This is a genomic window from Spirochaetales bacterium, from assembly GCA_016930085.1.
Taxonomy (GTDB): domain Bacteria; phylum Spirochaetota; class Spirochaetia; order SZUA-6; family JAFGRV01; genus JAFGHO01.
The window spans coordinates 1-51,759 of the sequence record JAFGHO010000129.1 but is presented as its reverse complement, the minus strand read 5'-3'; the positions used below and the strand labels follow the sequence as shown (position 1 = coordinate 51,759).

Annotated in this window: 42 protein-coding genes; 19 read left to right on the top strand and 23 right to left on the bottom strand. The window is 48.3% G+C overall.

Features of this window, described 5'->3' with window-relative positions; genetic code table 11:
• Positions 1 to 2,113: discoidin domain-containing protein (locus tag JW881_21660; GenBank protein MBN1700133.1), on the bottom strand; the 2,113-nt coding region annotated here is incomplete at its 3' end.
• 332 nt (positions 2,114 to 2,445) lie between these two features.
• On the opposite strand from JW881_21660, the gene JW881_21655 reads away from it, so the two are divergent.
• From JW881_21655 to JW881_21635, 5 genes are all read left to right on the top strand, one after another.
• Positions 2,446 to 3,669: a DUF389 domain-containing protein gene (locus JW881_21655; GenBank protein MBN1700132.1), complete on the top strand. Its 1,224-nt coding sequence runs from the start codon at positions 2,446 to 2,448 to the stop codon at positions 3,667 to 3,669.
• Positions 3,670 to 3,838: 169 nt separating this feature from the next.
• Positions 3,839 to 4,579, top strand: coding sequence for a DUF4197 domain-containing protein (locus JW881_21650; protein ID MBN1700131.1), 741 nt, complete (start codon positions 3,839 to 3,841; stop codon positions 4,577 to 4,579).
• 53 nt (positions 4,580 to 4,632) lie between these two features.
• Positions 4,633 to 5,340 (top strand): TIGR00730 family Rossman fold protein, encoded by a 708-nt coding sequence (locus JW881_21645; GenBank protein MBN1700130.1) that lies wholly within the window; start codon positions 4,633 to 4,635, stop codon positions 5,338 to 5,340.
• Between the two features lie 141 nt (positions 5,341 to 5,481).
• Positions 5,482 to 5,823, top strand: a complete 342-nt coding sequence (locus JW881_21640; protein ID MBN1700129.1) for a TerB family tellurite resistance protein — start codon at positions 5,482 to 5,484, stop codon at positions 5,821 to 5,823.
• Positions 5,824 to 5,972: 149 nt separating this feature from the next.
• A complete protein-coding gene (locus tag JW881_21635; GenBank protein MBN1700128.1) occupies positions 5,973 to 7,898 on the top strand; it encodes an amino acid permease in 1,926 nt (641 codons plus the stop codon).
• 16 nt (positions 7,899 to 7,914) lie between these two features.
• Here the strand turns inward: JW881_21635 and JW881_21630 are convergent, their stop codons facing one another.
• The 3 genes from JW881_21630 to JW881_21620 form a co-directional block, all read right to left on the bottom strand.
• The gene (locus JW881_21630; GenBank protein ID MBN1700127.1) at positions 7,915 to 8,748 is read right to left on the bottom strand and encodes a hypothetical protein; all 834 of its coding nucleotides are present in this window, start codon (positions 8,746 to 8,748) and stop codon (positions 7,915 to 7,917) included.
• Positions 8,749 to 8,864: 116 nt separating this feature from the next.
• Positions 8,865 to 9,230 (bottom strand): response regulator, encoded by a 366-nt coding sequence (locus tag JW881_21625; GenBank protein ID MBN1700126.1) that lies wholly within the window; start codon positions 9,228 to 9,230, stop codon positions 8,865 to 8,867.
• 98 nt (positions 9,231 to 9,328) lie between these two features.
• Positions 9,329 to 9,739, bottom strand: coding sequence for a zf-TFIIB domain-containing protein (locus JW881_21620; GenBank protein MBN1700125.1), 411 nt, complete (start codon positions 9,737 to 9,739; stop codon positions 9,329 to 9,331).
• 301 nt (positions 9,740 to 10,040) lie between these two features.
• Between JW881_21620 and JW881_21615 the strand changes: the two genes are divergently transcribed.
• Positions 10,041 to 11,087 carry a 3-isopropylmalate dehydrogenase gene (locus JW881_21615; GenBank protein ID MBN1700124.1) on the top strand — a complete coding sequence of 349 codons (1,047 nt, stop codon included), beginning with the start codon at positions 10,041 to 10,043 and terminating at the stop codon, positions 11,085 to 11,087.
• A gap of 258 nt (positions 11,088 to 11,345) precedes the next feature.
• A complete protein-coding gene (locus JW881_21610; protein MBN1700123.1) occupies positions 11,346 to 13,385 on the top strand; it encodes a cellulase family glycosylhydrolase in 2,040 nt (679 codons plus the stop codon).
• Positions 13,386 to 13,445: 60 nt separating this feature from the next.
• Here JW881_21610 and JW881_21605 read toward each other — a convergent pair whose 3' ends face one another.
• Both JW881_21605 and JW881_21600 read right to left on the bottom strand, forming a co-directional pair.
• Positions 13,446 to 15,149 carry a tyrosine-protein kinase family protein gene (locus JW881_21605; GenBank protein ID MBN1700122.1) on the bottom strand — a complete coding sequence of 568 codons (1,704 nt, stop codon included), beginning with the start codon at positions 15,147 to 15,149 and terminating at the stop codon, positions 13,446 to 13,448.
• A gap of 171 nt (positions 15,150 to 15,320) precedes the next feature.
• The gene (locus tag JW881_21600; GenBank protein MBN1700121.1) at positions 15,321 to 15,698 is read right to left on the bottom strand and encodes a PilZ domain-containing protein; all 378 of its coding nucleotides are present in this window, start codon (positions 15,696 to 15,698) and stop codon (positions 15,321 to 15,323) included.
• 177 nt (positions 15,699 to 15,875) lie between these two features.
• Here JW881_21600 and JW881_21595 point away from each other — a divergent pair, with 177 nt between their 5' ends.
• On the top strand, positions 15,876 to 16,544 hold the full coding sequence (locus JW881_21595; GenBank protein ID MBN1700120.1) for a hypothetical protein: 669 nt from the start codon (positions 15,876 to 15,878) through the stop codon (positions 16,542 to 16,544).
• A 4-nt stretch (positions 16,545 to 16,548) separates the two neighbouring features.
• Here the strand turns inward: JW881_21595 and JW881_21590 are convergent, their stop codons facing one another.
• From JW881_21590 to deoC, 3 genes are read right to left on the bottom strand one after another with little or no spacing between them, the layout of a single operon-like run.
• Entirely contained in the window at positions 16,549 to 17,067 is a 519-nt protein-coding gene (locus JW881_21590; protein ID MBN1700119.1) for an NUDIX domain-containing protein, read from the bottom strand.
• 10 nt (positions 17,068 to 17,077) lie between these two features.
• On the bottom strand, positions 17,078 to 17,713 hold the full coding sequence (locus JW881_21585; GenBank protein MBN1700118.1) for a threonylcarbamoyl-AMP synthase: 636 nt from the start codon (positions 17,711 to 17,713) through the stop codon (positions 17,078 to 17,080).
• A 6-nt stretch (positions 17,714 to 17,719) separates the two neighbouring features.
• Positions 17,720 to 18,514 (bottom strand): deoxyribose-phosphate aldolase, encoded by a 795-nt coding sequence (gene deoC, locus JW881_21580; protein ID MBN1700117.1) that lies wholly within the window; start codon positions 18,512 to 18,514, stop codon positions 17,720 to 17,722.
• 165 nt (positions 18,515 to 18,679) lie between these two features.
• Between deoC and JW881_21575 the strand changes: the two genes are divergently transcribed.
• The 3 genes from JW881_21575 to JW881_21565 all read left to right on the top strand — a co-directional run bounded on the left by JW881_21575 (position 18,680) and on the right by JW881_21565 (position 23,114).
• Entirely contained in the window at positions 18,680 to 20,764 is a 2,085-nt protein-coding gene (locus JW881_21575; GenBank protein MBN1700116.1) for a DUF362 domain-containing protein, read from the top strand.
• Positions 20,765 to 20,782: 18 nt separating this feature from the next.
• Positions 20,783 to 21,682: a permease gene (locus JW881_21570; GenBank protein MBN1700115.1), complete on the top strand. Its 900-nt coding sequence runs from the start codon at positions 20,783 to 20,785 to the stop codon at positions 21,680 to 21,682.
• 121 nt (positions 21,683 to 21,803) lie between these two features.
• Positions 21,804 to 23,114 carry a UDP-glucose/GDP-mannose dehydrogenase family protein gene (locus JW881_21565; GenBank protein ID MBN1700114.1) on the top strand — a complete coding sequence of 437 codons (1,311 nt, stop codon included), beginning with the start codon at positions 21,804 to 21,806 and terminating at the stop codon, positions 23,112 to 23,114.
• Positions 23,115 to 23,157: 43 nt separating this feature from the next.
• On the opposite strand, the gene JW881_21560 is transcribed toward JW881_21565, so the two are convergent.
• Positions 23,158 to 24,573: an FAD-dependent oxidoreductase gene (locus JW881_21560; protein ID MBN1700113.1), complete on the bottom strand. Its 1,416-nt coding sequence runs from the start codon at positions 24,571 to 24,573 to the stop codon at positions 23,158 to 23,160.
• 15 nt (positions 24,574 to 24,588) lie between these two features.
• Positions 24,589 to 26,556: an asparagine synthase (glutamine-hydrolyzing) gene (gene asnB, locus JW881_21555; GenBank protein ID MBN1700112.1), complete on the bottom strand. Its 1,968-nt coding sequence runs from the start codon at positions 26,554 to 26,556 to the stop codon at positions 24,589 to 24,591.
• Positions 26,557 to 26,781: 225 nt separating this feature from the next.
• Between asnB and JW881_21550 the strand changes: the two genes are divergently transcribed.
• Positions 26,782 to 27,576: a carbohydrate binding domain-containing protein gene (locus tag JW881_21550; protein MBN1700111.1), complete on the top strand. Its 795-nt coding sequence runs from the start codon at positions 26,782 to 26,784 to the stop codon at positions 27,574 to 27,576.
• A gap of 40 nt (positions 27,577 to 27,616) precedes the next feature.
• Here the strand turns inward: JW881_21550 and JW881_21545 are convergent, their stop codons facing one another.
• From JW881_21545 to amrS, 5 genes are all read right to left on the bottom strand, one after another.
• Positions 27,617 to 28,195, bottom strand: coding sequence for an FHA domain-containing protein (locus JW881_21545; protein ID MBN1700110.1), 579 nt, complete (start codon positions 28,193 to 28,195; stop codon positions 27,617 to 27,619).
• 153 nt (positions 28,196 to 28,348) lie between these two features.
• Positions 28,349 to 30,541 carry a glycosyltransferase family 39 protein gene (locus tag JW881_21540; GenBank protein ID MBN1700109.1) on the bottom strand — a complete coding sequence of 731 codons (2,193 nt, stop codon included), beginning with the start codon at positions 30,539 to 30,541 and terminating at the stop codon, positions 28,349 to 28,351.
• 252 nt (positions 30,542 to 30,793) lie between these two features.
• A complete protein-coding gene (locus JW881_21535; GenBank protein MBN1700108.1) occupies positions 30,794 to 31,780 on the bottom strand; it encodes a glycosyltransferase family 2 protein in 987 nt (328 codons plus the stop codon).
• Positions 31,781 to 31,918: 138 nt separating this feature from the next.
• Positions 31,919 to 32,374 (bottom strand): GtrA family protein, encoded by a 456-nt coding sequence (locus JW881_21530; GenBank protein ID MBN1700107.1) that lies wholly within the window; start codon positions 32,372 to 32,374, stop codon positions 31,919 to 31,921.
• A gap of 145 nt (positions 32,375 to 32,519) precedes the next feature.
• Positions 32,520 to 33,512 carry an AmmeMemoRadiSam system radical SAM enzyme gene (gene amrS / locus JW881_21525; protein MBN1700106.1) on the bottom strand — a complete coding sequence of 331 codons (993 nt, stop codon included), beginning with the start codon at positions 33,510 to 33,512 and terminating at the stop codon, positions 32,520 to 32,522.
• Between the two features lie 165 nt (positions 33,513 to 33,677).
• Here amrS and JW881_21520 point away from each other — a divergent pair, with 165 nt between their 5' ends.
• The 3 genes from JW881_21520 (at position 33,678) to JW881_21510 (ending at position 35,949) form a co-directional block, all read left to right on the top strand.
• A complete protein-coding gene (locus JW881_21520) occupies positions 33,678 to 33,869 on the top strand; it encodes a hypothetical protein (protein ID MBN1700105.1) in 192 nt (63 codons plus the stop codon).
• Between the two features lie 66 nt (positions 33,870 to 33,935).
• A complete protein-coding gene (locus tag JW881_21515) occupies positions 33,936 to 35,171 on the top strand; it encodes an HD domain-containing protein (GenBank protein MBN1700104.1) in 1,236 nt (411 codons plus the stop codon).
• Between the two features lie 235 nt (positions 35,172 to 35,406).
• Positions 35,407 to 35,949 (top strand): hypothetical protein, encoded by a 543-nt coding sequence (locus JW881_21510; protein MBN1700103.1) that lies wholly within the window; start codon positions 35,407 to 35,409, stop codon positions 35,947 to 35,949.
• Between the two features lie 180 nt (positions 35,950 to 36,129).
• Here the strand turns inward: JW881_21510 and JW881_21505 are convergent, their stop codons facing one another.
• The 3 genes from JW881_21505 to JW881_21495 all read right to left on the bottom strand — a co-directional run bounded on the left by JW881_21505 (position 36,130) and on the right by JW881_21495 (position 38,277).
• The gene (locus tag JW881_21505) at positions 36,130 to 37,182 is read right to left on the bottom strand and encodes a peptidoglycan bridge formation glycyltransferase FemA/FemB family protein (protein MBN1700102.1); all 1,053 of its coding nucleotides are present in this window, start codon (positions 37,180 to 37,182) and stop codon (positions 36,130 to 36,132) included.
• Positions 37,183 to 37,305: 123 nt separating this feature from the next.
• The gene (locus JW881_21500) at positions 37,306 to 37,803 is read right to left on the bottom strand and encodes a hypothetical protein (protein ID MBN1700101.1); all 498 of its coding nucleotides are present in this window, start codon (positions 37,801 to 37,803) and stop codon (positions 37,306 to 37,308) included.
• Positions 37,804 to 38,010: 207 nt separating this feature from the next.
• Positions 38,011 to 38,277, bottom strand: a complete 267-nt coding sequence (locus JW881_21495) for a hypothetical protein (protein MBN1700100.1) — start codon at positions 38,275 to 38,277, stop codon at positions 38,011 to 38,013.
• A gap of 388 nt (positions 38,278 to 38,665) precedes the next feature.
• On the opposite strand from JW881_21495, the gene hflK reads away from it, so the two are divergent.
• From hflK to JW881_21480, 3 genes are all read left to right on the top strand, one after another.
• A complete protein-coding gene (hflK, locus tag JW881_21490) occupies positions 38,666 to 39,727 on the top strand; it encodes an FtsH protease activity modulator HflK (protein ID MBN1700099.1) in 1,062 nt (353 codons plus the stop codon).
• Positions 39,724 to 41,034, top strand: coding sequence for a protease modulator HflC (gene hflC / locus JW881_21485; GenBank protein MBN1700098.1), 1,311 nt, complete (start codon positions 39,724 to 39,726; stop codon positions 41,032 to 41,034). Before hflK ends, hflC begins: the two co-directional genes overlap by 4 nt.
• Positions 41,035 to 41,226: 192 nt before the next feature.
• Entirely contained in the window at positions 41,227 to 42,021 is a 795-nt protein-coding gene (locus JW881_21480; protein ID MBN1700097.1) for a hypothetical protein, read from the top strand.
• Between the two features lie 27 nt (positions 42,022 to 42,048).
• Here the strand turns inward: JW881_21480 and JW881_21475 are convergent, their stop codons facing one another.
• From JW881_21475 to JW881_21465, 3 genes are all read right to left on the bottom strand, one after another.
• Positions 42,049 to 43,122, bottom strand: a complete 1,074-nt coding sequence (locus tag JW881_21475) for a hypothetical protein (protein MBN1700096.1) — start codon at positions 43,120 to 43,122, stop codon at positions 42,049 to 42,051.
• A gap of 139 nt (positions 43,123 to 43,261) precedes the next feature.
• Positions 43,262 to 46,000: a substrate-binding domain-containing protein gene (locus tag JW881_21470; protein MBN1700095.1), complete on the bottom strand. Its 2,739-nt coding sequence runs from the start codon at positions 45,998 to 46,000 to the stop codon at positions 43,262 to 43,264.
• Between the two features lie 79 nt (positions 46,001 to 46,079).
• Positions 46,080 to 48,584, bottom strand: coding sequence for a M1 family metallopeptidase (locus JW881_21465; GenBank protein MBN1700094.1), 2,505 nt, complete (start codon positions 48,582 to 48,584; stop codon positions 46,080 to 46,082).
• Between the two features lie 141 nt (positions 48,585 to 48,725).
• On the opposite strand from JW881_21465, the gene JW881_21460 reads away from it, so the two are divergent.
• Positions 48,726 to 49,928 carry a hypothetical protein gene (locus JW881_21460; protein MBN1700093.1) on the top strand — a complete coding sequence of 401 codons (1,203 nt, stop codon included), beginning with the start codon at positions 48,726 to 48,728 and terminating at the stop codon, positions 49,926 to 49,928.
• A 51-nt stretch (positions 49,929 to 49,979) separates the two neighbouring features.
• Here JW881_21460 and JW881_21455 read toward each other — a convergent pair.
• The coding region (locus JW881_21455; protein MBN1700092.1) for a tandem-95 repeat protein at positions 49,980 to 51,759 on the bottom strand (1,780 nt) is incomplete at its 5' end.

The window sequence follows — 51,759 nt, the reverse complement described above, 5'->3', positions numbered from 1 at the left end:
CTCCCGGGTTGATGGTCAGCTCCTGCATCCAGTCGTGGTTGACGTCGATCTGGACGCGGGCCAGAAGATTGTCGTAGTGGCAGCCTGAACCAATACTATAGACTTCAAACTCCGCGATACGGGCGACATTGTCGGGACCCGCGTCGATAATGTATAATCGTACATACCGCGAGGTTACCGTGTGCGGTAATATGGTCGTCGAGCAGGGGAGTTGGCCGGAATTGTCGATAGCGGCCGCGGTGGTCCACGGCCCCGACAGGGAAGGCCCGGTTTCTATCCTGAACAACGCGGTATTCCAGAATGAGTCCGCCCCTGTCGCACCTTCATGTCTGACAACAAAGCCGGTGATCTCGCATTGCTTTCCAAGATCCAAAGCCAGCCAGGATTCGGCTGAACCTCCATTACTCGCCCATTTGCTTTCGAGCGAAACAACGCCATCATAGGCTTTATCGCCGCCATAGGCGGAACCGTATACGCTGCTCGTCTGCCAGTGAACGGTATTGTAGGCGACATTTTCTCCCGCGGGCGACACCGTATTGCATGAATCCTCACCTGGATTTTTAAATCGCGCGACGAATCCCGAACTGTCGGTCAGCCATACATATTCTTCTCCGGGAGCATACCCCGTTTTCCAGGTGATCCATGTCCCCGGTGCAGCCCGGTTACTCTCATCCGTATGCAGCCACAGGTGGGGAATGGTAATATAATCGGGACCGCAATACCCTTCCTGGGCTACGAATCCGGCGAAACATGCTTTTGTTCCGGTCGCATCGACGACCCATTTCCGCTGCATACCGCCTTCGATGCAATGGGTTATCACAAGGCCCGGTACGATACCCCCCATATTCCCGGACAGGTAAAGGGGATCGCATTCCGCTTTTGGACATGGTTGTGAGGATGGAGTAAACCCGGTGACCAGGAACGGATTTCCTATCAGGTTGTTCCCCGCGCATTCCTCTTCGGGGATTCTTTCCGGATAACGGTTCCGGACAAATGATTTTGTCTCCACGTGGGATTCCATTGTGAACCAGGCTTTACCAAGATAATCGCCGTTACTCAGCGCATCATAGATCATATATTTATACTCGGTTCCGTAACTCCACGATGTGCCCGAACCTGCCTGACAAATGGAACTTCCAAAAGGATAGGCAACGGTGATATTGATGTTGCTCCCCGCCCCGCCGTTTGCGTCGTGAAAATCACCGCTGTGACATCCATAAATGAAGATCATAAGGGGGCCCTTTTTTAATGCCATCGCCTCATTGGAAAATGTTCCCCCATTGTCCCAGGTATGCCCCCATGAAAAAGCGTGCTGCCAGGTGTCGGCAATCTCATATGCCGTACCGTCAAGTCTTGCCTCTATATCCGTATCGCTGGTCAGGTCCCCCCCGACTCCGTCCGTCTCGACATTCGGTCTCCCGTAGATGCGTTCAAGCGGGGGTTTGACGGCAAGTACTCCAGTATCCCAGTTGTTATCATAGTCTTCATGAAAAGCCGCAAACGCCCTTTGGGGAACGGTGGTCAGGCCTGTGTAGTAATCGTGTGTCTTGTCAAGGAACGCATTGAGATGTCCTGCCTGATTCAACGCCGGCGGCCTCATCCAGCATACCCAGATTTCAGGTCCTTCATGCAATCCGAAAGAATGCCGGTCATAGCGGCCGTCTGCGTCGGTGTCGAAAAAGCTTCCGTCCAGATCCTCGTAGAAAATACTCGATATCCCGTAGTTGTCGGTGCCCGCGGGCCAGCTTTGTTCCCACAGGGCATACGGTATTTGCCCGACTAAAAGCGCGCCGTTTAATCCATTGGAATGATACTCGCTGATGAGAAATTCCCTGATGTATTCGCAAGTCAATGATTCCCAGTTTCTCGTACAGTGGACAAAAAGATCGACCGGAAAATTCCGCTCGACATCATTGATATAGCGGTTGAATTTTTCCAAAATACTGCCGTACAAACCGGAATCAACAAGAACGGCGATCTTGTCGGGAGGGGCTCCCGGTGCCGGTATAACGTTTTCTTCCTCCTTTATATAAGGATTGCAGTTAAAAAACATCGGCATAATCAATAAAATAAGAATAGAAAATACAAAACTTTTAAATACAGGTTTCTTCATCTTTCCGCTCCTTTCAAAATAAATAAGAATTATTTAAAAGCTTACCCCCGGGAGATTACGAATAACATACCTTTTTCAAGGGTTTTTATACCCCTAAAACAAGGTAAATGAGATAATTACTTGTTGAGTAAATAATTATTTTGCCGGGAAGCCTCGTTTTCTGTCCTTCTCGCCCCGGGCTTCCCGAAGCCCTTCGTGTAAAAAAAATAGTCAACATTCAAATCAGGTGCTTTCTGCCGCAAAAGTGTATTTATTCATCAAAAACAGGTGAAAAACCGATTGTAATGAATTAGAGTAGAGGGTAAGGTATGTGAGAGAGGGAGAGAACGTCGATGAAAACGGAAAAAAACAAGGAAAAGGAAAAAGAAGAAAAACAGAAGGAACAGGATGAAAAAAACGAGCTGGTCACCGCTATTTCCGGAGAAAAGGAAAAGGAGAAGAAGAAAGGTTTTTTCTCGCACCTGGCTGCCCGGGTGAAGGAGGAAAACGGCGGTTTCCTCAAAAAGGGTCCGGGAGGGCTTATCGACGAATACCGACTGTATAAAAGCAGGAAGGGACAGGTGATCCAGAAGTATGAGGCATACGAAACCGTCGTCTCCGGCGCCACGGATACGGTCGAGTTTTATGTGCTTCTCATCCTCTCGTGCCTTATCGCAACGGCGGGACTCTATCTCGATTCGCCGGCCGTCATTATCGGCGCGATGATCGTCGCCCCGCTTATGGGGCCGCTGTTCGGATTTTCCGCGGGGATGCTCTGGGGATCGGGGAAAGTGCTGCGCGAAGCCGTAACCACCCTTTTCAAGGGGACGGTCCTCGTCGTCGGGGTGACCGCGGCAATGTCCTTTTTCATTCCCGGTATCTCCGTCACCGGGGAGATGCTTTCGCGAATCAAACCTTCGTTTTTCGACGTTATGGTGGCGCTTTGCTGCGGGTTGATCGGCGCGTACGCCTTTGTTAACAAACGGGTCTCGTCGGCCATTCCGGGTGTGGCGATTTCGGTCGCCCTGATGCCTCCGCTGTGTACGGTGGGGATCGGCATCGGTCTCAGAAACTGGGATATGGCAAAAGGGGCGTCCCTTCTATACGGGATCAACCTTACCGGGATCTCGCTCGCCGCCCTCGTCGTCTTTTACCTTGTCCGGCTTCATCCGAAGGCGGAGGACGAAGGAGAGTTTTTGAAAGCGAGGGTACGGGCGATAGGACAGGTAATCGTATCCCTCATTATCATCTGTCTGATTTCGGTCCCCCTTGTTTATTTCGCCGTCGATGCCATACAATCGGGGCTGGACCGGGAGGTTGTTTATTCTTCCGTCCATGAATTGATGCCGGATGACAGGATATATTCATTGAATGTGAAAAAGGAGGATCCGATGCAGGTGGAAATCATCCTTCTTCACAGACAGGGGATGCCCCCCGTCGATCCCGTTCTGGTTGAAAAATCGATTCAGGAGGGTCTGGGGAGGAATATCCGGTTGACCGTTTATTCGATCGGGGAATGCACGCCGGTTGAAGCCGAAAAAGAAGAAGCGGTCATCGGCGCAGCGGATGACCGTTGAGAAACGGAAATATCCTGGTGTAGTGAAAAAGCGGTACCGGGAAAGCGGCGGTCACCGATTGACTCAAAGGGGGCGATAATTGACATAATCGTAAGGTATATGATAGGCAGAAGAGGGGCGCGGGCTTATATACCGAGGTATCGGAATACAATAAATATGGAGGTGATGTATGAACAATTCGGTCGGGAGATTTTTTGTTTTTATTGTTTGCGTCAGCGTTTTCTCGTTTTTGGCAGCCTCGTGTGTGGGTATTCCGGATAAGGTCGGCGACCTTATACCGGGGGGAGCATCGAAGGAGAAAAAGCTGGATGAAAAAACGATCATCGCGGGTCTCAAGGAAGCCCTTGAAATCGGGACAAAAAAAGCGGTCGAGATCGTTTCCAAAAAAAACGGCTATTTTAAAAACAAGGAAATATTCATTCCGCTCCCGAAGGATCTGAACGATGTGGCGAAAAAGCTGCGTTCCATCGGTTTTAAAAAGGATGTGGACAAGTTTATCGAGGATATGAACCATGCCGCGGAAAAGGCGGCGGAAGGGGCGGTCGATATATTCGTCGACGCGATAAAAAAGATGACGATGAAAGACGCGAGAAAAATACTGGAAGGCGCCGATGATGAGGCGACGAGGTATTTTGAAGACAAAACGAGGAAGAAACTCTATGATGTGTTCTTTCCCGTTGTCAAAAAGGCGATGGACAAACTGGGGGTGACGAAATTGTACAAATTTCTCATCGACACCTATAACGGGATTCCGGGCGTAAAAAAGGTTAAATACGACCTCGACGCATATATAACGAACAGGGCGCTTGATGGTCTTTTCCTGATGCTTTCCAAAGAGGAGAAGAAGATAAGAAAAGATCCCGCGGCACGGGTCACGGAACTCCTGAAAAAGGTATTCGGAAGTCTCTGACAACAGTGCGGCCGGGCGTGTACCGGCCATAATGAAAAGGAGTATGTATCGTCATGAAGAAGAAAAACGGGAAGGTGCATGAAGACCACGAACTTCTCAAATTCAAGAAACGGGATGAAACGGATTTTACCCAGACCGATCCGTGGCGGGTTTTACGGATACTCGGTGAGTTTGTCGAGGGATTCGACGCGTTGTCCGGTCTTGGGCCCGCGATTTCCATTTTCGGTTCCGCGCGGCTTAAAAAAGAAGACCGCTACTGGCAGGAGGCGGCAAAAACGGCGGAGATGCTTTCGGACGCGGGGCTGTCGGTCATTACCGGCGGGGGACCGGGCATCATGGAAGCGGGAAATTTCGGGGGATTCAAGGGAGCCTCAACCTCGGTGGGGTGCAATATCGAACTTCCGTTCGAACAGGAGCCGAACAGGTATCAGGATATCGATATAAGTTTTCGGTATTTTTTTGTCCGTAAACTCATGTTCGTGAAATATTCCGTGGGCTATGTGATTTTCCCCGGCGGGTTCGGAACACTTGACGAACTTTTCGAATCGCTTACCCTTATCCAGACGGAAAAGATAAAACCTTTTCCCGTCGCCCTCCACGGGAAAGAGTACTGGAAAGGGCTTTTAGAATGGATAAAGGAAACATTGCTCGGACACGGCTGCATATCCCCTGAAGATATCGGGCGCTTTGTTTTGACCGATACCCCGGATGAAACGGTCTCCTATATCGTCGATTTCTGTAAAAAACACAAGTATCTTTGACGGCCGGGGATAGTGTGAACCGGAAGACGGACGGATGAACCGGTTTTATTTTATCACGGCGAACGGCGCGTCGTAACGGGGCGGCCCGGACTTGCATAAATGCGGTATATTATGTATAGTTTTGCTGCAAAGGAGAGTAGCATGTCAGATATTGAAAAGCTCAATCATGATGAAAAGGTATTTCTTGCAGGCTGTATTAAAACGATGGTCCTGGCGGACGGAAACATATCGCCTTCCGAACTTACCGATATCGATCAGCTTTCGGGCCGTGAAGGGTTTGATGATTTCGACTCCTGCCTTAACGAGTTTGAAGAAACGTTGTCGAGTAATGAAGATTTCCGGGAATATGCACAAAAGATAACTTCCTCAGCCTCTAGGGAAATCATTCTCAAACATCTTGACGAAATTTCATTACGGGACGGATTACCGGCACCGGCTGAAAAAAAATTTTTCGATAAACTAAAGGAACTCTGGAAAGTGTAATCCGCATCCGGAATCGGTCTCCGGTTCATATATGAGCGGTTATGATGATAGTAGGGGACGTAAAGCGGCGGCCGGTGTCGGCGGCCGCGAGCTTTGGAGAGTCTTCCGTTTCCATTTAAAAACCAAACAGGAAGGGAAGGATCTGTTTCATGGCGAGTAAACCGTCAGATGCCGGCGGACGGCCGGCAATGACAAAACAACTCGGTCATGTTCATGTTTTCAGTCTGGCAAGCGGGGCCATGATAAGTTCCGGTCTTTTTGTCCTTCCCGCGGTTATCTACGGTATCGCCGGTCCCGCCATTATTTTGGGCTATATTATCGCGGGTATTTTAATGATTCCCGCCATGCTTGCCAAAGCTGAACTGGCAACCGCCATGCCCCGTTCGGGCGGGGATTATTTTTTCATACACAGAAGTTTCGGTCCGCTTTTCGGTACGTTCTCCGGGTTTGCCGACTGGTTTTCTCTCAGTCTTAAAAGCGCATTCGCGCTGGTCGGTATCGGCATTTTTTTAGGCCCGCTTTTTCAGGGGTTTTCGGATACGACAATCAAGGCGGTCGCGATCGGTTTCACTCTTTTATTCACGCTGCTTAATATCCTTAGTGTGAAGGGAAGCGGCAAGTTCCAGGTGATCCTCGTGTTCGGTCTTCTTTCCATCCTTATCGTCTATATTTTCCTGGGAATGGGCCATATCGATGTTTTGCGTTATACGCCCTTCCTGCCGAACGGCTGGATATCGCTTGTTACGGTGACCGGTATGATCTTCATTTCATTCGGCGGATTGACGAAAATTGTATCCGTTGCAGGTGAAATCAAGAATCCCCGCCACACGATTCCCGAAGGGATGTTTACCGCTTTTTTTGTCGTCATACTGTTTTATGTGCTGAGTGTCTTCGTTACCGTCGGTCTTCTCGACGCCGAAAGTTTCGGGCAGACACTGATCCCGCTGTCCAGGGGAGCGGGGGTATTTGCCGGAAACATCGGTTTTATCGCCCTTACCACGGCCGCCATGCTCGCGTTTATAACGACCGGAAACGCCGGAATTCTTGCCGCATCCCGGAACCCTTTCGCGATGGCAAACGACGCTCTGCTTCCTTCGATGCTCGCGAAGGTCAGCCTCCGGTTCAAAACGCCGGTCGTCTCCCTTATCCTGACAGCCGCGCTGATGACGGGGGTTATCGCTTTTCTCGATATCGAGAGTCTCGTCAAGGTCGCATCAACGATGATGCTGATCAATTTTTCTTTTGTCAATGTGGCGGTTATTCTCATGAGGGAAAGTAAAATCGTTTCGTACAAACCGACGTTTAAAACGCCTTTGTATCCGTATATCAATATCGCGGGGATCGTTCTCTATTTTTTTCTTATCGCGGTAATCGGGGTGGAAATGATCGTTGAAAGAGGGCCCCTTGGTGGGATGGTCACGTTCGGTATCACCGCCGGTTTTTTCCTTCTTTCACTCCTCTGGTATCTTTTATATTCCAAGTCTCGCAGTAAGCGTGATTCCGCACTCATCTGCGTTGTCGAAAGGGTCACGTCAAAGGAAATCCGGACGACACGGCTGACGGAAGAACTCCGTGAGATCCTTATCGAACGCGACCGGATAATCGAAGACAGATTCGACAGGATCATAAAAAACGCTGTCTTCGCCGATATCACCGAAGAAACTGACAAAGACGATCTTTTTTCGATGCTTTCTGAAATATTTTACGAGAAATTCGGGATTTCCGCGCGAAAAATCAATACCCTTTTCAGGAAACGGGAAAAGGATTCGACAACAGCCGTTCTTCCGGGGCTGGCCATTCCCCATATCATCATCGACGGCGAACATAAATTCGATATGGTCGTTGTCCGCTCAAAGCCGGGCATCCGTTTCGGGTCTTCGATTCCCCTCGTGAATGTGGTTTTCGCGCTTGCGGGGACAAGGGATGAACGGAATTTTCATCTCCAGGCACTTATGGCGATCGCACAGATTATGCAGAACAAGGATTTCGAACATCACTGGATGAAGACCCGCAGCACGGAAGATCTGCGAAACCTCATTCTTGTCGCGCAGCGAGTGAGGAAGGGGGAGGTATAGCCCCGCTTGTTTTTGGTTAATCGAGACCGATCGCGAACTCGACAACGAATCTGCCGAGATCCTGATCATAAAAACTGACGATGCTGCCGTTAATACTTTCGATAATCGACCGCACCATTGTCAGGCCGAATCCACTCGTTTCCTTGTATGGATTCCTGTATTTGGATTCGTCAAAGACCTCAGGAATCACAAGCTGGTCATTGATTTTTTTATTTATCATTTCGAGGGTACTTTCGGAAATGTCGGCTTCATTCGAAATGCCGATAACGAGTTCTTTATTGTTGTTTTTCAGTTTTGCCTCGAAAAATATGGTTGCATTGAAATGGTATCGCTTATCTGTTTTTTTTACATTTCTGTATTTCTCATCAAGGGGAACGTTTTGAAGCTTGTTGTGTAAGTCCGGATGCTGCATCAGGTATTTTTCGAAAGGATAGGTAAAGGCGTTGTCAACGAGTTCGGATATGATAAAGCCTATCGATTCCAGGTGAATTTCCGCTTTTTTTTGTAATTCTTTATCCTGTTTGCCGATAAAATAGATGAGTTTGTTTTTGAAATAGTATTTCAGGTAGTTGATATAGGTTTTATCAAAATCCTTTATCACCGTTACGCACGCGATCATTCCCTCACGCGGGTAATAAATTTCTTTCATCGACATCTTTTTTAGTATATCGTATTTCGCTTCAATTATGTCTTTTATGGAAAGAATCATGTTGTATTCTTCGATAAGACTGAATAAAATAAAAAATTCTTTTTCTTCGATATTCTTGTTGATCTGCACGACCAATTGCACATTTCCCGCGCCCGGCTCTTCCTGGATACTGATTTCGTAATTCAATTTCTTCTTCGACACATCCATTCTTCCTTATATCGTGTCCGGGTCGGGGATTTCACATCCCGGCCTTTTCGACATATAAAAAAGTAAAACCGCCGCTCGTCCCGACATCCCGGTTATAAAAAGCGTTTCCGCTACGCCAGTATCTCTCCGACAATTGACAGCAACTCAGTTTTTTTAAATGGTTTGAAAAGCACATGCAACGCCCCGAGATCCCGGGCGAGTGTCCGGAATTCCTCCGAATCCTCCCTGTATTTTCCCGTCATGAAGATGACTTTTGTCTGTTTGAAAATCTCTTTAAATCCGGCCAGGGATGAAATTCCGCCGAATTGAGGCATGACAACATCCATGATCACGAGATCGATGTTGTCCCGATCGATAATATCGACTGCTTCTATGCCGTCGGAGGCCTCGATCACTTCGTACCCTTTTTTCGCCAGGGTTGTTTTGACTACTTTTCTCATTTTCGGGATATCATCCACAACCAAAATTTTTTTCATGGCATCCTCCTCCACTCCCATTAATTATAGACCATGTAAACAAAAATGCTAATAAAAAAAAGCATGTAATATATGACGAGTGGATGTTATCACCATGGCTAAAATTTGGGCAGTGAGAAAATCGTGTTCATGATTGTCTCAATTATTGTTTTCTTTTTATCCGATTTCTCTATGGTATCGACATATTCCTGCATTTTTTCCATTTCACCCCTGTCAATCCAGAAGGCGCCGCATTCGGGGCAGTAATCCATGATGATATCGGAGTATTCGATGAAATTGATCTTTATCATGGCACTATCGGGACAATAGATGCACTTCATGATACCGTGGGTATCTTGATGCATATGATGATCGATAGAAGAAAACTCCAGATCTCCGGCCTTATGCTTGATAAGGTTATTGAGGTCTCCTTTTTTGATCCAGAAACCTTTGCAGCCCGCGCATTGCATAATCCGGATGTGCTCCGTATCGATCGGTGTAATCTTTCCGCCGCAGACTTGACATTCCATTGTATTACCTCTCTTCCTCTCTGAATAGTGCTCTTCAAAAGTATAGCGATATTTCCCGTTTTGTCAATGTAACCGAAAAAAACCGGCTGTTCTCCCGCCGTTCAATAATGACGGTTTCCGTGAACGCCAATATCCTGCGTCGTATCTGTTGACAGATTTACCGGAATAGTGTAGGGTACGGCATCTGTATTCATGAAAATCGGTATTCTCCGGCATGCGAACAGGCTAAAAGCGCAGCAGGAAAAACCGCATGGAAAGGCATAATCATAACAATAATGAACCCGTTAGATAAGGAGGAACAATGTATAAAATAGCAGTCATCGGAGGAGACGGAACAGGTCCCGAGGTAGCGAGAGAAGGTGTCAAGGTACTGAAGCGCGTGGGTGAAAAGTTCTCGATTTCTTTCGATTTCGAGGAGTTCGATTTCGGCGGAGAACGGTATCTGCGAACCGGTGAAACCCTCCCGGATTCGGCGATCGAAACACTCAAATCATTTCATGCGATTTATCTGGGCGCTATCGGTCATCCCGATGTGAAACCGGGAATACTGGAAACAGGGATTCTGTTAAAACTGAGATTCGCCCTCGATCAATATATCAACCTCAGACCTATCAAATTGTATCCGAATGTCGAGACGCCGCTTGCCAATAAACGGCCGGAAGACATCGATTTCATCGTCGTCAGGGAGAACACCGAAGGGCTGTATTGCGGTGTGGGCGGGTTCCTGAAAAAGGGCACCCCGGATGAAGTTGCGACACAGGAGATGATCAACACCCGCAAGGGGGTCGAACGGTGTATACGGTACGCTTTTGAATTGACAAAAAAAAGAAACAGGGAAAGGAAATTGACGCTGTGCGCGAAAACGAATGTCCTTACCTATGCCCATGATCTGTGGTGGAGAGCATTCAATGAAGTGGCAAAGGAATATCCCGATATAACACCGGACTATGCCCATGTCGATGCGACAACGATGTGGATGGTGAAAAATCCCGAATGGTTTGATGTGATCGTGACTACCAATATGTTCGGTGACATCATTACCGATCTTGGCGCCATGATTCAGGGCGGGATGGGTATCGCCGCGGGAGGAAACATCAATCCGGAAGGGGTATCGATGTTCGAACCCATCGGCGGTTCGGCACCCAAATATACGGGAAAGAACATGATCAATCCCCTTGCCGCAATATTCGCCGCGCAGATGATGCTCGAAGTGCTGGGTGAAGAAAAAGCCGCTTCCGCTATCGAAAACTCGGCCGTAAAGGTCATCGCCACGATGAAGAGTATGGCTGCCGGAAAAATGGGTTTTACGACAACGGAAATCGGCGACAAGGTCGCTGAAGGGGTTTAACCGCTTCCGGCCCGGCAAGTGCGATTTATGAATAAACCGCACTTGCCGGGAACGCGTTTCGTTTCACATCGCCTTTCGGCAGCCCCTTCAGATAGAAAAAAAATAAAGACCCCGATATGCTTTTTATATAAACACCTCATGCATTGATAGGATGATTTCCTGATTGTGTGTACCCACGAAAATGCATATAGTAGACATAGAAGGAAAAACCTTCCAGGGTAAAACAATAACGAGGTGTCAAAAAAAGGGGTTGAAATTATGAAAAAGTATATCGCCATCGTCGTTTTTATCATGACGTTGATCGCCGCAAGCACTCTTTTTTCACAGGAAATTGAAGTCCTCTACCGGTGCGCGCAACCCGAAGAGGAAATCAATAAAATCAAGCCGCAGTTTAAAATTCTCAATAAATCCGATTCGTCTCTGGCACTTTCGGACCTGACGGTACGGTACTGGTTTACTGCGGAAGGATATGTGGAATCCGAACTGAGTATCGATTACGCCGCCGTGGGCTCTTCAAATGTTTCCGGAAGTTTTACCGGCGAATATCTCCGGATAGCTTTCGGAAGCGGTGCCGGTTCGATTCCCCCCGGGGGCGACAGCGGTGAAATACAGCTTCGTATCGAAAAAACGAGTCACGGTTATTACATTCAGACAGATGATTATTCATTCGATCCCTCCTTTACCGATTTTTCCCCCCACACCAAAGTAACCTGTTACAGAAACGCCTCCCTCGTGTGGGGAAACGAACCGCCGGCACCGACCTCACCGCCGCCGCCGCCTCCTTCGGGTGACGATTGGCTTTCGGTCTCGGGAAACACGATCCGGGACAGAAACGGCAATGCGGTACGGCTTACCGGCATCAACTGGTTCGGTTTCGAGACCAATCCGCTCGGTCTCGGCGGCCTCCAGTCAGTCAACTGGATGCACGGATTCAACCTCATCAGCGAACGTGGATTCAATATTCTCAGGCTTCCCCTGAGTCTCGAGATCGTATCGGACTGGAAAGCCGGCCGGGACACGAAGGTACAGTTTGTCGACGGCACGATCAACCCAAGAATCGACGGTATTTCCAGTCTGACACTGCTCGATACCATCATGGAATATTGTAAAACCGTTGGTTTGAAAGTGATGCTCGACATGCATTGCCTGAACAATAATGTACGGGAAGCGCTCTGGTATAACGGTACGTATTCGCTTGCCGCGCTGAAATCCGGTTGGCAATGGCTTGCCGAGCGTTACGGCGATGACGATACCGTCATCGCCGCGGATATTTTCAACGAACCGCACGGCCAATCATGGGTCGATGTGACGGGAACCGCAAAATGGGACGGGTCGAACGATTCGAACAACTGGAGAAAGGCGGCCGGGGAGATCGCATCATCGATACTTTCCGTGAATCCGAACATCCTCATCATGGTGGAGGGTATCGAATGTTATCCGGTCGAGGGGGCAGCCTACGGATCGACAGACAAATACGATTACCTCTGCAACTGGTGGGGCGGAAATCTGCGGGGCGTTGCCGATTATCCGGTCGACCTCGGAAGCCATCGGAACAAGCTTGTCTATTCGCCCCATGACTACGGTCCTGATATTTATGTGCAGCCGTGGTTCGATCATTCCTTTGATATCAATTCACTCGCTGAGGAATGTTGGCGGCCGAACTGGTATTTTATCGTCGAATCGAATACCGCCCCTATTCTCATCGGCGAGTGGGGCGGCAAACTGGGCGGGGACAACCAGCGATGGCTTTCCGCCCTCGCATCGTTCATCGATCAGAACGGTCTCAATCATACCTTCTGGTGTTTCAATCCGGATTCCCACGATACCGGCGGTATCGTGGGGGAGGACTGGAATACGATCGACGAGTCGAAATACAACATCGTCAGACAGAGTCTCTGGCGGACGGGTTCGGGCGCGTTCATCGGGCTCGACCATGAAGTGATCCTGGGAACGAGCGGGAAAAACACGAATGTGGGGCATTCCACGGGCGATACGACACCGGTGCCCGTCGTCACTACTCCGCCGACCTCACCGCCCACTTCAACGCCGGACCCGACGGCACCCCCGGGTGGAACTGCCGTACCGACGCCCGGTTTTTTGATGGGGGACGTCAATGGTGACGGCACGGTCAATATTGTGGACGCACTTCTGGCAGCGCAGTATTATGTGGGACTCGAGCCCGCCGGCTTCGATATATCGGTCGCCGATACCAATTGTGACGGTACCGTCAATATCGTGGACGCGCTCCTCATCGCGCAGTATTACGTGGGGCTCGTCGACGGATTCTGCGGAGAATAGCGCTCCGTCGAGTCTGAGGGGCGCTGTGTGGTGAGTTTTTCGCGACGGATGCCCGGGGCTTCAGGAAGCCGCTTTTTTAAGCGAGGAAACGGGAGGGGACGGAAGTTTTCGGATAAGTTTTTCCGCTCCCTTTCTGAATGCGATGGAAGCGGGTCTGAACCTGAAACCGACGATAATCCCGAGACCGCTGTTGACCGTGTCATGCAGAAAATGGGAGAAAAGTTTGACATAGGCCTGTTTGTTTATCTTACCGTCGGAAGTTCGGTAGTAAAGACTGTTCAGTCCGAATGTCTCGACAATCGTTGTCACCTGTTTGGAAATAACCGGAAAGAGTATCCTGATAAGCTTGAAATATCGCTCCCTGTAGGAGACGCTTTCTTCGATAAGATTTTTTATCTGGGTATGTTTGTCCCTGACGAGACTTCCTTTCGCCGTTTTGCGAACGGGAATAAAATTATTGAGCAGTCCTAGCAATGTTTTCGAGTGAAACAGTTTGTACAGGGAAAAATAAAACAGAAGAAGACCGGCGGCATTGTTGATCGGGGTGCTTAACTGGGAACTCTGGTTATTGAGGGTCAAAAGGAGTTTGCCGATCTCTATATCGATCTGTCTGTTTCGGTGCGTCGTATTTCCGATAAAAAAGAGGCGCTTTTCATTCTCATGCCGCTTTATCGATGTTTCCAGAAGGTCGATAATCTTCAGGGTCCTGTTGCGCAGGGCATCGGAAGTTGTGGCCTTGAATAACGACTCCAGGGTCGCACGTTGTTCCGCCGTGAAGATTTTTTTACCCGAGGGTATTTTCCTGTTTTTACGAGCGAAGAGTTTATCGTTGGCTATTCTGTATTTGATGACATTACCGATGTAATCGCCGAGTTCATTGATAAATCCGGAAAGCGAATCGTTTTTTTGCCGGTGAAAAAGGAAATATTTGATGATGTGATAGGTTTTTTCCGGAATTTTACATGAAGCGGCGAAATGTTTCAGCCGTTCCTCCTTTATAAGTTCGACAATGTCGAGCAGACTGCGCTGAATATTCAATGTAACGGAAGGGTTCGTTTTTAACAGGTCCATCGAACGGTCTTCCGGGATGAACGCGCAATGTTCGATATTCACAGCCGACTCGGGCGAGATGTGCTCGTTTTTGGGGGTGTTCCGGTTGTAATTGCCGATAACGTCTTCCGGATTAAAATTCGCTCCCGGATTCTGGACAAACCGGTTATGCCAGAAGAAAATGGAAATATCGTTTTCCTGCGCGAGAACAACCTTGAGATATCCGCCGGCGGATACATGCGACGACGGCTCTGCATTGGTGACGATCACGAGAGTGCCCATATAGGGAAGGAATGCGAGATTATCTTCACTTCTTATCCCGGCGGGCATGTCAAAAATAAGCAGATCATAGGTATTGATTAGGGATTCGATGAACTCGATATAGAGTTTTTCCCGTAACAGCCGGCTGTCCGCCTTCCCCAGCTTGACGGAGGGAAAAAGAAGGTCGAGATTACTGAAAACATGCTGTGTGTAATCCGCGAGGCTGGGTTTCGTGTTGTCAAAATCCGGACTGTCGACGACATATTCCGATTCACGTAAATCAAGAGCCACCGCGATATCCGAAAGCGGGTCGAGATCGATCAAGCCGACCCGGTAATTCTTTTGTGCATAGTAAATAGCGAGATTCACCGCGGTCGTGGTTTTTCCGACACCACCTTTTCCGGAACTCACGGCGATTGATTTTTGTTTTAATCGATTGAGATTGTCTTCCATTACCACCTTCCCGGATAATTATATTAGTTTATACCATATTCAGGATTCTGTCAGCTGATTTTTATTTTTTTGAAAAAGTACCGTTTCTGAAACACCCCGCTTTTTCCCACTTTGCGGCTTGTTTTTCTTTATTGCAGGAAGTGGTCATCAGGGGCAGTCCTTGCGAACGAATCATCGCGGGGATTCTTCATCCGCCAGACGGATTTCAATGCAATCCTTTACCTTGATCCGCTTGTTTGTTTTTATAAACCGATTGACGACCGAACTGTTATATGCATTGATATGCGTGAATCGAAGACCGATGATATAGGTTCCCCGCTCTGTTTTCCGGTTCCAAACAACGGTACCCGTTTCCTTCATGAGCATATACGGAAAAAGCGAAATAACCATGTATTGCAGTGAATCCTTCGGCAGTTTCCTGTCCGTCTCGAGACAAACCCCCCCTCCGCTGATATTTCGTGATTCTGCGTGCAGTAAATCGGAATAATAAACAGGAGAAGTAAATTCGGAACGTTTGTGTATTCTTTTTTCATTAAATCCCGCCATCATTGTCCCTTACATTGTTTTTCTCATTTTTTTCCCTTTGTATTATACTTGAATCGGTTTATTTGTGTATAGGATTTTTTATGAAAAAAGCATAGGAAAATAAACTTATGTCAGGACTGCTTTTCTCCTGCTGGATATTTTATTTGTATTGATGTATACTTAAACGATAAGGTGATGGATATGCCGGTTGTTTCAGATACGACAATACAGGCCCGTTTGCTTCCGGAAGTCGCTTTTCGGCGTGAGCCATCGATCTCCCGCGCTGTGACCGGAACTTCGACACTCTCGAAAGCGAAAACTCTCCTTTACCGGCAGGGGCATAGCGGGGGAAACACGAGGGCGGTCAACCTGATCAGGCTTGCGGAAACCGCCCTGAAAAACGGGAATTCTATAGCGGCGGAAGACTTTGCCAGGAAAGCGATCGCATTGTTCGATCGCACGGGGGAGGCCTTTCCTGCGGAGAATGACCGCCCGAACCCTGTCCTCGAACGGCCGAAACCCGTCCTCGAACGGCCCGGGCAAACTCCGGAGATTAAAAAGCCCGAACAAACGGTTCATACCTACAAGGATTCCTCCTCGGATGCGGGTGTGTCGTTTTCCTATCCCGCGCAGCTTTCCGGCTCGCAATCCTTTCTCGCGGTTCCCGCTCACGAATACGAACACGTGCGAAGGCGGATCGGGGAGGCGACAATGAAAGGGGAACGGGTGATGGTTTTAGTTTCATATAAACTCAGATTCGATCCTCAGACGGGCCAGGCTTATCTGGCGGGAGGGAGAACCCGCACGATCAGCCTTTCGAAGTACAAGCCGGTAGAAAACGCTCGGCATCGAGTGGATGTTTTCGCCTAAATATCTATAGCCGGTGTGTATCTGTTTCCGTACCCGGACGGATAACCACCATGTTATCCAGCAGTTTTTCATTCTTGCTGTAAATGAAGTAGCCGTCGAGTGTTTCCCCGCCGAGTAACGGGGGAAGCCAGAGCCGGGCGTCCTCCCACATATTGTCATAGGGGATATCCTCCTTCAACATCCAGAAGGGAGTCGCTTCGTCGGTCTCTTTCATGGTACCCGTCCATCGATAGGCAAAAAATACCGTACAGAAAAGTGAATAACCGGAGAGAAAATAAAAACGGAGTTCGGCCTTTTCCCGCACGTCCTCCGGTACCAGTCCGATTTCCTCTTCGGTCTCTCTCCGGGCAGCTTCAATCGCCGTTTCTCCTGCCTCGAGTCTCCCGCCCGGCGCATCGATTTTTCCCGCCCCCAACCCTTTTTTTTTCCTGATAAGAAGGACGCGGCCATTGTCGACGATAAAACAGAGTGCCGCGCGTTCCGTGAATTGTATGGTTTCCCACCGGAGGTCGTTGATCTGCATCCGTCTCGTCCTACAGGGAGAATTCCCCGATTCCCTCCCTGACGACCTCGATCGACTCCCGGGTCATGTCGACCACGGTCGAAAGTACTTTCGGAAGGGTCTCCCCCGTGTCCAGGATCAGGTCAATGCCGTCGATATATTCAAGTTCCCAGCCGCTTTCGAACAGCGCTTCCTCCGTCGTCGCCGGATCCTGAGGTTTTTGACGGGTAAGCCATTTCGATGCGGTGGTGGTAAAGATCGGATGGCCGATTGTCTCGACGATTTTCAAAGGAACAGGATGGGAAGGAATACGGACGCCTATTTCAATACGTTTTGTATTGACGATTTTCTCGATTTTTTGCCGGGCCGGAAGAATGAAGACGAACGGCCCCGGCGTATGTTTCTTGATCAGTTTAAAGTGGAAGTTGCCGAGGTACGCGACCTGGGATATCTGGGAAATACTGGAACAGATAAGGGTGAACAACTCCTTTTTCCGGTTTCCTTTAAGCCGTCTCAGACTCTCGATACCGCGGTTAGAGTTGATCGAGCAGCCGATTCCCCAACTCGTATCGGTCGGGTAGGCGACAAGTCCCCCGTCCGAGAGAATAAAGGCGGCTTTTTTAATGATTTTTTCATCGATGCTCGTCGTATATATATATTCGATCATACCTGACTATGCATCCCCCGTCACTGTTTTATGTTGAAGTCTCGTTCTGCATTCTTCGAGAATTTCTCGAGTCCTGGTTGCTCCGATACGCGTGGCACCGCTTTTTCGCATGGCAAGCAATGTATCGAGATCCCGTATGCCGCCCGCCGCTTTGACCGTCACATGAGGGGGGGAATACTTCCGCATCAGTTCGACATCCTCTATTGTCGCGCCGCCTGACCCATACCCCGTCGATGTCTTTACCCAATCGACGTTGAGTTCGCCGCAGACGGTGCAAAGCCTGATTTTTTCGCCTTTCCCGAGGTAACAATTTTCAAAAATAACCTTTATTTTTTTCCCGCTTTCGTGGACGAGCGAGGCGACGGAAGCGATTTCATTCGTCACATACTCCCAGTCACCGCTTCGAACCTTACTGATATTGACCACCATATCGAGTTCCACGGCGCCGTCACGAAGCGCCTGTTCTGTTTCCCTCATCTTGACGATTGTATGGTGGGCCCCGTGAGGAAAACCGATCGTTGCCGTCGGTTTTACCGGGCTTCCTTCGAGAAGGCCGGCACAAGACCGGAGGAAAAACGGCATGACGCAGACACTGGCGACCCTTTCACCGCGTGCGTACTCAATCCCTTCGATTAATTCTTTTTCCGTCAAATACGGAGCGAGCAGTGAGTGATCGATCATACGGGCGATCATGTCACAGGAAACATCCACAAGCCCCCCTTTCTTGTTCACGAACACCGTGACCGTCACCGTACGATGATTCGCGCAGGAGAAAAACACCCCTTCTATGGTATTAATCATGAAACGCACTCAATGTCAAGGATGGAAGGGGACGGCCCGCGTGTCGCGATTGCCAAACGATGACCGCGGGCAGGCGGATATATCCGTCTGCCCTCCCGTTTTATCTCTCTTCCAATGCTTGTCCAGAGCATGAAAATTGAGTATGCTTAACAGGGGGAAACAGGAATGAATGTAAAACGATATAAAACGATTATTTCATCGTTTTTGATCTGCGGTATGGGCCTCGCGGGTCTTCTCAATATGTCGCAATGTCTGAGCGTACGGGTTGAGGATTTCTCACCGCGCGGATTGCCGCCGTCCACGGTGGCAATCGTACAATCACGGGAAGCGAAAGCGGAAGATATTACCGAATCCGAAATTGCGTCGATGGTCCGTGAAGCGGTCGGTATGGCGGGCGGATTCAGCGACCTCGTGAGGGACGGGGATGTGGTCGTTATAAAACCGAATCTGGTGACGGTGAATGATTACACCCTCCCCGGATGGGGGGGGAGGCCGCTTTCCCCCGAAGTCAACGGTACGACAACCGATTACCGTGTGACAAAGGCGGTCGTACAACTGGTGAGGGACCTGAATCCCTCGGGGAAGGTTTTTGTCATGGAAGGTTCATCGATATTCACAAAGCAGGCCTTTCTCCACCATAAATACACGCACTCAACGATTCCCGGTGTCGATGAGTTTATCGCCATCGAAGAAGATTCGGGGGGGTACCGGGAGAAGGATTCCGATAACCTCATCAAAGTGGCACATGAAAGCGGACGCTTGCACAAAGAGTATTATGTCAACAGGCGCCTTGCGGAAGCCGATGTCGTTATCACGATCCCCTGTCTCAAAAATCATTGGCATGCGGTAATTACCGGCGCGATCAAGAACATGGGAATCGGCGCGACCCCCGGTAATATTTACGGCAATTCCCGCGAACACCCCGGAAGAAACAGTATGGTCGATCATGAGAGTATGGACCTTCATTACTGGATCCACGATTATTATATGGTACGTCCGGTCGATTTTATCGTCATGGACGGGTTGCAGGGAATACAAAACGGTCCCACACCGTCGAGGGAAATAAGCGGGACAACGGATATCAGCCGGGATCAGATGAATATGCGGCTTATCCTCGCGGCCGGCGACGCGGTCGCCGTCGATACGATCGAATCTCTCATTATGGGATGGGATCCCTACTCGGTCCCGTACCTCTGTCTCCTCAATGCCGATGGCGTGGGAAATATCGATACCGCGAGGATCAACGTCAAAGGCAAAGAGGTCGATGAGGTTAGAAAGCCTTTTGAGGGAAGGTCGGCCAATCCCGCGTGCAAAGGTTCGAGGATAACGGATACCGCCGGTCCCCTGATCTCGATAGCCAGGGCGGTAGTCACGGACAAAGGCCTTTCCCTGAATATCCGCCACGATCAGGATCTCCACGCCGTACGGCTGTTTCTCGACGGTTCGCCGGTCGGCGGACAGATACGTGAAGGGTTTACTTCCCTATCGATACCAACGGACCTGACGGAAGCGGAACGGCTTACGGTTTTCGCATACGACAGGTTTCTCAATAAAACGGTAAAAACCGTGTTCCTGCCGCTTCCCGGAGAAGGAATACATGAAGCGGTCAGAACCGATTCACCGCCTGTTATCGATGGAAAGGCGGATGAACGCTTTTGGGAAAAGGCGCGCTGGTACCCGATCGACCGTCTCTGGCTGGGGTCGCTCGACGGCGAATCTGATTTTTCCGGCAGGTTCAAGATAAGCTGGAATGATCGCCGCCTGTTTCTTCTTGTTGAAATTGAAGACGACGTTTTAAGCGATATTCGGACCGATCCACTCGATGAATACTATAACGACGATTGCCTTGAATTGTTTATCGATGAAGACAAATCGGGGGGAATCCATACCGCTTCCTATAATGCGTTCGCCTACCATATTTCCATTGCCTATGACGTGGTCGATCTTCATACGGATTCGAAACCGCGAGTCTATCACGATCATATCGAAGTGAAACGAAACTCGACCGGCAACCTCTCCATATGGGAAATGGCGGTGACCGTATATGACGAAAACTACCGTTACGGAGAAGACAATCAGCAGGTCGTCCTTGTGGCGGGGAAAGAGATGGGCTTCGCGCTTGCTTATTGCGACAGCGACGCCAGCGGCAGGAGAGAAAGTTTTATCGGATCGGTATATATCGAGGGTGAGGATAAGAACCGCGGGTGGATCGACGCGGATGTGTTCGGCACGCTTATTCTTACCGAATGACCGGATTAAAGCGAACAGATGGAAATCGTAATCAACAAACTCTACCTTATCTTCCTTGATGCGGGGAAGATGCTCGTTTCACTCGGCCCGTACCTGATCGGGGGGGTTATCATCGGCGAACTGATCAAACTCACCGACTGGGAAAAGGCGATTCGTCTGATCTTCACCTCCTCACCCGTTCTCTCAATCATTGTTGCGACAATTATCGGTATTCTGTCTCCGCTTTGTACGTATGGAACCGTTCCCATCGTCGTTCAGCTTCTTTCATCGGGTGTTCCCCCGGCCCCGCTTGTCACTTTTCTCTCCGTTTCCTCACTTATGAATCCGCAGCTTTTTATCATTACCTGGGGCGGGCTGGGCGCGGAGATCGCCCTGGTCCGGCTGCTTTCCGTTCTTGTTTTCGGCATCCTCTTTGGCCTGATTGTACGGCTTGTCCCCGCAGGGTTCATTCTCAATCCGACCGTTTCGGGCGGCCGTTCTTTTCCCGGAAGGGGGGCCGCCGGTCAAAAAAAGCCTTTCCGTGTACGGGATTTCTTAACATCGGTCTGGAAAAACCTTCAGTTTGTCGGATTTTACGTCCTTATCGGCATTATGGCTGGGTCGGTGATAAAATACACGGTTCCCGCTTCTTTGATATTTTCCCTTTTCAAGCCTGGGGAATTCTACGGGATATTCGTCGCTTCGATTCTCAGTGTCCCCCTCTATGCCTGCGGGGGCGGAACGATTCCCCTCATCCGGGCGCTTATAGATCAGGGAATGAGTAAGGCATCGGCTTTGGCCTTTCTCTTTGTCGGACCCGCGACGAGGATCACCCCGCTTATGGCACTCGCCTCGACGATAAGGCCCATTTTCCTGTTCATCTATGTTACCGTTATCATTTTGTACGCGCTGCTGTTCGGTCTGGTCTATCCCGCCTGATGAAAACGCCTTCCGCCTTGCCGAAACAGGCGCAGGGGACTTGTTTTTATCGGGAGTGTATCATATAGTGACAGGCAGGTATTTATATGCATCACAAGAGGTAAGAAAAGGAGATAACGGCATGTCAAAGAAAATTACTGTCATCGGAACGGGATATGTCGGGCTTGTCGCCGCTGTCGGCCTTGCGGACTTCGGCAACAGCATTACGGGGGTGGATATCGACAGTGAGAAAATCGATAAACTCAACAAGGGTATTCCGACCATTTATGAAACGGGGATTGAGGAATATCTCAAACGCAATATCAAGGCTGGACGGCTTACTTTCAGTACCGACCTCGGCGGCTCGATAGAAAAAGCCGACGTTATTTTTATCGCGGTCGGTACCCCGTCGAAAAGCGGCGGCGAGGTGGATATGTCCCAGATAGAGGCGGTCGTCTCGACGATCGGTGAGCATCTTAATTCATACAAGGTCATCGTCACGAAATCGACGGTCCCGATCGGTACCAACAGGTGGATAAAGACGGAAATAGCCGAAAAGACGGGTTCGGAGGATTTCGATGTCGTCTCGAACCCGGAGTTTCTACGTGAAGGCAAGGCGGTCCACGATTTTTTTCATCCCGACAGGATAGTGGTCGGATACGAGTCAGAGAGGGCGCGCGATTACATGGAAGATATCTACCGCCCCCTGTACCTGATACAGACGCCCTTTGTCTGGTGCAATCTCGAAACGGCGGAGCTTGTCAAATACGCTAGCAATACCTTTCTCGCGATTAAAATCACCTTTATCAACCAGATGGCGAACCTTGCCGAAGTCATCGGCGCCGATATACATATGATCGCCCGGTCCATGGGGATGGACGGACGAATCAGTCCGAAATTCCTTCACCCCGGCCCAGGCTACGGGGGAAGCTGTTTTCCGAAAGACACGAAGGCCCTCTCCCATATCGGCGACAAGTACGGCGTTGATATGAGTCTCGTCAAGGAGGCGATAGCGGCAAACGAGCGGCAAAAACTTTTAATGGTCGAAAAGCTGAAAAAACTGACGGGTACGGTCAGAAAGAAGACGATTGCGATATTCGGTCTCGCTTTCAAGGCGGAAACCGACGATATCCGCGACTCCCCCGCTGTCTCGATCGTGAGAAAACTGCTCGAGGAGGGGGCAGTCATAAGGGCCCACGATCCAAAGGCGATCGACAACTTCAGGCAGTTGTTCAAGGGGCCTTCGATCTCATATTTTACCGATGAGTTCGAGGCGGCGAATAACGCCGATGCGATTATCATCCTCACCGAATGGAACGAATACAGAAACCTCGACCTGAAGCGGCTGCGAAACAAGATGCGCGAGACCATCATCCTCGACACGAGGAATGTACTGGATATCGAGAACGTGAAACAAGCCGGATTTACTTATCTCGGTCTCGGCAGAAAGTAAATGATGCCGTTTCCCTGCCGGGGGACGGAGAACATTTACACGGTCAGTCTTCGACAACGTGGGTGGCAAACTCCCCTTTTGAGGAGCTCCACTTTTCCCTGTCCCAGGAAACGGTCGGTGTGACGCATGCCGAGGCGGCATACCCCATCTCGATCGTGTGGTGCGTATTGTCGTGGACAAAAAGTCCCTGGCGCCCGAACGAGACAATACGGGGGAGACCGTCGAGGTATGCCTCGACGGTATTGATTTTCCTTTCGAAGACAAGGTCGTACGACGGATAGGCATGGGCGGTCCGTCTGACAAAGCTTTCCTTTACAAGGTGATCCACCCCGAGGCCCACGCCGGCGAGATCCCTGAGAACCAGCCCGGTAATCTCCTTTTCGCAGGCGTTCCATAATTTCCCGCCGACCTCGCACGGTATTTCCGCGCAAAGTCCTGTTAGGCCTTCGGGAAGGACGGAAGCGCTGTAATTTTTAGGTTCCGAAAGCCTGGAAAATACAAGGGCTTTATCGGGGAAATAATGTGCGTCAAAGGGGGTAAACTGCCGTGTATCGAGAATAAGGTAACAAAAAAGCATCCCGCGGTACCCGATGGCCGCGGCCGCTTCGCGGACGTCCGTACCGGGGGCGGGACTCATTGCGTTGAGGAGATCGGTAACCGGAATTGTCGAGAGGAGAAGGTCATAGCCGATTTTTTTGCCCCCCGATGTCGTAACCGCCTGTTTCTCGATCACGATTTCGGCGAGTTTCTCGGAAAGAAGAATCGTTCCCCCCATGTCGTTTATTGCATCGGCAAACGCGGAAACGAGCTGCAGGAATCCCTTTCTGGGATAATAGAACCGCCCCGCACCTTTTTTTCTGAAAACGGGAATAATCGAGAGTACTTTTCGTATGATCTTTCCGATACTGTCGGCCGATACACGCCGTTGCGCCTGGATATAGGAAAGCTTCTCGGGGGGGAGCCCCCAGAGTTTTTCCGCGTAGGGAAAATAGAAATCGGTGCAGATCGTCTTTCCCAGGCCGGCCGAGAGAACTTCGGCGAAGGTGTCCGGGTTTGAAACACGCTTTCTGAACGGTTTAGCGAGCATATCGGAAAGTATACCGATAAAAAAGGCGGGCGGAAGCCGGAAGATGAAATCGGTCATCTTCAGCGGAAATTTTACGAACCGGTCGAGGAGAAGGATACGCCCGTTCCTTGGCCTGTCGAGGAGGTCGTCGCCGAGAAGACCCCGGATATCGTCCAGAATATCCTTACGGGTCGTGGGATGAAGACGGTGACTTCCGTAATCGAAGATCAGTCCCCTGTACTCGAAGCCTGAAGCGAGTCCGCCTGCCGCCGCCTCCTTTTCGATGATCGTCAATTCGATCGATTCACCGAAGCGACGCAGCAGGGAGTAACCGCAGGCAAGGCCCGCAGGACCCGCACCGGCGATAACGATTCTCTTTTTTTGTTCATTCATGGTTTGTTCCGTCACTTATTGTACCAATGTTCTCGGTAATCGTACATCCGAAAGATAGTGTGGAAATACCTTTCTGTCAATATAGACATCGTACCAGAGCATATAATTGAGTAATCCCCAGAAAAACCGGCCGTGATCCTTTTTAAGACCGATATGTTCATCCCAGAGACGCCTGATGCCCCCGGCATTGAAAAGCCCCGTTTTTTCGAGTTTTTCCTTTGACATGGATTGCTCCGCGATTTCCCGCAACTCCCGGCGGAACCAGCGTGAATACGGCATTTCGAGTCCGACTTTTTTCTTGTTGAGAATGCCATCCGGAAGAATTCCGGCTAAGGCTTCGCGGAGAAGATGTTTCTTGCGCATTCCTTTCATTTTGTATTTCACCGGCACTGTCGCCATGAAACCGACAAGCTCGTTGTCGGTAAAGGGAACCCTCGCTTCGAGGGAGTGCGCCATTGTCATCCTGTCGTTTTTTATCATCAGATCGTCGGGCAGGTGATAGGAATACTCGATATACATGAGTCTGTTCAGGTCGTCTTCCGCGTCGCACGCATCATATGCTTCGCGGAAAAAGCATTGCGATTCTCCGAATGCGGAAAAACGTCCGGGCCCCTTAAGTATTTCCTTTTTCATTTCTTCCGAGAGGACCGCGCGCCAGAAAAAATGTGAGTGGGGGACATCGTATTCGGCGCCCGCGGTAAAGCGTTTTGCCTTGAAATCGAAACTCAGTTTTTTATGCGATACCGGAAGCATGTATACGAGCGGGCGTATGACGCCCCTTCTGAGGGCACCGGGAACGAGGCGCCTGTAGAGGGACCGCATCTTGTATGCGGCATAGGTGTCGTATCCGGCGAAAATCTCGTCTCCCCCCTCGCCGGATAAAAGAACGGTCACATAATCCTTTGCGCATTCGGAAAGGAGGTATGTCGGGATCGCCGAACCGTCCGCATACGGTTCATCGATGGAGACAAGGTATTTCGGCAGAAGTCCGAGTACCTTTTCCGGCGTGACGAGGACCTCATGATGAACCGTACCGATATCATCGGCAACGATCCGGGCAAAGGGGGATTCGTCAAAGCTTTCGTCTTGAAAGGCTAAAGAAAAGGTGTGAAAATCGGCATTACCCCGTATACGGGCCATGAGTGCGGTGAGTGCGCTCGAATCCATGCCGCCCGATAGCATCACGCCCACCGGAACGTCGGAGACAAGCTGCCGTTCGACAGCCCCTTCGAGGTACTCGAGTGTCAGCGCCACGGCGTCGGATTCCTTCATCGCCGCATCGACCCGGTAATGGATATCGAAAAACCGTCTGATTCGCGGTTCCGGGTTTTTTATACCGACCTCACAGATATGCCCCGGCCTGAGTTCGCGGATGCCCTCGAATGCCGTCAGTTCGCCGGGTATATAATCGAAACCAAGAAAGTGGTAAAGTCCTTCAAGGGATGGTGAGGGTTCGTAATACGGACATGCGACGAGGGCTTTGAGTTCCGAAGCGAACCAAAATATCCCGCCCGAATACATATAGAAAAGCGGTTTGATGCCGTAGGGATCGCGCGCAAGGAAAAGGCTTCCGGTGCGTGAATCCCAGATGGCAAAGGCGTACATGCCGTTCAGTTCTTCGGTGAACCCGCTTCCCAGCTCTTCGTAAAGGTGGATGAGAACCTCGGTATCCGTTCTGGAAGCGAACCTGTGGCCGTTCGCCTCCAGGCGGAAACGACGCTTCAGGTCACGAAAATTATAGGTCTCACCGTTATATGCAATCCATATACTTTTGTCTTCGTTTGACATCGGTTGCCTGCCTGAATCGGTAAGATCGATAATTGAAAGCCGTTGATGGTTAAGGCAGCATCTCCCGTCATAATAGAGACCGGAAGCATCCGGTCCGCGATGACGAAGAAAGACCCCCATATCGGCGCACATTTTTTCAAGTTTCGGATCTTTCCTTCCGCCGCCGGGATTAAAAAAACCGACAAAACCGCACATATTCTTCCTTTCGAACGCTTCCCTGACAGAAATGTAAACAAAAGAGGCTAAAAATGCAAGCCGTACGGGTCGTTAATACGCCGGATTCACGCACGTCGTCCGTCTTCTTCCGGTGCCGGAATGAACACTTCTTCCTTGACCGGCTTTCCGAAATCATATACACTATGCCGATGGATCGCCCGGCGGGCGGCCGTATTATTGACGTTGTAAAAGTAAAGGAAGACTATGGGACCTTACAGTAAACGGCATGTTGTCATGATGGCCTTCATGCTGATCCTCCCGCTTCTGCCTGTGTCGGCTGGGAATCTGCTCGTCAATCCCGGGATGGAAGAAGGCGATTCGATTATTTCGCCCTGGCAGATATATACGTTCACTCCGGAAGCGAGTGATTTTTTTATCGAAAAAGGCAATGCGAAGGGTGGTGAACATTACCTTACCATCGTCAACAGGGGCGACAATGATGCGCGGCTTATTCAGCGTATTGCCGTCGAACAACACGCTTCCTACCGGATATCCGGGTGGATAAAAACGGAAGGTGTCGCCGAGAGTAATATCGGTGCGAATCTTTCGCTGAACGATTACTGGTTCATTTCGCAGGACGTAAAGGGAACAACCGCAGACTGGAAATATGTCGAGTTTTACTTTACCGTCGAAGACGATATCGCAGCGGTCGAGGTCGCCCTGCGGCTCGGGGGCTATGGGGCGATAACGACCGGAAAAGCCTCGTTTGACGACGCCGCGATGGAAAAGGTCGCGACGATTCCGCCGGGATCGATACACTATGTTATTGAAAAGAAAGAGGCGCAGGACCGGCAACAGGTAAATACCGGCGGGGTGAACACAGGAGATCAACGCGGAGGAGGGGGGTGGAAGATCATGCCCGAAACATTACAGTTTATTGCCGTTGCCGTTATCATCCTCGCGGGGATCGCTGTTTTTACCGTTTTTCTCCTGGTCTATAAACCGGAAAAAGAAAAGAGCGGGAAAAGTGAAGCGGGAAGCGGCAAAGCGGCGGATTGAGATGGTTTGAGATTCGGGAAAGCGGTGAAGGTGAAATCCGTTACACTGAAAAATTGTTGAATAATGTAAAGAGTTCGAATCGCGAGTGGGTATCCGTCTTTTTATAGATGCTGAGGATGTGGTTTTTCGCCGTGCCTTCGGAAATGCAGAGAATATCCGCTATCTTTTTTGTCGATTTTCCCTGGAGAATGTAAGAGAGGACCTGTTCTTCACGTCTTGAAATATCGTAGTGATTCATGAAACTTTTCACCTTCAAAGGAATTTTCAAAAGCGATGTTTCAGACAGCCGTCGAACCGATTTCCGATCGTTCATCAGGACACGGAACTTGAGGTCTCCGAATCTGATATCATCCTTGTCCTCGAGTTTTACTTCCTCACATATTCTTCTTTCGTTTACAAATGTCCCGTTTTTGCTTTTCAGATCCTTTATGTAAAGCTCAGTCCCGCGGGTCCGGATTTCCGCATGCTTCCTCGATATATAATCAGGGAGTAATTTCAGGTGGCATTGTTCGTCCCGGCCGATAATGAATGTATATTGGTCAATAGGGACGGTCCACCTGCCGCCTTCTTCCAGTCTGCCTTCAAGGTGCCAGCCGGGTGTCTGGATTTTACCAATCATATACCCTGTTCCTTTCTCAGTATTTTCAATATATTTTAATCTCAATACGAAAAGGCGACAACAACGCGTGGATTTAACTATATACCGGCGATAAAAATATTTCAAGTAACAAAAACGGATAACAAAGCCGGATCGGGCGGTCGCCGCTCGCCGTTAATACGGTGGACCGATCATCAGAATAAAAAAGGCGGAAACGCTACAAAACAGCCAGAAGCTTCCTTTGACAATACCGTTCAATACGGGGTATTTTGTCCCGCTAAAGCGGACGAATGAGGTCCCGGCAAAATAACTGAGCGATATCATGAAAAAAGGCGCGATATATCTGAAGGCCTGGGTACAATCGTAGGGCGAGTAGAGTCTCATTCTGAAATACACGATGAGGGTGACGGCGAAATTGAGCAGGAACACATAACCGTAAGGCGACATATCCTTTTTTCTCAAAAGGATGAAATTGAGTGTAATGACGAGGATAAAAACAAGGTAGAGTGCCATCATGACGACGGCGACATCGGTGAGGCGGTTGAACTCGAAAACACTGAACAGGGATGTACGAATTAACATCCGGAGAAAGAAGGTGTTTTCATGCGGAGCCGCCGATACAAAAGGCCGCTTTAAAAGATTTTCCACCGAGACATGGAAGAGGTTATACGGATTGTTCGGCATGATGTGTCCGAGCGGCGCCACCGCGTAGGAGAGATCCTGCCGGAAGAGGATATAATTGCGGATCTGATAACTGAAGGCGAGGGGGAGGGCTATTATCAGAAAAATAACACCATGTTTGATATATTTTCGTGTGTTTTTTTTATCTTTGAACAATTCAACAAGAAATACGATTCCGCTGACCGGGAAAAGGATTAATGCCGATTTCTTGGTAAGCATCGAGAGAGAAATAAAAACAGCGAGGAGGATGACATTTTTAAGCTTTTTTTCCTGCACCCATGTGATGAGATAGTAGAAGCTGATAATATAAAACATTGCCACAGTTGAATCATTGTTTAAGTAAACGGACATATACATAAACGAGGGATGAAAACTTGCCAGTGCGACCCCAATAAGCAGTACCTGCCGGTCTACTTTTATTTTATCCAGTATCTTGTAGACAAAAATAAGGGTGAGGGAACTGAAAAATACCATAAGCAGTTCGACCGCCCTGAACGCGCCGGCCTCGCCCAGATTGAACAGCCTGGCCGCGTTGTAGGGGATGGCGGAAAGAAAATAATGAACGGGCGGGTGGTATGCCTCATATGTTCCCACATCGGGCAGGGAAAAGGTTTGTGCCGCGTATTTTATGTACTCGAGATGGCTCCACGCGCCCCATAGATCGTGCTGCCTCAAATTGCTATCGGTATAGATGAAATAGGTAAGGCGGAGTGCGATACCCAAGACGATGAGGATGACCGCGACGTTTTTCGGCGTCAATTGATGCGTTTTATAAAGATATGAAGCTGCGCCGATCGCAATAATCAAGACGATGAGAAACGAGAATTGTGTATCATAAAGGGTGATATTATTTGCCTTTGGTATGAAAACGATAAAAAAAACGATAAACAATACCGCGATAAAAACATAGTATAGCTTTCGAAAGGCAAACGTGACGGCCCCTTCAAGTCCCTTGATTTTGTCTTTCAGGAGTTTTGTATACAGGCTGAAGAAAAGTGCGGTAAAAAACAGAAGCGCGGCGAAAAAGAAAGAGAGGTAGAGGCGGTGCGACGCATATCGATCATTATTGACCCTGATGAAATAGTCATTGACGATATTTTCGTCGTAATTGTCGGCAAAACTGAAACTTTCAATCTTCACCCCGTGGGGCCGCGAGGTCACCCGCTCCGCCCGTATATCATCAAACGATACCGTCCCGGTGGAAAAACCCGACCAACCGCCCACCCGCAGGGCGACCGGCATCCGTGTCTGGTATTGCCCGGTGATACCGTACAACTCGACCTTTTCCCAAAGCCCGTTCGTGTTTCGCAAGTCCCTGGAGAACGCGAAAGAGTCGCCAACCGAAATATTGCCGCCCACACCGTTTCTGATGTTTTCGGCTTTTATCCAGGCGGAAAGCTTATAGACGGTATGGGGTTCCACTTCGATGATCTGATAGATCCGCGCGTCGTTATCCCGTTTGTTTCTGACGGTGATATAATGGTTGCCCGAATGTGCGTCACCGGTTTCATAGATATAATCCGTTGTAGCAAGATCTTCGTGGTATGACCGGATATACCACCAGGACGCCCACCCATTGTTTTCTTCTTCGAAGGAGGGGTTCAAAAGCAGATTTTCATCCGAAAATACCGGTATTGAAGAAAAAAGGAAAATGACCATGATAACGGCAAAGACTCGTGTATCCATTGTATCCGCCTTCTATAAAATGATAACTGAATAACAGTATAATCTTTCAGGTATTATACGGTGTCGTATCCAGTACCGTTTGTGGATTATCATTAATAACCCCGTTTCCCGGCGACTTAACGATACAATAGATATCCGTCAATTACCACCGGGTTCCGGCATTGGTTATGTTATATGAACGTCCTGTCCGTCAAGCGCGCGATTCCTCCTCAGTGGACTACCTGAACAGTGCCGTGCCGGAAGCTAGGGCTTCTATTTTTTTGAATCGCCGGGTATCCCCGGATTCTTCTGGATATACCCCTTCCAGTGGGTTTTATAATTCTGAATTCTCCCCTGTGCAATCCGGCGTGAGAGTGCATCCGACATCATTCCGATAAGGAGAATGATAAGACCGCCGAGCAGCATGATCAGGGTTGTCCCCGAAATAACCGGTTGGGAGAAGAAGAGAACGCCCGCTTGCTGTGCTTTGACAATGCCAAAATATATATCCAGGCCGAACTTGATCAACCCGGTCGTAAAACAGAGGATAAAAATGGGAATAAATACTTTCAATGGATTGAAAAACATCGAAAGCCGAAGAACCAGGACGATAAAATTGAAAAAATCCCAGGGAACGATTTTTGATTTTCCCCGGCGTTTATAGTAATCGATGGGGAGGTACTCGATTTTAAAGTCATCACTTATCGCTGCGACGGTGAGCGTTGTGGTGAATGAAAACCGGTCGGAGAGAATGGTCAAATACTGGTTTACGAACCGTTTCCTGAAAACTCTTAGGCCGGAATTCAGGTCCCTGATTTTCTCCCCCGTGACAAACTGTGCGAGTTTTCGGAGAAACCATTTTGCGGGCTTTCGTAACAGCGGAATTTTGACATCCTTTCCCGTCCTCTCTCCCACGACCATGTCCGCATTATCGATATGGGCAAGCAAGTCGGGTATTTTCTTGCAGGGATAGGTTCCGTCCGCATCCGTTATGACAATCGTTTCATAGCGTGCCTCATAAATCCCGGTTTTTAACGAAGCACCATACCCCCTGTTTGTCAGGTGATGGAAAACACGGGAACCTGCTTCTTGTGCTATATTGGCGGTATTGTCCTTTGAAGCATCGTCGACGACGATGATCTCGAAGATAATTCCCGCCTTGTTCATAACGTCCTTGATACGTTGAATTTCTTCTCCAATCGAGGTTTCTTCATTGTAGGCGGGAATGATGATTGAAACAGGTTCGCTATACTGCTGCATACGTTTCTCCTTTTTGGAACCGGATATCCAATAGGGTGATAGTGCCAGGACCGCTATTGAGTTTGTGAGGCTTATTGTAAACAAGAGTGCTTTTGATGTCAAGGGAATGAGTCTTGGGTGCGTTTACCGATTCTTTTGTCATTTACGGTTGTTTAGCTTTTCCGCGATGACCGCCTGTATCTTTTCATTGAATGTAAAGGACCTGTGCATGATGAAATTATAAATGAGAACAACCGCCGTTGTCATCATCCTCGCAACTAATTCGTTTATAAAAAGCACTTTAATCAGCAGGAACATGAAAAGAAGCGTAAGGCCATAAGAAATCGCCATAATAACGGCATACACGGCCATCTGATAGCCGATCGTCTTTACCTTGTCCCTGAAATTGAAAATCTTGTTTAACGTATAGTTGGTCAATCCACCGAGGGTATAGGAAACGATTACCGAAATGTACGGATCGAATCGCAGTATTCTTGTGAACAGATAAAAACTCCCCCAGTCGACAAGTGTTGCAAGGCCGGCCAGAGGAATATAGGTGATAAACTGCTTGAAAACGACGGATGTATATATTTCTTTTAGCGATAGTCTGCCCACAATACCCCTTCTTTTTCACAGAATGTTGGTACCATAACAGGCATCGAAGGAATTGACAAGAGGCAAAGAGACGGGGGGTATATGACTCCCTTATAATGATGAAAAGACGCGTGCCGGGATGATCTTCCGGGGACTATACCGGATTTCAACTGGCCGATAATCCCTGAATTGGAACGGATGCGTGACATTCCGAACACTTTCCCTCTTCGATTCCGACGATCGAGATCCGGTACCCCGCCCGCCGGATAAGAAGCGCGTGACATTCGGTACAATAGGTATTAGTTTCGTTTGCTCCCACATTACCCAGATAGACATAATTGAGATGGTTCCGGGCCGTATCGGCAAGGTGTTCGATCGTTGCTCTGCTTGTGGGCGGAATCGAGTATTCGTATGTCGGATAATAGCATGAGAGGTGGAAGGGAATATTTTTGTCGATGGACGCGAGAAAAGAGGCAATCGCGCCTATTTCTTCTTCACTGTCGTTTTTGGTCGGAATCACCAGGGTTGTCACTTCGATATGTGCTCTCCCTGCGGCCAGAGAAATGAACTCCTTTACTTCGGAAAGTCCGCCTCCGATTTCCTTTTTGTAAAAATCGGACTGGAAGGATTTCAAATCGATATTTGCGGCGTCGATGACCTCAAGGAGTTCTTCTGCGGGTCCCGGATTCACATACCCGTTGGAAATAAGAACATTTTTCAGGCCATATCTGTGCGCGATTGCAGAGGTATCCAAGACATATTCACTATGCACAAGGGGCTCCGAATACGTATAGGCGATTCCGAACGAACCGCGCGATGACGCAATATCGACCAGTTTTCGGGGAGATATATATTCACCGCTTTCACTCAGTTTTTGGCTGATGCTGTAATTCTGACAGAAAGGACACCTGAATGAACACCCCCAGAATCCGACAGAGAGGATGCTCCTGCCGGGGTAGAAATGATAAAGCGGCTTTTTTTCAACCGGGTCGGTCGCAATACCGGAAAGCTTCCCGTAATAGGGTAGATTCATGTCTCCGTTCCTGTTTAACCTCACGCCGCATATACCCCTTTTCCCGTCGGCAATCAAACAGCGATGCGGGCAGAGTAGACATTTAATCTTCTTTCCGTCTTTTTTCTCGAAAAATCGGGCTTCCATGAGTCACCTCCTTGGCGTGGATACCATGATACTCTTTTACCGTCATTTTTCAAGTACAAAAACGAATACAGGCATGATCTCACACATTATTAATAAAAAAGCGCCGTGGATCACTTGTAAAATCGAATTGTGAGTGATATTGTTGTTTGACTAAGGAGGAATACCATGTATCAACTTGTGATACCGCTCGGGATCGCTACGATTATCTGCCTGATAATCACCTTTCTTCTCGGGCTTCGGACACAGCTTGTCAAGGCCGGCCTGCGTGTAAAAATACATATCGGATTCGCTATCACGACACTTGTTCTGGCGGTCGTACACGGGGGTATTGTCATCTATTATAATCTTATTGTATAATTAATGCGGCATCCGTGATAAAAGACGGAACAGAGCGTTTATATTATTGCAAGAGAGAGGAGCGTCATGGCGGTAAGACACGAACAGAGGCGGCTTCGGGAGATTATCAGACTCGGCGCCCAGCTTAATGATTTTCAGGACCTTGATATTCTCCTCGAACGGATCCTCCGTGATGCACGAAGAATAGTAAATGCGGATGCCGGAACAATTTATACGCGTGACGGTGATTATCTCGATTTTAAATATGCTCAGTGCGATACACTTCAGAACAGGCTTCCGCAAGGCGACAAGCTTCATTTTGAATCATATAAAGTGAAAATCGACAGAAAATCGGTATCGGGATATGTCGCTGATTCGGGTGAAATTCTCAATATTCCCGATATGTATGCTATACCCGAAAACTCACCCTATCATTTTGATCCCAGCTACGACAGAAAGAATGATTATAAAACCATTTCCACCCTAACGGTCCCGCTTAAAACAAACAGAAATGAAATCATCGGCGTGCTTCAGATAATCAACGCGCGGGATAAAAACGGAACGATTATCGCCTTTTTGCCCGAAGACGAACCATTTATGATACACTTTTCCTCCCTTGCGAGTATGGTACTCCAGCGTGCGCAAATGACGCGTATTCTTCTCCTCCGTATGATCAGTATGGCTGAACTCCGGGATCCCAAGGAAACGGGCCCCCATGTCAACCGTGTCGGCTCCTACGCGGTGGAAATCTATGAACGATGGGCTACTTATAAAAAAATACCGCGTGAAGTCATCGACAAAAACAGGGACAGTCTGCGTATGGCCGCTATGCTCCATGATGTGGGAAAGGTCGCGATATCGGATACGATTCTGAAAAAAGCCGCCCGTTTCACCGAAGCGGAATACGAGATCATCAAACAGCATACCTATTGCGGCGCGCGGCTTTTTACGCACGCACAATCGGAATTCGACGATGTCGCCACCCAGGTTGCATTGACCCACCATGAAAACTGGGACGGCACCGGGTACCCCGGGTTCGTCGATATCGAAACGGGAACGCCGCTCGAAACCGTCGAGGGGGGTAAGGCGCGGCCGAGAAAGGGTGAGGAAATTCCCATTTTCGGACGTGTTGTGGCTCTGGCGGACGTCTATGATGCGCTTTCATGCAAACGGGTTTACAAGGAACCGTGGAGTGAAAAAGATGTGCTAAAAGAGATAAAGGATCTTTCCGGAACTAAATTCGATCCTGATTGCGTAGATGTTTTTTTCGAATGTCTTCCGATCATAAAGATGATCCGTATGCGTTATCCCGATAAAGATTAATCCATTTAACAAACATCCGTAAAAACATATGCGATACGGGTGGTGAATCGTTCGAAGGACATGTCGGATTTTCCATGTATTTTATAATTATCTTGTATAGTTCAAATAATTTTCTCACCTGTTATCTTGTGTGGAATAAAGATATAGTTGCATATTTATATTAAAAAAACAATGCGGTGAGCTTTTTTTATACGTTAATTAATGTATGAATTATATTTCTGGTAAGGAGTATCGTATGATTAAAGCGGATACGCATGAGTTTCATTTTATCATTCCCGTATCAATGAAAAATAATCTTAAAAACCTGAGTTTCTATGGTTCGACAGGGTCAATGTCTGGTGTTGTCGCCAGGATTGTCTCGTTTATCGATCCTTTGATAACGAAGGAGCATCAGTGGGGCAGACAGCGGATGAGCAGGTATAAGCCCGTATCAAGCCTGCCTGATGAAAAAAGGGAACATATCCATGTCTATTTTCCCGAAGAGATATATCGAAAAATAAAACTGCTGCATTCGGATCTGAATTGTTACAGTATGGCTCAGTTTTTACGGGGGATACTGCGGTTGTTTTTGTGGTTTGTGGAAAGATATGGGGTTGATGTTTTTCAGAAATTCAAGAAGGTATTCAATCGCTTTAAAAGAGAAGATAAAGATTTACGACACGACCCGAGGATGAATCTACGACAATTGTTTAGAATCATCCGGCATATACCGGGTAAAAATCGCCTGGTTTCGATTTATACACACGATAATTCTCCTTTTTGGATACTCCGTTTGTAAATCGATCCACAACACCAGTATCATATACCCACGGAACTACTCGGCCTTTTAATGGTGATCATATGGAATGACGATGCCGTATATCCCTGAAAATAATAGCGCGTTTAATTATTGAAGTGGTAACATTTATATCTGCCGGTAGATTTTTTCTTAATATGCTGACGGATTATAAACAGACACTTAACCCGTATTTCCCGTCCATTTTTTCAGCTTTTTATAATAAAAGGTTCTCGTTTTTTCTGCGATTCGATAAATTCTATATAAGAAGGACCTTATGATGAGATCATGGGCGCCGTATCTGTTTACAAACTTCCCCCCGAATCCCGTTTTAAATCGATACAAGCCGTGAAGCGGGTGATCCGGCTCGTCCGCCGGCGGTATACCGAAAAAGTCGTAGGATGTACAGCCCGCTTGTTTTGAGATCTGCATCCCCCGCCACTGAAGCAGATGATTCGGCATATAGTTTCTGTATCTGTTCGATGATGCGCCATACATATACAGCGCGGTCGTTCCCTTGATTACAATGACTATTCCTGCAACCGCTTCTCCTTCGATTTCGGCAAGAAGAAGTTTTATAGCGGGCGCCCCCTTCCCGTAGTCGTCGGCCAGACGGAAAAGAGATTCATAATAGTGTTCCGAGTGGAGGGCGATCCGGTCGCGTATTCCCGTTTCGCGGTAAAGGGAATACCATTCGGGAAGCCGTTCGATTCCCGTCTCGACGATGTTAACACCCTTTTTTTCGGCAAGCCGTATATTGTAACGAGTCTTGTGCTTCATCCCGGCCAGCAACGCCTCCTCCGTCTGCCGTAGATCCACGATGATCGTATAAGGCGGCTGGATATCGGCGGATGCCTTTACCAGACGGTTTTTAATGAAAAGCGGCACCGGAAGATTTCCCTTTCCCTCCTTCGACCAGGGTAGATCGTAGCGGAGGAAACAGGTATTGGCCGGAAGCAAGGGGCTAACGGCCCCGGAAAGCGCGATAAGCATATCTTCCTTCCCCGATTCAGGTTCCGGAAGAAGGGGGCCCATTGGTATATAGCCGAGGTGAAACCCCAATCCGAGGTTTCTCGTGAGTACAAGAAGGGATGAGTTTATGCCGTTAAAGGAGAGTCGGAAAGGATACGGCTTCCAGCCGAATTGTTGCTTGAATACCGCCCAGAATCCGGTCTGAAATAATTCATCCTGCCCGTCAAGTGATCGTATAGCTGTCTGTTCAACTCGTATATTCATTGCCGTACCCGGAAAATTACGTCTTCCGTATGCAGGGCGGCATACCATGGTTAATCGCGCCCCTTATCCGGACGATGTTGTGGTTGGTATTCCCGACGCCCCGGTATCCGGAGTAAAAGCCCGTCATGTGACCGATCCGTTCTCTACCTTCATTGTTTTCAGGGGACCCGCCGGACTTCTCAGACGGGCGTCGTCGACATAGAGATAATGGTTTTTTACCTTGATCGGTATATCAAAAAACTGTTCGATCGTGATTTCCTCCGGATTCTCAGCAGTATCTTCAGGAAACCCTTCGAGTGTAATCCGGTCGCCGGGTGACGCTTCATCGACGAATATCACTTCAACGACACCCCCCGATTCGGCGGCCAGAAGCATGCCGTTACTCTCGACCCCGCGAAGCCTCGCCGGCTTAAGGTTCGCAGCAAGAACGATGTTTCTGCCCGCGAGTTCTTCCGCACTGTAATACGGGACAAGGCCGGATACGATCACCCGTTGTGAATCTCCCAGACTGATTGTCTCGATATACAGTTTATCTGCATCGGGATGACGGTTTACTTCGATTATTTTTGCCACACGCAGTAAAACCCTGGATATAAACTCGGTACACGTCGACGCTGCCATAATCAACCCTCCTTAATTTCCGGAAATAATGATAAAGGGCAGCCTTGAAATGATCTCCTTCTGCCCATTTTGGTTGTACCTGTAAAGCGATGAATTAGTCAAGGGATATCCGTTTTTCGAAATTTAAGCCGTCGGAAAAGGAATCGGATAACGGTGAGGTGTTTCCTGTGCGGGCGGTGCCGGAATGGTCATGTGAGGTCGAATGATTCATTTCAGTCCGAGTTCGTTTTCCATCTGTACCCGTATCGCATCGATGAACTCTTTTAATCGCTCATTCTCTTCTTTCAATCGCTTTATCTCATAAATCATCCACTCGACGTCCTCTTCGGCGTTTTCGATATCGAAATTATATTCCGACAGGGGGTTGTAGGTTATCCAGCAAAGCTGGTTTTTGTTTCGCTTTCTCCGTTTGAAGAGTTTTTCGAATTTCGTTATCCGGTCGTTTTGTTTTTCCGTGTCTTCCTGTTTTTCCATTATTCCCGCCCTGCCGTTTTTCTTGTCCGGGGGATTATCCGCTTTGTGCCGAAAAGCCGTATGTCCCGGAATACAATCCTGTCTTTTATATGGCTGTACTCCCCGAATCGGTATTGAATCAGAATCATGTCCGTCTCTTTCATTCTATAATACTATACTTCACGGTTTCATACAATCGTTTGTTCATTACCAGGCACCTTTTCATTTTTCCGTATGTTTATGCACACAATCCGAAGCCGGATCGATGTATGATTTTTACCGGCATTTTTTTCTGCGTCTTCATAAGTTTCGAATGAGTCCGCTTGCATCGTCGATAGACGCGCGGCATACTTGACTTAGTTACGGGTATTTCTTACTATGGTAAAAACAATAGAAGCAAGGAGGAAAAATGGCTATACGAAATGTGACGCCAGTCAAGCTTCCGTTCAAGGTAACCCCGGTCATCGTCGTGATTGCCGTTATCGTTATCCTGGCGCTTATCGCCGCATCCACGGGAATCTATCAGGTGGGCGCGGAAGAAACAGCGGTGATCCTCTTCCTCGGGAAAAAGAAGGACGGCACGGTCGGCCCGGGCCTTCATTTCAAACTTCCGTTTGGCATCGAGCAGAATTACAATGTGCTCACAAAGAGGATAATTACCCAGGAGTTCGGTTTCAGAACAAAAAAGGTGGGATTAGAAACTCAATACGCCGAGAATTATCCGGATGAATCAGAAATGCTTTCGAGTGACAAGAATATCGTCGATATCCAGTTCATCATACATTACCAGATCGACGATCCCGTTGCTTGGATCATCAATGTCCAGCACCTTGTCAAGGACGACTATGCCGAGGGGGGGGTCAGGGTGGAGAAAAATCTCCGCAATGAACGGGATCTCTGGTATGAAAAAACAATCCGCGATCTTTCTCAATCAGTCATCAATATGCAGATCGGTGACAGAAACATACGCCAGATCATCGGGAGTGAAACAGAAAGAAACAAGATACAGATAGAAACCCGCGATATGCTGAATACCGTATTCGTCGATTACGAGATGGGGGTAAAGGTAACGGAGGTTGCATTGCGTAACACGCTCCCGCCAAAAGGAAAGGTGAGAGATGCATTCGAGAATGTGAACAAAGCGGATCAGGATAAAGAAAGATACATCAATGAAGGGTATGAGGCGTACAACAAGGCGGTCGAGGAAGCGAAAGGAACGAAAAACAGGATGATCGAAGAGGCGACCGGTTATTCGATCCAGCGAAAGAATATCGCAAACGGTGACATTTCCAGGTTCAATGCGGTACTCGAGGAATACAGAAAAGCCCCGGATATTACACGCGAACGGCTTTACATCGAGATGTTTGAAAGCGTGTTCGGGGGTGAATCCGATACCGATCTCATCGACCGGAACCTGAAAAACTTTATTCCCTTTAAATCGATCGAAAACGCTAAACAGGGAGGTGAATGATGAAAAATATATTGATCTTTTTGGGAGTCATCATCATTATATGTCTTATCGGGGCGGCGTTTACTTTATATATTGTCGAAGAGGGCGAGCAAGCCGTTCTTCTTCGTTTCGGCAAAATCGTTGATATCCAGACAAATGCCGGACTCAAATATAAAATTCCTTTTGTCGACGATATCAGGATATATCCAAAAAAGCTTCTCTCATGGGACGGCGCTCCGCAGGAAATCACCACGGAGCAGACGGAAGCGCAGTTTATCGTGGTCAATACCACAGCGCGGTGGTATATCAGAGACCCCAGGAAGTTTTACGAATCCCTGGGCACGATCAATGAAGCCATGAAGAAACTCGACGACATTATCGACTCGTCCGTCCGTACCGTTATCAACGGGAATCTCCTGACGGAAGCGATCCGGAACACGCAAACACCACTCACCTTCTCCCCGTCGGACTTTCTCAACCTTCATTCGCTTATTATAAAGCTAAAGACGAAAAGCGACCCTGCTTCGGCGCACATCGCTTCCCTGCTTCCGGCCGATGTAGCACAGATGATCACAGGCTACAAGGGAGCCGAAGAGACGGTATCACAGCCATTTATTCAGGCACTTGTTTCCGCGTTCAATATACTCCTCAAAAGATCCGATCTCTATGACAAGGAATCTTTTGCCGATGTGCAGATAATAGAACACACCAGGTCGCTTTTCAACAAGGAAACACTTACCACGGATGAGCAGATGACGCTGAACAGGCTGCTGCTGGAAGCGGCGTTTTCCCACGAAATTGCGATAAGCCCGGTCAAGAAGGGGAGAAGCGTTCTTTCCGCGGAAATGCTCACTTCGGCGCGCGACAAGATGTTTGAACGGGATAAGACAACGGGAAAGATCCTTATCGATGAAAACGGCAAGCCATTGGACCAGTTTGGTATCGAACTGAAGGATATCGTGATCAGGCAGATTCATTATTCGGAACAGCTTCGGGAAAGCGTCTACAACAGGATGATTCAGGAGAGAAACCAGATTGCCGAAAAGACAAGGGCGGAAGGACAGGCGGAAAAGGAAAAGATACTCGGAGAACTCGACCGTGAAGTGAAACGGCTCAATTCCGAAGGGAAAATGGAAGCGGAGCGGATCAAGGGTGAGGCGGACGCGTACGTAACAAAGGTCTATGCAGATTCATACACAAAGAACCCGGAGTTCTTCAAGTTGTGGCGAACACTCGAATCCTACAAATCGATCCTTCCCAATTTCAAAAAGACATTTTCTACGGACGCGGACTATTTCAATTATCTCTACAAATCCCGTGGACGTTAATTCACGCATATATGACATCATAAGCCCGGAGGAAATGACTCTCCCCCGGGCTTTTTTTTGCGCGGCATGCTGTCCGCCGGCGGTTGCTGATAAAATGAGGAATCTGTATTCCGGGCCGTTGCATAACTTCTGAAATCAGTGTAGTCTTTATTTTCATCCTGAATGATTGTAAAACCTCGACGGGAGAATGCGATGAACCAGGACCAGGTCAAAGAAAAACTCCTCCTCCTCGATGAAGCCACGGAGGATTTCAGGGTTATTTTTTCCGGCAAAAAAAGCAGAAAGGTGGACGGGCTTTATCTCCCCGATACCCGGGAAATCATCATTCACAATAAAAACCATGAAACGGACGGTGAACTCATGTATACGGCGATTCATGAGTTCGCCCACCATATCCATTTTACCACATCATCCGTTCCGGTCTCGACAAAAGCGCACACGGTACGTTTTTGGAATATCCTTCATACCCTTCTTTTCAAGGCCGAGGAGAGCGGGATATACAGGAACATTTTTACCGCGAACCCCGAGTTTGTCGCACTCACGAAGACGATCAAGGAAGAGTTTCTCTATAAGAACGGACTTCTCATGAAGGAGTTCGGGGGGCTTCTTGCGCGTGCAAGGGAACTGTGTGATAAATATCATGCGAGCTTTACCGACTATATCGACCGGATTCTGAGTCTTCCAAGAACAAATGCACGTTCATGTATCAAAGTACATGCATACAATATCGATCCCCGTATCGGTTTTGAAAACATGAAAACAGTGGCGGGGATAGCGAGTGAAGAAATACGCGCCAAGGCGGAAAGGGCATTTCTCGACGGTCAGAGTCCGGATATGGTGAAGGTGCAGTGGAAAAGCAGGGAAGAACACGACGACCCCTTGATCAATCTAAAAAAAGAAAAGATGCAGATAGAAAAAAGAATCACACTTCTTTCACAAAGGCTGAAAGAGGTTGTCAAACGGATTAATGAGTGGGATAACGGATAGCGGCAACAATGCCCGTTGCCGGTACTGCTATTCCCCTGCAGGCAGTGCTCCGAATTCTTCGATTTTTTTACCGATCTTCTCTATCCCGTACCGGTAATCCTCTTTCATCCAGTGTTCGTATATCTTTCCGTCCTGTGTCTTGAGTCGGAGACATGCGAACACTTCCGCGTGGCCGGGTGATTCATTCAATGTCATCGATGCCCCGGCAATATCGTCAAAACCGATCTCTGATTTTATATCGAGTTTTCCCCGTTTATCTGCGGTGAGAAAAAGAAATCTTCGTGATGAAAGGCGGACAATTATGTCTTCTTTCCATCGCTTGCCGCTGTTTTCGGAAGCCCGTATTGTGGTGAGGACGACCTCGTCGTCATAAAGATACGATGGTGCTGGTTTGTACCTGTTTTCGGAAAAGAAATCATAGATAAGCTTCATCAAGGAATCCGTATCCGCGGGGTTTGCGGAAAGACCGTGGAAGAGCGCCCTGTGCCCGATCCGGTACACCCTGCTTTCTCCCTGTTCGGTTTCCACATAGATAACAAGTTCGTTCGGGAGTTCGGGATAGTAGTCGAATTCCTGAATCGAGCTTAAATGTATCTGCTCATTGATTTTCCATTCCCCCTTTTGGTGTTCAGGATGGGAAAACAACAATATATTCTCGTTGGTCAGTTTTATCACACCATTCTTTGTCCATATCGACTCGATAATTGTTTCATCCTTTTTCAGATAACCGGGCCGAGAATTTTTATTCCATTCGAGTATCTGCATAAAAAATGCCTTAAGCTCGTCGGAAAACAAAAATTTACTGCCGCTTACCGGAAGCTTATACACCGATGTATTGCCTTTTCTTTTTACGAGAAGGGATATATCATGCATGCAGGGGAAATAATCTATTTCCTCGATTTCATCGACCGGATATGCGGCAATTATTTCGGATTCTCCGATAAGCGGGAAACTGGTGATGAGTACCCTTTGTTTATCCGTCAATCCCAAAACGTATCGTATGATCGTACCCGTTAAAAGCGAGGCAGCAAGGTCCTCATCTTCACGCAAATGGGGTGTCAGTTTTTTTATGATATTCGTTTTAATCGTCAATGCCGCCATATCAACTCCTGTCCCGTTTTCATCGGATATTGCATCAATGTATTAATTTGTAAAAAGAAAATCAAGTCTTTATCGTTAATTATGCTAGGGGGTTTTTCTCAAACCCTACTATATCTTTTTGTGAAAAAAGAAAGCGGTATCAGGTGTTGTTGTCCATATTCCCGTACAACCGTGGATCGACTTCTTTGTAGGGAATTGAAATAATAAAAAGGGCGCCGTAAGAGGGATAACTTTTACATCGTATCGTGCCGCGAAGCGTCTGTGTCACGATATTGTAAACAAGATGAAGACCGAGTCCGGTTCCCCCCTGGGCCCTGCTTGTGGTGAAAAAAGGGTCGAATATTTTCTTTTGAACCGATCGGGGGATTCCCTTTCCATTATCGAAATACCTGAAAAAAAACATCTCCTTGAAAAGGGATGCCTTGACGATAATTTTTCCTTTATCTTTACCGAAAAAACCATGGATGAGTGAGTTAAGGATAAAATTGGTGAGTATCTGAGAAAATGCCCCTGGATAACTGTATATTTCTAGGTTTTTGTCGATTTGTAGACTTATGGTGTGTTCTGTTTTTTTCAATTTAGGTTTGAGGCTCAAAATGACCTCTTCACAATATTCCCTTACATTGAATCGTCTTTTTTCTTCACTCGATTGATCCACGGCGATTTTTTTGAAGCTGCGAATAAGATCGTAGGCACGTTTCATATTTGAAAGGATGAGGGAGGATGCTTCCGTCGATGTGGTGAAATAGTGTTCGAGATCGGACCTCTTGAGTTTCTGATTTTGATAGAGCGTCGAAAGCTCCTTTGTTATTTTATCCAGATGCGAAGCGGCCGTAACCCCGATACCAATCGGTGTATTGATTTCATGGGCAATTCCTGCGACAAGCCCCCCCAGGGCGGCCATTTTCTCTGACTGGACGAGCTTTGATTGGGCTGTTTTGAGTCTCTTGAGTGTATCCTGTAACTGAAAATTCGCCTTTTCAAGTTCTGACGTTCTTTCCTGCACTCGCTTTTCAAGTTCTTCATTAAGCAGCCTTACTTCCGCCTCCGCTTTTTTCCTTTCCTCGTAAAGTCGTGCCAAAAGTTCATTTGCCTTTGAGAGGGCTTCAGTTCGTGCGTTGACCTTTTTTTCATAGGTGAGATAGTTCCTTTGAACCACCTGGACGTACATGGCCGCCTTGAGTGCGACGAGAACGAATTCCCTTCTGGCAAGTTCCCATAAAGAGGTATCCTGCTGGGTAAACTCGAAAAGACAGAGTCCGAGTTGTGTCTGTCCGAAAAAGAGGTCCTCGACTGTAATCGTAAAACGGCGGGCGGAAGGAAGAAGGCCTTCGGGAGTCAGTTTCTTGGTGGGAAACAACCTCCCGTCCTTTTCTATTCTGATCCGTCCTTTTTCATTAAAGGCGAGAATGAGACGAGACAGAACCGGATACTCGCCGACCGCTTCTTCCTCATATATCGAAAGAAAACACGATTGAATACCGATGGTCGGAAGATACTGTGTGAGTGCGTTGGTGAGATTGTCCCTGTCCAGAAATGCGACGAGTTCCTCGATATTTTCCCGCAGAAAATTGATCTCCCGTTCTTCCACAATCTGAAAATAACGGATATCCCGCTCGAATTGTTCGGCAAATGAAAGACTCGCCTGTTCGAGGATGTGATGCAAAAAGGAACGCCTTCGTTCGTCATCGCCCGCTTCATCGATTACTCTTTCCCTTATGATCGAGAACATCTGTTTGATTGAATATCCTTTCCGTATAAAAGAGAGCGGATAGGAAAGCAGCCTGTCGACTTCATCAAGAAAGTCATCTTCTTCTTCTTTTTCAATCGACGTTGCGAGCGCCTGTATCATCTTCTTGATTTCTTTTTTTTCTTCCGGATCGGTGATTTTGAATGTTTTGTTGATGCGGGTGACAATGTCGGTCATCATGATACCGGCAGCGTTTTTGGAAGTCTTTTTTTTCGGGACGGGTTTACTGAAATATCTGGTTTCCCGGGTATCGGTACAACCGCATGAAGCCCTGCGGATGAAGCGTGTCGGAAGGCTGATGCGGTCGGGAGCTTTTTCGCCCTTCATGAGCGAGACGAGTAATTCCATGGCCTTATAGCCCTGTTGATAGATGGGCTGTTCGACGGTTGTGAGGGGAATGGAGAGAAACTCGCATATTTCTTCGTTATCGAATCCGACAACGGCAATGTCCCCTGGTACTTTATAATGGTGCTGCTGAAGGCATGAAATGGCGCCGCGCGCCATCTGATCGTTTGCGGCGAAAATGACGTCGCAGTCGAGTTTTTTTCCGTCAAGCAGTTTGTTCATTGCCTCGACGCCCGATTCGAAAATGAAACTCCCCTCAAATACCAACTCTTCATCCAGTTCCAGCCCTTCATCGGCAAGTATTTTCTCAAACACCTGAAAACGCTGTTCCGCATCGGTATTGCCTTTCGTTCCCTTGATAAAGGCGAACCGCCTGTATTTGTGGTCGTGGATGAGATGAAATAACATGTCCCGGATGCCGGTAGTATTATCCGTTTCAACACAGGGAATGCCCTTGATTTCCTCCGCAATGGTCACAATGGGAAACGGCGAAAACTGGTAACAGAATTTGCTCATTTCATCACGGGATGAAAAACGTTTGATCGTGGCGGCCGAGATAAGAAGACCGTTGATCAGGTCGCTGGTGATATAGTTATAAATGATGTTTTTGTTCATTTCCAACTGGGTTGCTGCGGTGAGATTCCCCCCGATGTAGATGATTTCATTCACATCGTAGTCGCGGGCGGCGTCCGTTGTCCCTTTGATCAAGGTCATATGATAGGCACTGACGGTCCAGTCAATCGCGAAACCGGCAGTAAGGCGTCTTGAATTTGTTGTACTCATCGATCCCTCTTTTAAGTATTCCGATTCATGTATGGAAAGTCAAGTGGTGCGTCAAAAAAGTGAATTCGTAAATTTTTTGTCATTTATTGTGCATTCGAACCTGCTTGTATATCTTCAGTTTTTCGAGTGAGAGTTTGATCGTATCCCGTGCGGCTTCGTTTTCTTCCATATGTGTTTCAAAGTAGGCGGTTATTTCCTTTTCGGAAGAGAGTCCGCTGATGGGGATGAGTGCGGCAAGAATACGTTCATAATGGATCGGGTGAAAGGATTGAAGGGTTTTATTATGTTCGATGAACCAGTCCCACATAAACGATGCCGTAACGGGATTCATTATCATGCCGTTTATCGGGATGTATTTGTTACGTGAAGGAACGTTGTCGAGAATAAAGCCGAGGATGTCCCTCGCAATACCTTCATCCGAAACGCAGCTTATTGCGGAAAGGATCTGCAGCCGTTCGTGTTCGCTTTCGGACGACATGAAGCGTTCTTTCATCCATGGTATCGATTTTTCCGGAGTCAAAAGGACCGCCGCTTTGATCACCGACCTGAAGATATCGGCATGAAGCGGAATTCCGCCTGTCAGTTGCTGAAATTTCTTGAGACAGAAATCCGATGCCGCCTCAGAACCGTAAAAAGCGGCATCATAGAGAAGGGTATCCCTGAGTATCGATGTGGTAAAGCGTTCGTTATCCTCAGGCTGAAAACCGATATGACCCAAAACGGATTCAAAAAGCGATCTCCCCGTTTCACGGATTCTTTCCCTGGATGATTCGGTCAGGATCAAATACGAGACCATAAGGTTCGATGAAATACTCATAAGCGGAAGATAAGCGGATTCTTCACGATAAAACCGGAGAAATTCAAGGTACTCCGTAAATGATTTTTCGCATGAAAGGACCATGGCGAAAAGATCATCCTCACATCCCCATCGGTCTTCCGGAATCAGCTCCTTCAGGGTGATAAGCGATCCGAGTTTGTCATAATGATCCCGATCACTGTAATAAACCCGGTAATATCCGGTTTGTTCGCTGTTGATTTTATAGGAGGTTGTTCCGTCGGGAAGCGCGATCTCCATTTCCGGGTCCTGCATGATTATTTTTATCTGATCGCTTTTCTGCGATCCGTCGAATATGGTAACGGTCAACGGAATGATCCATGTTTGTTCGCTTGATTTTTTTAGGTAGGTAAATCGCTTTTGCGTTAGAAGCAGTCTGTTTTCTTCACGTCGAACGGTGATCATCGGGAATCCGGGTTGTTCTATCCAGCTTTTCATGAGATCGATGACCGGTTCCTGTGAGTTTTTTTCCATCGCCTCCCAGAGATGACAGCTGTCTGTTGATCCGTACGCATGCGTTTGAAGGTAGGTTGTAAGACCGTCGCTGAACTCCCTTTCACCCAGATATTCCTTGATCTGTCTCAGGATACTCCCCCCTTTACTGTAAATGATCGGGGCGGTACTCGCGTTAATCACGATATGTTCTCCGCCCGGTATTTCTATGGGAAATGTCTCATGAAACGCGTCGCGGTGAATTGCCACAGATGTCTCTTCATGGATAAACTGCTGCCATATCTCCCATTCCGGATAATAATGGTCGAGAATGGTAAAACCAAAAAGGGTCGCAAAACTTTCATTTAACCAGAGGTATTTCCAGTCTTGCGGTGTGACAAGATTTCCGAACCATTGATGTACAATCTCATGTGCGATGACTTCACAGATTCGCTTTTCACCCGCCCTGGATGTGATATCCGGATAGTAGAGCAGGAGATTCTCCCGGAACGTGATGGCCCCCCAATTTTCCATGGCACCGAATGCGAAATCCGGGACGGCGATCAGGTCGATTTTTGCAAGCGGGTAGGGGACCCGAAAGTAGTCTTCGCAGAATTTGAGAGCCATGAATCCAAACCTGAGTCCGTATGAGGTATAGGTTTCCCTCCCCGGCACGGTAACGATCCGGATTCTTTTATATTGCTTGTTTTGAGTATATTTGAAATCCCCTACACCAAAAAAGAGGAGGTAGGTCGACATTTTCGGGGTCGTTTCAAAGACGACCCTTTTTTTGTTATCCGGAAGGTTTTTTATCTGACTGACCGGTGTATTTGCAATCGCTTCATAATGTCTGCCGACTGTAAGCTCCAGGTCGAAGGTCGCCTTATACCGCGGATGATCGAAACAGGGGAATGCGCGGCGGGCATCACTCTCTTCGAATTGCGTCACCCCGATATAGTGTGTTGCACCTTCCCAAAGGTATCCGCTTTTATAAAAACCCGCCATATTGTCGTTTATGATCCCCCGGTAATCGATTGAAAGGGTTAACCCGGATTCCGGGGAAAGATACGACTCGAGGCCGTCGGGAATGGTGACAATCAGTGCTTCCTCCTCTTCATTTACTGTAAATCGACATTCCGTCTGTTTGTCTCCAAGTCTCACCGTGCATCGATCGATGGAAAGCGCAAGAACATCGAGTGTTATTGTTTCGAGAATGGATTCAGGTTTCATGACAATATCGACAGTACCGGTAAAACGAAACTCCCCGAAATCCGGTGTTATTGAAATATGATAATGGATGGGGAACGGTTGGTTCATAATGACTCCTGTTGACGATTGTTACCATCAGTATAAGAAAAAGCTTCCTTTAATGTCAAGCTTTCACCCCTCAATACTCGCTTGACATGGAAGCTTTCCGTGATTATGGTTGCATCATCGTTTAACATGGAAAAAACAGGTATGAATTATCAATTTTTCGCGCCATGCCCGCTTTGTATGGAAGATCTACTTCAGGATGAACTTCACAGTCTGGGCATCCGGTCCACGAGAATCACGCAGGCCGGCGTGTCTTTCCGGGCTTCGCTCGGGCAGGCGTATCGTGTATGTCTGTGGTCGAGAACCGCAAGCAGGGTGTATCTTTCTCTTGCGACCTTCAATGTCGAAAACAGGGATGACCTCTACAGGGAAGCGCTTCGCATCAGGTGGAGCGATCATATGAACGAACGAAACAGTTTTCGTATCGATTCCTCTACAAGCGGTATCAGGACGCTGAACAATAACTTCGCTGCACTTGTTCTCAAAGATGCGATATGTGATTACTTTAGAAAACAAAGCGGTAGAAGGCCTGCGGTTCAATGTGAGAAGCCGGACATTGCGATTAACCTGCATATTTCGGGAAACTCGGCGACAATCAGCCTTGATTTTGCGGGTGAAAGCCTGCACAAACGTCGGTACAGAAACATAGGATTAAAAGCCCCGCTCAAGGAGAATGTGGCCGCGGCCATGCTGCTAAGGGCCGGATGGCCGGAAATCGCGGGAAAGGGAGGAAGTTTCATCGATCCGATGTGCGGTTCGGGAACGATTCTGATTGAAGCGGCAATGATGGCCGGCGGGACGGCGCCGGGTTTGTTCCGTGATTATTACGGATGTATCGGTCTGCAATCCCATGACGCGGAAATGTGGAATCAATCCATGGAAGAAGCGAAGAAACGGTATGAAACGGGAAAACCGAAGATTCCCCTTATCAGGGGTTACGATTGTGATCAGCGTGCCGTTGACGCGGCCCGCGAGCATTGTGCAAAAGCAGGATTCAGCGATATTATCGTCATAGAAAAAAGAAATCTTTCCGGACTTTTCGATATCGATTTCAGCGATTTTACACCGGGGCTTATTGCCGTCAATCCGCCCTATGGCCACCGTCTGGATAAACACGGCGATCTCCTTTCTCTTTATGAAAATCTCGGCAGGCTGTTTTCGAAATCTTTTCCCGGATGGAAAGCGTCGGTATTGACCGGACATCAGCATCTGGCTAAAAGCATCGGGCTTCGTGCGTCAAAGATAAATACCATCTATAACGGGACGATCAAGTGTACGCTTGCTTTGTTCGAAATGAACGAGCGGAACAGGTTCGTCCCACTCGCGGAAAAGAAATCGGATAAATAAAAAGAGCGGCACCGTCACAGTGCCGCTCTTGAGGATTACCGATATATCGTATCAGTATACTTCGACAATTGCTTCGACCATGCTGGGTAATGGACCGATATCGGAGCCGGATTCATCACTCAATTGGACTGTCTCGACAATAATGGGCGATGTACCGAGGAAATTCGGCATCCAGGTGATTGTAAGGAGATGGAGGTCGCCGGGGCCTTTGCCGGATGCATCGAATCCGCTTATTGTCATAATGTTCGGATCGACCGATTCGACGCTTGTCACAAATCCGTCAACGCCGGCTGAAACACCGTTGTTGCCGACTTCCGCATGGGGGATAATGATCTCCGAGTCGAAGATGATATTCATTTGATAATTGGTGAGTATCTGTGTTCCAGTGCCGACATAGATATCGGTAGTAAAAGGTTCATATGTCCACATTACCGACTGGGATGCCGGTTCGATCCGTATTTGTCCGGCCGGTGTGATCTGCTGTTCCACAACAGTCACGCTTCCGTTGATTCCCTCGAGAATACCGACTTCATCCGTCAGTTCGTCTGTCATCGCGTTGACGGTTATTTCCATAACCGACGATCCGAGACCGATCGCGTTCCAGTGCGTGTCCAGCACGTAGAGATCCGTTCCCGGACCTTTGCCGGATGTGTCGAATCCCGAGATCCTGACCAGTCCCGCCAGGTTTGCATTCACAGCGGCGACAAACCCGTCAGGTCCGGCTGATACGCCGCTTGTTCCGACTTCGGTGTTCAGGGCAAGGACATCGGTGTTGTATCCGACGTAAATGCCGTACGACGCGAGTTTCTGCGCGCCCGAGTTTACGTGGAGCTGAATGGTGAACTCGGAATCGATACTCACCGTCTGATCTTCCGGTATCGTCCATACCTGGCCGGCGCCGTACATAAAGATCGTCACGTTTACCAGCCCGGTTGACGTTATTCCCTGTCCGTCATTGACGGCGTAATAGAAGGAATCCGTTCCGGAATAATTCGCTTCAGGCACGTAATTGATTTGACCGTTGCGTAATGCGGCCGTACCGTGCGACGGGGTCGTCACTCCTTCGAGGCTCAATGTACCGCCGTCGATATCGTAATCGTTCGCAAGAACATCGATCAGTATCATCGTGTTTTCGTACATTCTGACATTATCGTCGCCTGCTACAGGCCGGTCGTTGACGGAGACAACGGTAATATGAATCTCTCCCGTCTCGGTTCTTCCCTGTCCGTCGTCGAGGCCGTAGTATATGATGTCCGTTCCATAGAAATCCTGATTCGGCGTGTATTCGATCATGTTCTCGTTCATAACGGCGCTTCCGTTTTCAGGTGCTGAGAATCCTGCGATGCTGAGCGTGCCGCCGTCCGGATCGGAGTCGTTCGCAAGTACATCGATCGTTATTGGCGTGTCTTCATACGTTTCCACTTCATCCGTCACCGCAATGGGCGGGTCGTTGATCGATTCGATTGTCACTGTGACCGTTGCAGAATCGGTACCGCCGTTTCCGTCACTGATTGTATAGGTAAAGGTATCCGATCCGTAATAATCGGCCGCCGGTATATAGAGAATGGTTCCTTCACTTATCTCAGCGGACCCGTGTGCCGGAGTTCCGACACTCGCTATCGTCAGCGTATCGCCATCGGGATCCGAATCGTTTGCGAGAACATCAATCGTTACTTCATAATCTTCACCCGTTGTCGCTTCATCATCGGCTGCATTCGGATTGTCGTTTCCGGAAGAAATCGAAACCGTTACGGTGGCCGAATCGGAGCCTCCGTTGCCGTCGGAGACGGTGTAGGAGAATGAGTCGGAGCCGTTGTAGTTGGCGGCCGGT

Excerpts from the sequence above, each read along its gene's own strand:
- JW881_21655 (MBN1700132.1), top strand. The coding sequence starts at position 2,446 with ATGAAAACGGAAAAAAACAAGGAAAAGGAAAAAGAAGAAAAACAGAAG.
- JW881_21650 (MBN1700131.1), top strand. The coding sequence starts at position 3,839 with ATGAACAATTCGGTCGGGAGATTTTTTGTTTTTATTGTTTGCGTCAGC.
- JW881_21645 (MBN1700130.1), top strand. The coding sequence starts at position 4,633 with ATGAAGAAGAAAAACGGGAAGGTGCATGAAGACCACGAACTTCTCAAA.
- JW881_21640 (MBN1700129.1), top strand. The coding sequence starts at position 5,482 with ATGTCAGATATTGAAAAGCTCAATCATGATGAAAAGGTATTTCTTGCA.
- JW881_21635 (MBN1700128.1), top strand. The coding sequence starts at position 5,973 with ATGGCGAGTAAACCGTCAGATGCCGGCGGACGGCCGGCAATGACAAAA.
- JW881_21625 (MBN1700126.1), bottom strand. The coding sequence starts at position 9,230 with ATGAAAAAAATTTTGGTTGTGGATGATATCCCGAAAATGAGAAAAGTA.
- JW881_21620 (MBN1700125.1), bottom strand. The coding sequence starts at position 9,739 with ATGGAATGTCAAGTCTGCGGCGGAAAGATTACACCGATCGATACGGAG.
- JW881_21615 (MBN1700124.1), top strand. The coding sequence starts at position 10,041 with ATGTATAAAATAGCAGTCATCGGAGGAGACGGAACAGGTCCCGAGGTA.
- JW881_21610 (MBN1700123.1), top strand. The coding sequence starts at position 11,346 with ATGAAAAAGTATATCGCCATCGTCGTTTTTATCATGACGTTGATCGCC.
- JW881_21605 (MBN1700122.1), bottom strand. The coding sequence starts at position 15,149 with ATGGAAGACAATCTCAATCGATTAAAACAAAAATCAATCGCCGTGAGT.
- JW881_21600 (MBN1700121.1), bottom strand. The coding sequence starts at position 15,698 with ATGATGGCGGGATTTAATGAAAAAAGAATACACAAACGTTCCGAATTT.
- JW881_21595 (MBN1700120.1), top strand. The coding sequence starts at position 15,876 with ATGCCGGTTGTTTCAGATACGACAATACAGGCCCGTTTGCTTCCGGAA.
- JW881_21590 (MBN1700119.1), bottom strand. The coding sequence starts at position 17,067 with ATGCAGATCAACGACCTCCGGTGGGAAACCATACAATTCACGGAACGC.
- JW881_21585 (MBN1700118.1), bottom strand. The coding sequence starts at position 17,713 with ATGATCGAATATATATATACGACGAGCATCGATGAAAAAATCATTAAA.
- deoC (MBN1700117.1), bottom strand. The coding sequence starts at position 18,514 with ATGATTAATACCATAGAAGGGGTGTTTTTCTCCTGCGCGAATCATCGT.
- JW881_21575 (MBN1700116.1), top strand. The coding sequence starts at position 18,680 with ATGAATGTAAAACGATATAAAACGATTATTTCATCGTTTTTGATCTGC.
- JW881_21570 (MBN1700115.1), top strand. The coding sequence starts at position 20,783 with ATGGAAATCGTAATCAACAAACTCTACCTTATCTTCCTTGATGCGGGG.
- JW881_21565 (MBN1700114.1), top strand. The coding sequence starts at position 21,804 with ATGTCAAAGAAAATTACTGTCATCGGAACGGGATATGTCGGGCTTGTC.
- JW881_21560 (MBN1700113.1), bottom strand. The coding sequence starts at position 24,573 with ATGAATGAACAAAAAAAGAGAATCGTTATCGCCGGTGCGGGTCCTGCG.
- asnB (MBN1700112.1), bottom strand. The coding sequence starts at position 26,556 with ATGTGCGGTTTTGTCGGTTTTTTTAATCCCGGCGGCGGAAGGAAAGAT.
- JW881_21550 (MBN1700111.1), top strand. The coding sequence starts at position 26,782 with ATGGGACCTTACAGTAAACGGCATGTTGTCATGATGGCCTTCATGCTG.
- JW881_21545 (MBN1700110.1), bottom strand. The coding sequence starts at position 28,195 with ATGATTGGTAAAATCCAGACACCCGGCTGGCACCTTGAAGGCAGACTG.
- JW881_21540 (MBN1700109.1), bottom strand. The coding sequence starts at position 30,541 with ATGGATACACGAGTCTTTGCCGTTATCATGGTCATTTTCCTTTTTTCT.
- JW881_21535 (MBN1700108.1), bottom strand. The coding sequence starts at position 31,780 with ATGCAGCAGTATAGCGAACCTGTTTCAATCATCATTCCCGCCTACAAT.
- amrS (MBN1700106.1), bottom strand. The coding sequence starts at position 33,512 with ATGGAAGCCCGATTTTTCGAGAAAAAAGACGGAAAGAAGATTAAATGT.
- JW881_21520 (MBN1700105.1), top strand. The coding sequence starts at position 33,678 with ATGTATCAACTTGTGATACCGCTCGGGATCGCTACGATTATCTGCCTG.
- JW881_21515 (MBN1700104.1), top strand. The coding sequence starts at position 33,936 with ATGGCGGTAAGACACGAACAGAGGCGGCTTCGGGAGATTATCAGACTC.
- JW881_21510 (MBN1700103.1), top strand. The coding sequence starts at position 35,407 with ATGATTAAAGCGGATACGCATGAGTTTCATTTTATCATTCCCGTATCA.
- JW881_21505 (MBN1700102.1), bottom strand. The coding sequence starts at position 37,182 with ATGAATATACGAGTTGAACAGACAGCTATACGATCACTTGACGGGCAG.
- JW881_21500 (MBN1700101.1), bottom strand. The coding sequence starts at position 37,803 with ATGGCAGCGTCGACGTGTACCGAGTTTATATCCAGGGTTTTACTGCGT.
- JW881_21495 (MBN1700100.1), bottom strand. The coding sequence starts at position 38,277 with ATGGAAAAACAGGAAGACACGGAAAAACAAAACGACCGGATAACGAAA.
- hflK (MBN1700099.1), top strand. The coding sequence starts at position 38,666 with ATGGCTATACGAAATGTGACGCCAGTCAAGCTTCCGTTCAAGGTAACC.
- hflC (MBN1700098.1), top strand. The coding sequence starts at position 39,724 with ATGATGAAAAATATATTGATCTTTTTGGGAGTCATCATCATTATATGT.
- JW881_21480 (MBN1700097.1), top strand. The coding sequence starts at position 41,227 with ATGAACCAGGACCAGGTCAAAGAAAAACTCCTCCTCCTCGATGAAGCC.
- JW881_21475 (MBN1700096.1), bottom strand. The coding sequence starts at position 43,122 with ATGGCGGCATTGACGATTAAAACGAATATCATAAAAAAACTGACACCC.
- JW881_21470 (MBN1700095.1), bottom strand. The coding sequence starts at position 46,000 with ATGAGTACAACAAATTCAAGACGCCTTACTGCCGGTTTCGCGATTGAC.
- JW881_21465 (MBN1700094.1), bottom strand. The coding sequence starts at position 48,584 with ATGAACCAACCGTTCCCCATCCATTATCATATTTCAATAACACCGGAT.
- JW881_21460 (MBN1700093.1), top strand. The coding sequence starts at position 48,726 with ATGAATTATCAATTTTTCGCGCCATGCCCGCTTTGTATGGAAGATCTA.